The following is a 41449-nucleotide window of genomic DNA, read 5'->3' as shown; positions in this document are numbered from 1 at the left end:
TGGCTGGGGATCGCCTTGCCCGCGTTGAGCAGCAGCGCGGCGAGCAGGACCCTCTGTTTGCGCCTTCCCAGTGCGATCGGCTTCCCGTGGGCGGCTCCGGCGGCCGGGCGCCCGCGGAGGGCACGCTGCTCTACCAGGACGACTTCGATACGCGCGGCAACTGGGACGGCTACGACTTCCAGCCCGGCGCGCAGGGGGCCGACCGGCTGACCCACGGGTACGAGATCGCCCGCGGGGTCTACACCATCCTCGCCGACGCGGCCGACCCGCGCGGCCTGGCCCTGTCGCCGGTGCCGCCCAAGGAGCGGGCCCAGACGGCCGCCGACCCCGGCGTGATGGCCGGCGTGACGGCGCGGGTGCGGGAGGCGACGGGCGGACGAGGCGGGTTCGGCCTGGTGTGCCGATGGGACGAGGACGTGCCCAACGGGTACACCTTCCTGCTCGGCCTCGACGGCGCCGCGCGGGTCGTGCGCACCGTCTCGGGCACCCGCCTGGACGTGGCGCCCCCCGTGCCGGTGGCGGCGCCGCGGGTGGGACACGATGTGCACGTACAGGCGTCATGCCGGCGGGAGGGCGCCGCCACGCGGGTCTGCATGTGGATCGACGGCGACCGGCTGTTCGACATCCTCGACGCGCAGGCGCCGCCTGAGGGGCCGCACAGCCAGGTCGGCCTGACGGCCGAGGTGCCCGAGGCCGGCGACGGGTCCCTCATGGTGTCCTTCGACGACTTCACCCTCCACCGCCCCGGCTGACCCGAGCCGCCGCGCCGCGACCGGCACCCCGGCCATCGCGGCTCCCCACCCCTTTAGATCGCCCCTCGGCCCTGCGGTCCTGTCCGCCGCGGGGCGCCGGGTGGTTCAGGCGGTGAGGAAGACGGGGGTGAGGGACACCGGCAGGCGCAGGGTCTTGTCGCCGGCCTCGGTGACGGGGCGGCCGCCCAGCGCGTCCACGGCGGTCGCCGTCGGAGCGGACCAGGGCAGGGTGACGGAAACCGGCGGCTCGTCCTCGCCGTCGAACATGTCGCGCTCGTCCCAGAGCACCAGCAGCGGCCCCCGCCCGCCGCGGTCGGCCTCGAACGCCCGCACGCCGGCGGGCAGGCCGGCGATCTCGGCCCGCCGCACACCGCGCACTCCGGCGAGGCGCTCGGCCATCAGGGCGAAGGTGTCCCCACCGGACGGCGCACGGCCAGGTCGGCGCCCTTGTACTCCATCAGGGCGAGCTTGCCGAACATCAGGTGCATCACCTGGCGGGGGTCCACCGGCGCGGCGACCTCCGGCGCGAGGTTCCAGTACGCCGTCCGGCGCACGCCTTCGGCCAGTGCCAGCACGGTGCCCATGACGAGCTGGCGGCGGTTGACGCGGTGGCGCTTGGCCTCGAGCTCGCCGGGGTACCCTTCCATGAACATCTGCAGCTTGGGCGGCAGCTCGGGCATGCGCTCGTACAGCGCCGTCATCGCGCGCCGCTCGGGGGTGCCGCCCTGCTCGCGCTCGGCGAGCTCGGCCGTGCTCTGCGTGCGCGGCGCCTGCGCGAAGGCCTCGGCCAGCGCCTGGTACATGACGGCCCCGACCTCGGGGAACTCGAACGGGATGGGCGCCGCGTACTCGCCGGCCACGATCGGCTTGAGATAGCCGTGGGCGCGCATCAGCTCGCGCGCGGTGGCGAGGTGCCCGGGGACCCGGGCCGCCTCCCCGTACAGGTGAACGTCGAACACGTCGAAGGCGTCGCGGCCCGCGCGGGTCACGTGCTCGAAGAACCGCCGCGGCTCACCGCCTTCCTCGGCGCTCAGCACGTCGTACCCACAGCCGCCGAGCACGACGACGGCCCCGGGGTCGGCCTGCTTGACCGCCGCGTGCATGGCCTGGAGCTGGGTGACGTACTCCTCCGCCGTGCCGGCCCACAGCAGGCCGGTGTTGCTCGGCTCGTTGTCGCACTGCCAGTAGCGCACCCGGCCGGCGCAGCGGCGCACGACCTCGCGGACGAACCGGGCGTAGGCCGACAGGTCGCGCGCGGGCGAGGGGGGCAGGAAGTCGGTCGCCTCCCGGGTCGCCCACGGGGAGCTGGAGCACAGCGTGATCCAGACCTCCTCGTCGCCGTCGAGCTGGTCGAGCAGCGCGTCCACCGCCGTCCACGTGAAGCGGCCGGGCTCGGGTTCGACCTGCCCCCAGTACACGTAGCAGCGCACGAGCCCCGCGCCGAGCGCACGGGCCTGGGGAACGAACGCGTCGGGCGGACCGAACAGGCCGTAGCCGATGCCGCGGACGACACCCAGCCGGATGCCGTGCGGGTCGTACGCGCTGGTGGCGGGGCTGGTCTCGGACATCCGGAGCACCTCTCCTGCCCCACCTGACCGCCTGGCTGGCCCGGCCCTCGGGCGCCGGGCCCGAGGAACAGTTCGCCATGGGCCTGGACTTCCTCCTGGACGGCATCGCGACCCGCCTGCCCGCAGCTCCTCCCGCGGGCGGATGAGCGGGACACGATCCCCGGCCGGTTACGGCGTAGTCAGACGGGCACAACAGTAGGTGTCCGGTATGTGCGCTGTGAGAGGTTCGTCGAAGGCCGTGGCAGGCACGCGAGGCTCGTCACGGAGCGGAGCGACGCCGGCCGAAAGCAGTGGCCCACCAGCGACTCGACGAGTTGTCCCAGGTGAGCAGGAGGTGGCCCGTGACCAGGGCGACCGGCAGGGTGGCATTGGTGACAGGGGCGAGCAGCGGGATCGGTGCCGCCACCGCGCACCTTCTGGCCGCGCGAGGAATGCGCGTCGTGGTCGACTACCTCCGCAGCGTCACGGCGGCCGGCGAGGTCGTGGCCGGCATCGAGGCCGCGGGCGGCGAGGCCATGGCCGTGCGGGCCGACGTGCGCGAGACGGCGGCGGTCGAGAGCATGATCGTGCGGGTCCAGGAGGCATGGGGCGGCATCGACGTGCTCGTGCACAACGCGCTCACCCCGTATGCGATCAAGCCGTTCCAGGACATGACGTGGGACGAACTGGGCGGCAAGCTCGACGACGAGATGCGTGCGGCGTTCGTGGTGACCAAGGCCGTTCTGCCCGCCATGATGGAACAGAGCTGGGGACGCATCGTCTATCTCGGCACCGGCCTCAGCCGCCGCCCCCGGGAGGGCATGATCGCACTGGGCACGGCCAAGGCCGCACTGGCGCAGTTCGCCCGGTACCTCGCCCAGGAGCTGGGCCCGCAGGGCATCACGGTCAACGTCGTCGAGCCCGGCCCGGTGGAGGACACCCGCATGGCGAACGTGATGGGCGAGGAGCAGAAGCGGCGGCAGGTGGCCGCCACCCCCCTGGGCCGCCTGGCACACCCTGCCGACGTCGCCCAGGCGGTCGCTTTCTACGCCGGCGAGGAGAACGCCTTCATGACCGGCACCACGGCCGCGGTCAACGGCGGGATGTCCATGTACTGACGCCCCGCCGGCCCGTGCACACGGAGCCATGCCGGCCCCGGTCGGGCTCACGGCAGGACGGCATCTCGCACACCGTCACCTCGAGCACCATGATCCGCCGCGCGGGCGCGTGACGTGGCACGATCAAGGGACGACGTTCATGTACACGATCGATCTGGCTACGTCGGGCGGGGCCTGCACGAGGAGCTGGTCGCCTACATCGCCGACCAGCAGGGCTACTACGCCGACGAGGGCGTCCATGTCGCGCTGCGCGACGGCTGCTCCTGGGAGGAGGAACGACTGCGCCGCGGCGCCACCATCGGGCTCGGCAGGGCACTGCTGTCCCGGCTGTCCGACGGCACCCCCTGGGTCGCACTCAGTGTCAACACCCACCGCCCGCTGTTCTGGTTCCTCGCGCGCGTCGGCCCGACCTCCCTGGCCGACCTGGCCGGCCGGACGCTGGCGGTACACGGCCCCCGGACCGCGCCCGGGTGCTTCGCCCGGATCGTGCTGCGCCGGGCCGGCCTCGACCCGGACCGCGACGTCCACACCGTCGTCCGCCCACCCGGCGACTACGGCATGGACCTGCGCCGGCTGCACGACGGCACGATCGACGCCGCCCTGGTCGGCAGCACCATGGCACCGGAGGCGGTGGCCGCCGAGCACGGCTGGCGGGTGCTGGCCTGGGTCGGCGATCTCTTCCAGATCCCCACCGTAGGCGTGGCCGTCGACCCCGGCTTCATCCGGCCGGACGATCCCGCGGTCCAGGCCGTCGTACGAGCCCACCGGCGCGCCCTGCGGGTGGTTCACGAAGATCCCGACACCACGGTGCGGCACATCCGGGCATTTCTCGGCCGGCACACCGCGGAGGAGGTCCGAGCCCACTACGAGGCGTTCATCGCGCCGTACTTCACCACCGACGGCCAGGCCGACCTCGCCGTCGGCGCCACCGCGATCACCGCGGTGGCCGCCGAACTCGGCGTCCCCGCCGCCTTCACCGCAGCCGAGTTCTACCGCACCGCGCCGGATCGATGACCGGAAAAGCGGATGGGGCGGGATGAGAGCGTGGATGATCCGCGCGGCGGGACGCGGCGTGGTGGAGGGAAGGGCGCCGGTGGCGGGCGCGGGGCCGTGGGGGTCTCCCCGGCCGCCGGCACCGCACCGTGCGCCGCTTCCCGTTCACCGGCCCGCTATCGGGGCGTGGCCACCGTGAACGGCGGCGCCTCCGATCGCGGTCCGGTCACCTCACGGTGATCAGCGGCCGTCGTGGCCGGAGTGCCCGTGGTGATGGCCGGAGTGACCGTGATCGTGGCCGGAGTGGCCGTGGTGGTGCCGGTCACGGGGGAAGTCCCCGCGGTCGAACCCGTGGTGCTTGGCGTAGTCGGACGACAGCGACTTCCACTTGCCGTCGCTCCACTTGTAGAAGCGGTGCCCGTCGAAGCGGTAGTGCCTGCCGTGGTCCGTGCTGTACCAGTCACCGTGGCCGGTGTACCGGTACCACCACCGGTGGCCGTCCCAGAGGTGACGGCTGCCATGCCCGTGCTCACCGTGGCCGCGATCGGCGACGGTATCGCTCTGGGTCACACCGGTCTGTACCGCCGCCGAGGCCGCGCCGCCGGAGGCGAGCAGGGCACCGCCCGTGATGGTGAGGGCGGTCATCGCGGTGGCAATGCGCCGAGCGATCGTGTTCATGATCTTCTCCTCGACACGCACGTCCGTCCGGTGTCTCCGGACCTGGACGTTTCCTGCGTGTTACGCCCGGCTCAACCCGCCCCTCTGAGCGAATAATCCCAATCATCCCATGATGTGTAGTTTGTCACTAAAAGGAAGGTTTCTAGTGTGAGATCACCCCGGACCCCGCCGTCACCGGCGAAGCGCCGCGGCGACGTCCCGCCATCACCGCCGCGGCCCCGCCGCCGAGCCGGCGCCATCCCCGCTCTCACCTGCGGCGCAGCGGCTGTTCCGACGGCCGCACGTGCGTGGCCAGCCAGTCGACCAGTGGACCGAGCGACCGCCAGGTCGTCCGCACACGGTCGAGCGCCTCAGGGGTGTGCAGCCAGTCCTCCGGCGGCCGGCGTTGGCCGACGTGGAGCGAGCGGTGCCGCAACAGATGCAGGCGGGGATGGCCGGGGTCGACCCCGCGCGGGCGGGTCTTGAGCCGGTCGCCCTCGATCGCCATGCCCGCGGCGCCGAGCCCGTGGAGGATCTCCTCCAGCAACGCGCCCGCCTTGTCGTCGTCCACAGCCGCGCGGAACCGCTCCACCTGGTCCGGCGCGGGGGAGAACCATCCCGCGGCGGTGTACAGGCCGTCGGCGTCGAGCTGCACGTAGTACCCGATGCCTTCCCCGCCGGCCCGCACGTAGGCGCCCTGATGGGTCTTGTACGGCGACTTGTCCTTGGCGAACCGCACGTCGCGGTACGGCCGGAACAGGCTCCCGGGCCCGAACTCCCCCGCCAGCTCCTCCATCAGCGCCTGCATCGGCTCCTTCACCGCCGCCTCGTACACCCCCTTGCGCTCCATCCAGTACGCCTTGGAGTTGTCCGCCTCCAAGCCCTCGTAGAACATCAACCCCTCGTCGGGGAAGCCCTCGAAACCCATCCGTCCACAATGCCAGGTCGCACCGACGACGAACCGCGCGAGCGGCGCCCGCGTCAGAAGACGGCGTTCTCCCCTGCGGTCACGGGGACTCCCTCACCAGGTCGCCGGGGGTCAGCGAACCCGGGCCGGTGTGCCCGGACAGCGCCAGGGCCAGGTCCAGTTCGGCCAGCACGCAGCGGACGACGTGGTCGACGCCCGCCTGCCCCTCCAGGGCGAGCCCGTAGGCGTACGGGCGGCCGAGCAGCACCGTGCTCGCGCCCAGCGCGAGGGCCTTGTAGACGTCGGCCCCGCCGCGCACCCCGCTGTCGAACAGGACGGTGAGCCGGTCGCCTGCCGCCTGGACGACGCGGGGCAGGGCGTCGGCGGCGCCGACGGACCCGGCCACCTGGCGCCCGCCGTGGTTGGAGACGACCACGCCGTCCACGCCCGCGTCGGCGGCGCGGCGGGCGTCGTCGGGGTGCAGCACGCCCTTGAGCACGATCGGCCCGTCCCAGCGCTCGCGCAGGAACGCGAGGTCGGGCCAGGTCTTGGCGGGGTCGCCGAACAGGCCGAGGAAATGCCGGACGGCTCCTTCGGGATCCTCGTGCACCGGTTTGGCGAGGCCCTGCCTGAAGGCGGGGTCGGTGAAGTAGTTGGCGGTGCCCACGCCGTGCAGGAAGGGGAGGTAGGCATGGTCGAGGTCGCGGGGGCGCCATCCCAGCATCGGGGTGTCCAGCGTCACGAACAGCACGGTGTACCCAGCCGCCCGGGCCCTGGCGAGGAAGCTGCCGGCCACCTCGGGGTCCTTCGGCCAGTAGAGCTGGAACCACCGCTCGGCGTCGCCCATCGCCTCGGCGACCTGTTCCATCGGAGTGCTGGAGGCCGAGGAAAGGATGAAGGGCACCTCCCGGGCGGCGGCGGCGCGCGCGGCCGCCGTCTCGGCGTCTGCGTGCATGACCGACATCACGCCGACCGGGGCGAGGGCGAGCGGCGCGGGGATGCGCCGTCCCAGCACCTCCACCGACAGGTCCCGCTCGTGGACGTCCCGGAGCACGCGCGGCACGATGCGCCACCGGTCCAGCGCGGCCCGGTTGGCGCGGGCGGTGCTGCCGTCGCCCGCGCTGCCGGCCACGTAGCCGTACGGGCCCGGGCCGAGCGTGCCTTCGGCGAGCTCCTCCAGCCGGGTGAGGTCGGTCGGCAGCCGGGGCCGCGTCCCGGCCATGCCGTTGAGGTAGATCTCGTACTGGTAGTCCGCCCAGTTCGGCCTCGTCATGGCAGGTCGCACCTCTCGCCTCGCCCACTCGAGCCCGGCCGGCTCCTCGCCCGGGGCGCCGCGCCGCCTTCCGACGATCATCCCGGGCGCCGCCGGTCCCCGTCCATAGCGGCCGCGTTCCCCGGACGGCCGGTCGATATGCGCGGCCGCGGCCTCGGTGGCGGCCTCGGTGACCTGCGCGGGGTCAGATCCAGCCGCGGCGGGTGGCCTCCATGGCGATCTGGAAGCGGGTCCGGGCCCCGACGCGCCGCATCAGCTTGGTCACGTGGCGCTGGACGGTGCGCTCGCTCCAGCCGAGGACCCGGCCGGCGGCCTGGTCGGTGGCGCCGGCGGCGAGCAGGGTCAGCAGCCGCGCCTCCTCCTCCGACAGCTCCTGCGTCGCCGGCCCGGTGTGCTGGACGGGAACGCTGCGCGCCCAGGTGGCCTCGAAGAGCGCGACCAGCGCGTCCAGCAGCGGCGAGGGGTGGATGAGGTAGGAGGCGGTGAGCGCCTCGTCGCCGGGCCGCATCAACGGGAGCATGGCCAGCCGGTCGTCGGAGATCGCCAGCTTCATGGGCAGGTCGGCGGCGATCCTGGCCTGCTCGCCGTGGCGCATGCCGGTCGTGACGTCCTCCAGCCAGCCGGGGAGCTCCAGCGCGCTCTTGTCGTAGATGACGCGGTACTTCACCCCGCGCTTGAGCAGGGCGAGCTCGACGTGGTTGGACTCGGTGTGTCCCTGCGGGGCGGCGTAGGGCGGGCGGTCGAAGCCGCGCATCTGCACGCTGGTGTTCTGCTGCATCTGCACCCAGCGGTGGTTGACCTCGTCGCGCCCGGAGACCACCTCGATCAGCTCGCCGGGGTGGGCGAATCGGGCGCCCGCCCGGTACATCTTCATCAGCGTGCGGATGTGCAGGCGCACGTCGTGCAATCCGGCCTCGCGCTCGCGCAGGACGGCCTCCAGCCCGCTGTCGGGCGAGACGGCGACATAGCGGACGGGGCGCCCGGCCGAGCGGGTGGCCAGGCCCAGCTCGACGAGCGTGCGCAGGGCGCGGCGGGCGCCCGCGACCGGCAGGTGGCAGTCGTGGACCAGTTCGGTCAGCGTCGCCCGCGTCCGGCGGACGAGCGCGTCGTACACCATCTCGTCCTGCCGGCTCAGTCCGATCGCCTCGAGCACGTCCGTTCTCCTCGCGAAACCTCCCCGTCACCTCGGGGAAACGGCGCCGCCTGCGCCTTGTCGTCTTCCCGCCACCTGACGGGAACTCGCCGTTCGCTCAGCTTGTCAGCGGATGACGACTGATGCCAGCGTTCATGCTCGTCAGATTTGTCCTAGATTCTTGCAAGGAGCCCCCCATGTCGTCGTCCGCCCTGCGAAATCGCGGGCACCGCCTCATCCTCGCCGTGCTGGTGTTGCTGGGAGCGGTCGCCGCCGCCCTGCCGGCGCGCCCGGCGATGGCGGCCGACCCGCCGGGCGCGCCGGCCCACCGGGGGAAGATCGCCCCTGAGCTGGCCGAACAGATGAAGAACGCGCGGCTGCGCTCCGACGGCCGCATCGAGGCGGTCGTCGTGCTGGGCGCCCGCCCGGACCTGCCGCCGGACGCCTCCGGCCCGGCGGAGGTGCGTGAGGGCCTGGCCGGCACGGCCGCGTCCATGCAGGCCCCGGTCGTGCGACTGGTCAAGTCGCAAGGCGATCAGGTCGTCAACACCTTCTGGCTGAAGAACATGGTCCTCATCCGGGCCACGCCGGCGACGCTGGACGCGGTCGCGGCGCTGCCCCTGGTCGAGCGCGTCATCCCCAACTTCGAGCTGAAGGCCCCCGAGACCGGGCCCGCCAAGCCCGCCGCCGCGCGCCGGGCCGCCAAGGCGGGCGAGCCCACGTGGGGCATCGCCAAGATCGGCGCCGACCGGGTGGAGAGCGAGCGCGGGCTGACCGGCAAGGGCGTGCGCGTCGCGATCCTGGACACCGGCATCGACATCTCCCACCCGGATCTCACCGGCAAGCTCGCCACCGACGACGCCGCCGACGCCGCCTATCCCGGCGGTTGGATCGAGTTCGCCCCGGACGGCACCCCGGTGGCCTCCACGCCGCACGACAGCTCCTACCACGGCACCCACGTCGCCGGCACGATCGCCGGCGGTGACGCCTCGGGCACGCGAATCGGCGTGGCGCCCGGCGTCAGCCTGATGGCCGGCCTGGTCATTCCCGGCGGCAACGGCACGCTCGCCCAGGTCATCGCCGGCATGCAGTGGGCGATCGCCCCCTACGACGCCCACGGCCGCCCGGCCGGCAAGCCCGCCGACGTCGTCAGCATGTCGCTGGGAGGCGAGGGCTACTCCGACGAGATGATCGAGCCGGCCAGGAACATCTACCGGGCCGGAGCCTTCCCGTCCTTCGCCATCGGCAACGAATGCCTGCCCGGCGGGTCGAGCAGCCCCGGCAACGTGTACGAGTCGGTGTCGGTCGGCGCGACCGACGCCGACGACAGCGTGCCGGACTTCTCCTGCGGTGGCACGGTCAGGCGGGACGACTGGGTCGACGCGCCCGGCGACTGGCCCGACTCCTACATCGTCCCCGACGTCTCGGCGCCCGGCGTCGACGTGCTCTCGGCCCTCCCCGGCGGCGAGTACGGCACGCTCAGCGGCACCTCGATGGCGACCCCGCACGTCTCCGGCACGGTCGCGCTCATGCTGCAGGCCCGTCCCGAACTCACCGTGGACCAGGCCCTGGACATCCTGGCCGGCACCTCGCTCGACGACGAGCGTTACGGCGAGCGCCCCAACGCCCGCTACGGCGCCGGGCGGATCGACGCCTACGCCGCCGTCGCCGAGGCCGCCCTGACCAGCGGCGTGCGCGGCACGGTCACCGACGGCAAGACCCGCGAGCCGCTCGCCGGCGTCACCGTCACCCGGGCGGGCGACGGCCGGGCCGTCACCACCGACGCGCAGGGCCGCTTCGAGATGCGGCTCGCTCCCGGGTCCTACGACCTCACGCTGACCCGCTTCGGCTACAAGCCGGCCACGACCCGCGTCCGCGTCCAGGCGGACCGCATGACCGACCTGCGCACGGCGCTCGAGCAGACCCCCCGCGGCAAGATCACCGGCCGGGTGGTGTACGGCCCGACCGGCTCGACCGTTCCGGGCGCGACGGTCACCGTGCTCGGCGTGCCCGACACCCTGGCGGCCACGACCGGCCTCAACGGCGCCTACACCATCTCCGAGGTACCGGAGGGCGAGTACCGGATCGCCGCGGTGGCCCCGGGCGTGTCCCGATCGGACCCGCAGCGGGTCACCGTGCGCGGCAAGGGCCAGGCGCGGGCCGACATCGCCCTGCCCCGCTCGCCCGACACCCAGCGCGTCTCCCTGAGCGTCGACGGTCACCAGGGCGACAACGAGAGCTGGTGGCCGCAGCTGAGCGACGACGGCAGCGCCGTGACCTTCGCCAGCGTGGCCGGAAACCTCGTCCCCGGCGACACCAACGACGACCTGGACGTCTTCGTCACCGACCTGCGCACCGGGGCGATCGAGCGGGTGTCGGTGGCCTCCGACGGAACCCAGGCCGACGCCTTCTCCCTGACCCCGACCCTCAGCGGTGACGCCAGGTACGTCGGGTTCAGCAGCGGGGCGACCAACCTGGTGCCCGGCGACACCAACGGGCAGACCGACGCCTTCGCGCACGACCGGCAGTCCGGCAGGACCGAGCTGATCTCGGTCGGGCCGGGCGGCGCGCTGAGCGACGGGCTGTCCTCGCAGCCGGCGTTCAGCTCCGACGGCCGCTTCGCCGTCTTCAACAGCGACGCGACGAACCTGGTCGCCCGGGACACCAACGGCCGCACCGACGTCTTCGTCCGCGACCGGCAGGCCGGCACGACCGAGCGCGTCTCGGTGGGCCCGGGCGGCGCCCAGGGCGACGGCAACTCGCGCGAGCAGACCATCAGCGCGGACGGCAGGTTCGTCGCGTTCGAGAGCAACGCCACGAACCTGGTGCCGGGGCAGGACGACGGGAGCACCAACCTGTTCGTCCGCGACCGGCAGGCCGGCACGACCGAGGCGCTCACCACTCCCGAGGGCGTCGAGCCGAGCAGCCCGAAGATCAGCGCGGACGGCCGCATGGTGGTCTACATCGGCGCCGGGCCGAAGGGGTGGCAGATCTACCGCTACGACCGGCAGGCCCGCACGAACGCGCTGGTGTCGGCGGCCTCCGACGGGAGCCCGGGCGACGACTGGTCCTTCGCCCCCTCCCCCAGCGCCGACGGGCAGACGGTGGTGTTCTACAGCTACGCGGCCAACCTCGCCGGCCCGGACGTCAACGGGCGCACCGACGTGTTCGTGCGCGACCTGAAGGCCGGCACGACCCAGCGGGTCTCGACGGGCCCGAAGGGCGTGGAGGGCGACGGCTCCAGCGAGGTGCCGTCGATCAGCGGGAACGGGCGCTACGTCGCCTTCCAGAGCTCCTCGGCGAACCTGGTCGAGGGCGACACCAACCGGCACTCCGACGTGTTCGTCCGCGACCGCACTCCCGGCCCCGAGCCGCGCTTCGCGCTCGGCGAGCTGGAGGTGAGCCCGGACGCCGTGCGGCCCGGACGCCCGGTGCGGGTCAGCGCGTGGGTGAAGAACGTCGGCGAGAAGGCGGGCGGCTACGACGCCGTCCTGCGGGTCGGTGACCAGGTGGAACGGCGCCAGACCGTCCAGGTGCGGGCCGGAGCGGCCGTGCGCCTGTCCTTCGAGGTGCGCCGCAGCGCACCGGGCGCCTACACGGTCGTCCTGGGCCCGCTCACCGGCCGTTTCACGGTGACCGGACACTGAACCGCCGGTTCCGCGCCGGCCGCGGCGCCCTCCTGGGGCCGCGGCCGGCGCGGAACGCCGCCTGAGCCGCTCTCACAAAGCGCCGGGCCCGATTCGGGCCCGGCGCTTCGCTTGTGCGCCGTCACGCGGGTGCTTCCGCAGAGGCGTACGGGCCTCGATCGGCGGACGACGCGACCGGCCTCCGATCGAAAGTTCCTCGAAACTGCCGGCGCGGCGTAACGTCACGCGTGGCCGGGCCGACACCGCGGGGACCGCCGTCCTCCTGGCGTTTCGCCGAGGTCACCGCCCTTGACGTTCGCCGACCGGGCGTTCTACGTTGAGGCATCGTGCCGTCGATGTTTCGGGCAGTTTCCGAAAGTTCTCCAACCACATCGGCCGTCGTCTCTCTGACCGCTCTGCTCGAAGGAGCCACCGGTGCCATTCGGTACACACCGATCCAGAGCGTTCCCTCGCCGAGCCGCCGGAGGAGATCGGTGTCCGCGACGACGACCGGCTGACCGGCGTCGCGGGGAACGGGTTCGAGGCCTGGGACGCGGGGAGGCCGCGGGGCCGGCCGCGATCCCGCAGAGCGGGAGTCCGGCATGAAGGTCCTCTATATCGGGGGCACCGGCACGATCAGCTCGGCCTGCGTGGCCGAGTCGGTGCGCCGGGGCCAGGACGTGAGCGTCCTCAACCGGGGACGCACGGCCGGGCGCCGGCCCCTGCCGGAGGGCGTCACCTCCATCATCGCCGACGTCGGCGACGCCGGCTCCCTGCGCGGCGCCCTCGACGGTGAGACCTTCGACTGCGTGGTCGACTTCCTCGGCTTCGACGCCAGGGACGCCTCCGCGGCGGTCGAGCTGTTCCAGGACCGCACCGGCCAGTACATCCACATCAGCTCGGCCTCCATCTACCACAAGCCGGTGCGCCGTGTGCCGACCGTGGAGTCCACCGCCCGGCGCAACCCCTACCTGGCCTACGCACGCGACAAGATCGCCGCGGAGGACGTCCTGCGCCGCGCCTACGACGAGCGCGACTTCCCGGTGACGATCGTGCGGCCGTCGCACACCTACGACGACGCCCAGCCGCCGCTGCCGGGCGGCTGGACCGCCTGGGACCGCGTCGCCCGCGGCGAGGAGATCGTCGTGCCCGGCGACGGGACCAATCCCTGGACCCTCACCCACGCGCGGGACTTCGCCGTCGGCCTGGCCGGCCTGGCGGGGAACTGGCAGGCCGTCGGCGAGGACTTCCACATCACCTCCGACGAGGCGCTGACCTGGAACGAGATCTACGACGTCATCGGCAGGACCGCCGGGACGCCGGTCCGCCCGCTGCACCTGCCCTCGGAGTTCCTGCCGGTCGTGGCCCCCGACTGGTTCTGGTCGGAGCTGATCGTCGGCGACCTGTCGCACAGCGCGGTGTTCGACAACACCAAGATCAAGCGGTTCGTTCCCGCGTTCCACCCGACGGTCACCTGGCCGGAGGGAGCGCGCCGGCTGGCCGGGTGGCGCGCCGCCCACCCCGGCGAGACCCGCCCGGACCCGGCCACCGACGCGATGCTGTCCCGGCTGGTGGAGGCGCACCGCCGCGCCATGGCGGCGGTCGCGCCGCCCGCGCCGTGACGCCCCGGACGGGCGGCGACCTGACCGCCGAGCCGTGGCTGCCGGTGTCCGGCGTCCACTGCGAGGGCGTGGTCTGGGACGACGCGGCGGGCCTGGTGCGGTTCGTCGACATCCCGCGCGGGCGGCTGTTCGAGGCCGACGTCGCGACCGGCGCCGTCTCCTTCGCCGACCTGCCCGCCCCGGTGACCGCCGTGCACCCCACCTCCCGCCCCGGGACGGTCCTGGTCGCCGACGGCGCGGGCATGGCTCTCGCGGCGCACGGCGAACTGGTCGAACGACTCGCCTCGCCCCTCGCCGACCGGCCCGAGATCAGGATGAACGACGGCAACGTCGACCCGGCCGGGCGGTACTTCGCCGGCAGCATGGCCTACGACGCCGCGCCGGGCGCGGCGAGCCTGTACCGCCTGGACCCCGACCGGTCGCTGCGCACCGTCCTGACCGGGGTCACCATCGCCAACGGCCTCGACTGGTCGCCCGATGCCGCCCTGTGCTACTTCGTGGACAGCCCGACGCGCCGCGTCGACGTGTTCGACTACGACGTGACCACCGGAGAGCTGTCCGGCCGGCGCGTCTTCGCCGACACCTCGGCCCTGCCCGGCGTGCCGGACGGGCTGACCGTGGACGCCGAGGGCGGCGTGTGGGTGGCCTTCTACGGCGGCTCGCGGGTGTGCCGCTTCAGCCCCGGCGGCGCGCTGGACCGCACGGTCACCGTGCCGGTGCCGCAGGTCACCTCCTGCTGCTTCGCCGGCCCCGGCCTCGACCTGCTGGTGATCTCCACCTCCACCGAAGGGCTCTCCCCCGATGAGCTGCGGGACCTGCCGGGCGCCGGCGCGATCTTCCGAGCCGAGCCCGGATGCCGCGGCCGCCTGCCGAACAGGTTCGTGATCTGACCTGACCGAGAACCACGAAACTCCCGGCGTGCGGCAGGGCGCGGCGGTCAGGGAGCCGGGCGGCGGACCGGCGGGGCCGTGCTCCCTCGCACGACCAGCTTGGTGGACAGCTCCACCCGGCCCTCGGGGACCCCGCTGCCGTCCTGGTGGGCGAGCAGCGTGCGGACGGCCAGGGCGCCCAGCTCGGCGATGGGCTGGCGCACCGTGGTCAGCGGCGGCGTGACCCACTGCGACATCGGCACGTCGTCGAAGCCGACGACGCTGAGGTCGTCGGGGACGCGCAGGCCCCGCTGCTGGATCGCGGCGTAGACGCCGAGCGCCTGCTCGTCGTTCGCGGCGAAGACCGCCGTCGGCGGGCCGGGCCGGTCGAGCAGGGACAGGGTCAGCCGCAGTCCGGAGGCGTAGTGGAAGTCGCCGTGCTCGATGAGCCCTTCGTCGGCCGGGATGCCGGCCCGCTCCAGCGCCGCCCGGTAGCCGGCCAGGCGCGCCTGGCTGCACAGGAAGCGCATCGGCCCGGTGATCAGCCCGATGCGGCGATGGCCGAGGTCGATCAGGTGGCGGGTGGCGGCCAGCCCGCCACCCCAGTTGCCCGCGCCGATGGAGGGCAGGTCGGACTCGCCGTCACCGACCGGGTCGACGAGGATCGCGGGCACGCCGAGCCTGACGATGCGCTTGTGGTCGGCCGCCGGCAACTCCGACAGGGCGAGGATGATGCCGCGCGGCGCGCGGCCGGCGATGTCCTCCAGCCACTGCCGCCCTCGGCCGGGCCCGCCGTCCGGCACCGACACCACGATCGCCGCCCGCGCCGCCCGGGCGGCCTCCTCCGCGCCGCGGATCATCTCGGCCGCCCAGGGAGTGCCTGCGTCGTGGAAGAGCATCTCGATCAGGCCGGCGCGCCTGACCGCGGGCACCGCCCGCTTGGTGCGGGTGGTGGGGACGTAGCCGCGCGCGGTGAGCATGGCCTCGATCTGCGCCCTCGTCGACGGAGCCACGTCCGAACGGCCGTTGAGCACCTTCGAGACGGTCGCCCGTGACACCCCCGCCTCGGCGGCTATGTCGGCGACGGTGACCCGCCGTTCGATCGAGTGAGACACCAACGCTTGCTCCATCGCCGAAACCCGGCCTCGTTGTCGTGGTCACCATCGTACGGGGCTCCGAGCACCCGGACCCGGCGCTCGCCCGTTCGGCGCGAGGCTCCCGTGACGGCGGCGGGTCACCGCTCCAGTGCCGGGAGCCGCAGGACGAACCGGGCGCCGCGCGGGGAGTCCTCGATGCGCAGCGTCCCATGGTGGGCCTCGGCGATCTCCCGGGAGATGGCCAGCCCCAGGCCGCTGCCCGCGGGGTCGCGGCGACGGCCCTCCTCAAGGCGGGCGAAGCGGCCGAAGACACGTTCGCGGTCCTTCGGCGCGATGCCGTCCCCATCGTCGGTGACGACGAGCCGCGCCTCTCCCTCGGTCGCGCACACGCTCACGCCCGCCTCGGTGCGGGCATGCCGCTGGGCGTTGGTCACCAGGTTCTCCACCACGCGCATCAGCTGGACCCGCGAGCCCGCCACCCACACCGCGCCGCCGTCCCCGACGCGCACCGGGACGTTCCACACCCGGTCGTCGACGACCTCGTACACCATGGCGGTGAGGTCCACCGGTTCGTGCGGCGCGGGCTCGGCGGCGCGCAGGCGGGCCAGCACCAGCAGGTCCCCGACGATCGCCTCCAGCCGGTCGGTGGTCGCCAGGGCCGCCCGCATGGCCTCCTGGGGGTCGACGTCCTCGGGGTGGCTGAGCGCCTCCTCCAGCCGCACCCGCAGGCCGGTGATCGGGGAGCGCAGCTCGTGGGAGACGTCGGAGGCGAAGCGGCGCTGCTGCTTGACGGCGATCTCCAGCCGGGAGAGCGTCTGGTTGGCCGTCACGGCGAGCGTGGTGATCTCGTCGTGGCCGGGCGGCAGCGGGACGCGCCGGCTCAGATCGGTGCCGGTGATCTCCGACATCCGCTCGCAGATGGTCTGCACCGGGCGCAGCGTGCGGCCGAGCATGACCCAGGTGATCCACCCGACGAGCCCGAGGATGGGCAGGCCGGCGACCGCGAGGCCGTAGTCGAGTTCGCTGGTGGCGAGGATGGCCGGTTCGGGCACGCCCGCGTAGACCACCGGGGAGTCGGCCGCCGGGGAGACGCGGATCGCCATCAGCATCGCGCATCCCTCGTCGCCCGTGCACTCGGTGAGGTTCTGGAACCGGTCGTCGGCCGGGGGGCGCAGCGTGCTGAGCGGCGGCTTGCCGGAGACGGCCCTGCTGGCGTGCAGGACGCGCCCGGCGGCGTCGACGACCTGGATGAGATCGACCGCGGCGGACGCCGGGATGACGCGAGGCACCGCCCCGTTGCGCACCGCCGCGCTCCACTGGCTGGCGACACGCTTGGTGGCCTCGAAGGTGTCGACCTCGACCTTGTAGCGGATCGCCGCGTCGACGCTCGCCCCGCCGATGGCGACGAAGACCGCCGACAGCGCCACGGCCATCAGGGTGCACCTCGCCCGGATCGACCGCGGGTGCGTCAGGCGGCGCCACATCATGTCCCGGTCCAGGCCATGGCGCCCGAGGAGCACGCTCACCAGGAGCGGCGCCGGTGGGCCGGCTCGGCCGGCGGACACGGTGGGGAGGCGGGCCGGGACTGCGGCGAGGAGGACATGTCGTGGACGCTCCGATCAGGACGTTCGCCGGCGACGGGGAAGGCAGGTAAGCCTCTGACCTGCATCAACGCTACGCCAAACTGGAGCGCTTCCAGGAAAAAACTTGCCCAAGCTTACGGTGGAGCCCGGCATGGCCCGCGCCCGGCAGGGCGTCCCCGATGGTGTCGCCGACGCGTTCCGGCCGCCCGGGGGCGACGCCCTCAGCGGTGGGCGGTGGCGCAGGGAACGCAGGACTTCGCCGCCGGGCGGACCTTCAGGCGTTCGGGGCTGATGGGGCGCCCGCAGCCCTGGCACACCCCGTAGTCGCCGTCGCGGAGCCGTGCCTGGGCCGCGTCCAGGTCGGCGAGGTGGCTTCGCGCCTGGTCGAGCAGCGCCTGGACGTGGGCGCGCTCGAACGCCGTGGACGACCCCTCGGGATCGTGCTCGTCGTCGGTGGCCACCAGGGCGGAGGACTCGACGATGCCCTCCCAGTCGCGCAGCAGCGCGGCGACGCGCGCGGTGGTCCGTTCACGCTCGGCGCCGAGGAGATCGCGGAGGGCCGCCCGCTCGGCGCCGGACAGGGCGGCGCCCTCGGGCCGCCGTGCCGCCATGTGTGCCGCCATGTGGCCTCACCTCCGCCACCACCCTACGCGGCCGCCCGGCCCCGCCCGGAGACCCGATGCCCCATGCCGGCCCGCGGGCCCGATGCGCGGCGCCGCCTGAGGACCCGATGCCCATCGCCCACAGGCCCGCGCCCCGTACCGCCCGAGGACCCGGTGCCCGGCGTCGGCCAGGGGCGGGGCACCGGGTGCGGCCGTCACTTCAGGCGGATGACGCCCTTGGAGACGGTGATCCTCTTGCGCGGGAGGGGACGGTCGGCCGGGCCGCGCGCCACGGCGCCGGTCGAGATCGAGAACCTGCTTCCGTGGCACGGGCAGTTGATCGTCCCGCCGCTGACACTCGCGACGGCGCATCCCTGGTGGGTGCACTTGGCGCTGAAGGCGCGGAACACCCCCTTCGCGGGCTGGGTGACGACGTACTTCCCCTTGATGATCTTCCCGCCGCGAACCGGGATGTTCTTGGTCCTGGCGAGCACCGCGCCCGCGGTCTCGCCGGTCGCGTCCTCGCGTGAGGCCGTGCCCGCCGACGCCCTCGCCGGTCGCACGCCCATCAACGCCAGCACGGCGGCGAACCCGCCCGCCACGCTCCGCACGATCACCGAACGGCGCGTCGCGCCCGTCTCGTCAGCTCGCATGCCGACCTCCGCTCCTGGGGGGGTAAGGGAGACTCCTCCCCCGGAACGTACAGGCGCGGGACGCGGTTCGGGCCCCGGCGCGCCGCACGGAACGCGGGTCGCGGTGAGCCGTGCCGGGCCAGGGGTCAGGGGGCCGGGAAGCGGGCCAGGTGGTCCTGGAGTTCACGGTGCCGGAACTGGTAGGCCACGCCTGCCACGCGAAGCAGCCCCGCGTCCTCATGACACCAGTGCAGGAACCGGCCGAGGCGCCAGGGCAACCGGCCACGCGTGCAGAGGATCAGCATCAGATAACGCGTCACCGCCCGGCGACCGGCTTGGACGAACCAGACCCAGACCAGAGGCGAGAGGAGCCAGAACAGCCCGTTCGTGAACTCGCCCATGAGCCAGTACCACATGAGCACGAACAGCAATGCGGCCTGCAGCCCGAGAACGAGTGAGCATGCGAGGTCGTTGCGTATCGGATCGCGGGGATCCACCACCCTTCCGGCGCCGGGGCTCAGGAACCAGAATCCGAGCCCGCCCACGATGACGAACGTGAGTCCCCCGGCGAGGCCGGGCGCCCACCCGCGGGTGAACCCGACCACGAGCCCGAGAGCCGCTCCGGCCACGAGGCCGGAGATGGCCCCGCCCACGAGTTTGCGGTGTCCGAGAGGCGTTCTCATCCGCGGAAGTTCGATGCGCCAGGGTTCGGGCCACCGCACGCCCATCACTCGGGTGAGCCCCCAGGCGCCGATGAAGGCCAGCGTCAGCCGATGTGGCACGTGGAAGGCGAACAGCACCACCGCGAGGAACACGAAGGTGGAGACACCGGCGAGTGACTGCGCGAGGACGCGCGGGCGATCACCGGCCAGAGGCCACAGTTGGTGCAGGACCAGGTCGGTGCCGCTGAGCACCCTTCCGGCGAACGGCCCCTTCTCGGCGTTGCCGTTCAGGTAACGGGCCAGATGAGCCAGCCACCGGTGGATCTGGTCCGGAGAGTAATGACGGAGATTGCGGCCGGCCGCGTCGGCGGCGGTGGTGGCGGCGGGAATGTACGCGGCCAGCAGATGGCAGCCGATCTTGGCGGGGGTGTCGAGATCCGGCGCCGTGAGTTCAGCGGGGTCACGCAGGTAGGCGCCGGTGACCGGGTCGAGCCGCCTGTAGACGGTGACGGCCAGTGTGAGCCGCCAGGGGGTGTCCAATGCGCGGGCCAGGGCGCCGTCGGGGTGGAAGTCCAGCGCGTCGAGGACCGGCCCCCATCGCACCAGGTCCTCGACACCCACCCGGGTCTCCAGGAAGGTCTGCGCGGTGCCGGTGTCCACGGGCTCGATCCGGATGTGGGCGGCGTCCTGGGCCCGGACCCTCACGTGCGCGTCATCCAGGGCGGCATACTGGTCGGTGCGGCAGGTGAGCACCACCCCCATCTTGCCGAGGCCGTCCTGAGCGGAGTTCAGCGCACGCAGGGCGTCAGCGGCGCGGGAGGTGTGACCGGGCGCGCCGATGTCCATCTCGTCCAGCCCGTCGATCACCGGGAGTACGCGTCCCGCCTTCACCAGGGCGGCGGCGGTACGTCGCGGCATCCGGAAGACCGTGACCAGGTGGGCGGCCACCCACGCTGTCAGCGGGGTGGCGGTGTCCCACTGCGTCGCGGAAAGGCGGACCGGGACCCGGTCTCCTGGGGCAGGGGCGGCCAGCAGTCCCAGGAGCAGGCGCAGGGCCAGTACCGTCTTCCCCGCCCCGGCCGCACCCGTGATCACCAGCCGCCCGGGCCGCAGCCGCCGGTAGTACTCCACCACCTCGGTCAGGCACCCCGACGGCTGGACCCCGCCGGCCTGGTGGGCGCGGGTGGGCAACAGCACGAACCGCACGTCGATGGGTTTGTCGGCCTGGTCGTCGTCGCCCAGCAGTCTCCTCAGCTCACCGGTCTCCGCGCCTCGCACCTCGACGGCCAGCCGCCTGGCCCAATGGTCCAGGTCCATTTCACTGACGCGCTGCGCCCGCACCGCCAGCCAGACCGACACCACGGTCAACGCCAACCCCGACAGCCCGATGACCGCGCCGATCGGGTCGACGTCTCCGAGCTTCATCCGCGGCGACCCCGAGGCCGCCGCGGCGCCGATCACCAGCAGACCGCACACAGCCGCCCACACGGGGACGGGCCCACGCTCCCATCTCATGAACGACCATCGTCGACGGGAACGAAGGCCCGTTCCCCTGACCTCCGGCGAATGTGACCAGAGTGCGATGAACGCGTGACACCGCCGCTCGCCGGCCGTCCGGACGGGCCCGGGAGACCACATGCCGGCGCACATGCGCCGGCATCAGGGACGACGGTTCGGCGCATCACACCGCGGCGCCCGCCGGCTCCGCGGTCACCGCCTCCTGGCCGTGATCAGGCGCTGCATCAGGATGAAGACGAACAGCAGGAGCCCGATGACGATGCGCGTCCACCAGGAGCTCAGCGTGCCGTCGAAGCTGATGATCGTCTGGATCAGCCCGAGCACCAGCACTCCCAGCACGGTGCCGAGCAGGTAGCCGGTGCCGCCTGTGAGCAGCGTGCCGCCGATCACCACGGCCGCGATGGCGTCGAGTTCCATGCCCACCGCGTGCAGGCCGTAGCCGGACAGCATGTAGAACGACAGCAACAGGCCGCCCAGGGCCGAGCAGAAACCGCTGATCGTGTAGACCGCGATCTTCGTCCGGGCCACGGGCAGGCCCATGAGCAGCGCCGACTGCTCGTTGCCGCCGGTGGCGTAGACGTTCCTGCCGAGCCGTGTGTAGTGCAGGGCGTAGGCCGCGACGGCCACCACCACGACCGCGATCACCACGCTGGGTGAGATCCACATGTCGCCGAAGTTGATCTGCGTCTGGGCGAAGGCGGTGAAGGTGGGGTCGTCGATCGGGATCGACGCGGTGCCGATCGTGTAGCACAGGCCGCGGGCGAGGAACATCCCGGCGAGCGTCACGATGAACGGCTGGATCTCGAAATAGTGGATGATCGCGCCCATGCCGAGGCCCAGGACCGAGCCGATGAGCACCACGAGCACCATCACCGCCCAGGGTGACCAGCCCTGCTTCAGCAACGTCGCGGCGACCATGGTGGAAAGCGCCACCACCGAACCGACCGACAGGTCGATGCCGCCCGTCAGGATCACGAACGTCATGCCGACCGCGACGACGAGCAGGAACGCGTTGTCGATGAAGACGTTGAGGATGACCTGCCCGGTCGCGAGCCCTTCGTACCTGATGCCGCCCACGACGAACATGGCGGCGAACAGCGCCGCCGTGACCAGGACGGGGACGTACTTGCGCGGCACCGGGGACGAACCCAGGACTGTCGCGATGGTCATGCCGTGACCCTCACCTTCTCTTCTGCCACCGGAGGCGCCCCGGCGGGCCGGCGGCGGCGGTGGAAGACCTTCGCGCGGAAGGCCGGGGACTGGATCAGGCAGACGATGGTGACCACGAGCGCCTTGAACAGCAGCGTCGTCTCCGGCGGCACGCCGATCGAGTAGATCGTCGTGGTCAGCGTCTGGATGATGAGCGCGCCGATCACGGTGCCGCCGAGCGAGAACCGGCCGCCCGACAGGGACGTGCCGCCCATCACGACGGCCAGGATCGCGTCCAGCTCGATCCACAGGCCGGCGTTGTTGCCGTCCGCGCTGGAGACGTTCGAGCTGATCATCAGCCCGGCGATCCCCGCGCACAGTCCGCAGAAGGTGTAGACGGTCAGGATCACGCCGCGTGCCCGGATGCCGGCCAGCCGGCTGGCCTTGGCGTTGCCGCCGACCGACTCGATGAGCATGCCGAGGGCGAGCCTGCGGGTGAGGAACGCGGTCAGCGCCAGCACCGCGAGCACGATGATGATCCCGAAGGGCAACGTGAGCCAGTAGCCGCCGCCGATCAGCTTGTACGGCGAGCTGTTGATCGTGATGATCTGGCCGTCGGTGATGAGCTGGGCCAGGCCGCGGCCGGCGACCATGAGGATCAGCGTCGCGATGATGGGCTGGATCCCGACGCCCGCCACGAGCAGGCCGTTCCACGCTCCGAGCACCAGTGACAGGGCCAGGGCGATGCCGACGGCCCCCATCACGCCGCCCACGGAGTTCTGGTCGCGAAGGTCGCTGATCTGCAGGCAGGCGAGGGCTCCGGAGATCGCGACGACCGAGCCCACCGACAGGTCGATGCCGCTGGTCGCGATGACCAGCGTCATGCCGAGCGCTACCAGGATCAGGGGCGCGCCGAACCTGACGATGTCGATCAGGCTGCCGTAGAGGTGGCCGTCCTTGATCTCGACGTTGAAGAAGTGGTCGGTGAAGACCAGGTTGAGCAGCAGCAACGCCACCAGGATCGCGACGGGCCAGAACAGGCGGTGCCTGAGGAACGGTCGCAGGTTTTCGGTCATGACGCGCCTCCGCTCGCGATCGTCTCCGTCAGGGCGTCGGTGGTCAACCGCTCGTCGTTCTCGACCTCGGCGACGAGCCTGCGGTCGCGCAGCACGGCCACCTTGTGGCTGAGCCGCAGGACCTCCTCCAGCTCGGCGGAGATGAACAGCACGGCCATCCCCCCGTCGGACAGCTCGGCCACCAGGCGCTGGATTTCCGCCTTGGCGCCGACGTCGATGCCGCGGGTGGGCTCGTCGAGGATGAGCAGGCGAGGCTCCAGGATCAGCCACCGGGCCAGCAACACCTTCTGCTGGTTGCCGCCGCTGAGGTTCCTGACCGGCAGCTCAGGTGCGGCGGGGCGGATGTTGAGCGCGGTGATGTACTTGCCCACCAGCTCGTCCTGCCTGCGCCGGGGGATCGGCCGGGTCCAGCCGCGGGCGGCCTGCAACGCCAGGACGATGTTCTCCCGCACGGTGAGGTCGGGCACCAGGCCCTCCTCGCGCCGGTTCTCCGAGCAGAACGCGAACTTGCGGTGGATCGCCGCCCGGGGGCTGCGCAGGTTGACCGGCTCGCCGTCGATGCGCAGCGTTCCGGTGCCCGCGTGGTCGGCGCCGAACAGCAGCCGGGCGATCTCGGTGCGCCCGGAGCCGAGCAGTCCGGCCAGGCCCACCACCTCGCCCTGGTGGATGGTCAGAGTGAACGGCTCGATGGCCCCGGCGCGGCCAAGGCCGTCCGCCTCCACCAGCCGCGCGCCCTCGCGGGCCGGCGGCCTGCCCTCCAGGCGCTCCAGGTCGGCGAGCTCGCGGCCGATCATCTTGCCGACCAGGTCCACCTGGCTCAGCTCGCTCGTGAGGTGCTCCCCCACGAGCCGGCCGTTGCGCAGGATCGTCATCCGGTCGGCGATCTCGTAGATCTGGTCCAGGAAGTGCGAGACGAACAGGATCGCGATGCCCTGCTCCTTCAGCCGCCGCATCACCCGGAACAGCTGGGCGACCTCGCTCGCGTCGAGGCTGGAGGTGGGCTCGTCGAGGATGAGGACCCGCGCGTCGATGTCCACCGCCCGCGCGATGGCCACCATCTGCTGGACGGCCAGCGAGTACGCCGAGAGCGGGGCCGCGACATCGATGTCGAGGTCCAGGCGCTTCAGCAGCTCGGCGGCCCGGCGCCGCATCTCCTTCCACCGGATGCGGCCGAGGCGGCGGGGCTCACGGCCGATGAAGATGTTCTCGGCGACCGAGAGATTCGGGCAGAGGTTGACCTCCTGGTACACGGTGCTGATGCCGGCCTGCTGCGCGGCGAGCGGGGTGGAGAAGGCCACCTGGCGGCCCTCCAGCTCGATCTCGCCGGCGTCGATCTCGTACACGCCGGTGAGCACCTTGATCAGGGTGGACTTGCCGGCGCCGTTCTCTCCCATGAGGGCGTGGACCTCGCCGGGCAACAGCCGGAAGTCCACCCCGTCCAGCGCCTTCACGCCGGGGAATTCTTTCCCGATCCCCCTCATGCGCAGGATCGGCGCGGGTGCGTCCATCAGGCGCCCCTCTCCTCCTCAGCCGGCGGGCCGCCCCGGTTGGACGGGGCGGCCCGGCGCGGTATCAGTACTTGCGCTCGGGGAGCGCCTGCTTCGCCTGGTCCTGGGTGAAGGTCGTCTCCTCGGTCACGACCCGGGCGGGGACCTCCTCGCCGGCCAGGACCTTCTTGGTCAGGTCCATGAGTTGCGGGCCGAGCAGCGGGCTGCACTCGACGATGTAGTTGATCTTTCCGTCGGCCAGCGCCTGCATGCCGTCGTGGACCGCGTCCACCGAGATGATCTTGATGTCCTTGCCCGGCACCTTGCCCGCGCCCTCGATGGCCTCGATCGCGCCGAGGGCCATGTCGTCGTTGTGCGCGTACAGCACGTCGATCTTGGGGTTGGCCTTGAGGAAGGCCTCCATGACCTCCTTGCCCTTGGCCCGGGTGAAGTCACCGGTCTGCGAGGCGATCACCTTGAACTTGGGATCGGTGACGACCTGCTCGAAGCCGGCCTTGCGGTCGTTGGCCGGGGCGGAGCCCGTCGTGCCCTCGAGCTGCACGATGTTGACCGGGTCCTTGCTGTCCTTGTACTGGTCGACCAGCCACTGCCCGGCCTTCTTGCCCTCCTCGACGAAGTCGGAGCCGAGGAAGGTCTTGTACAGGCTCTTGTCGGGGGAGTCCACGGCCCGGTCGGTCAGGATGACCGGGATCTTGGCGTTCTTGGCCTCCTTGAGGATGGTGTCCCAGCCGGACTCCACCACCGGCGAGAAGGCGATGACCGACACCTTCTGCTGGATGTAGGAGCGGATCGCCTTGATCTGGTTCTCCTGCTTCTGCTGGGCGTCGGAGAACTTCAGCTCGATGCCCGCCTCCTTGGCGGACTCCTGGATCGACTTGGTGTTGGCCGTGCGCCAGCCGCTCTCCGCGCCGACCTGGGCGAAGCCCATGACGATCTTTTTGTCGCCCGAGCCGCTCGTGCCGGCACTGTCCGTGCCGCCCGAACCGCTGCCGCACCCTGCCATGACCAGCGTCGTGACACCGGCCAGCACCAGTGCCGAGATCTTCTTATACACGGGGGGTTTCCTTTCTGGATGTTAACGCTAACACGGCGAAACCGCGTCAACCATGCGTGTAACTCCCATGGACGGCCGGCATACGATCGCCGCATCCCTCCTGGCCACGGGTGACGGAACAGATCACGTCGCGCTCACCCGCGCACGGATCCTCCGCCGCGGCGGGCCGGAGAAGCACGTCGATGCCGTGCCTGCCCACGGCCCCGAGTTTCTGCATGATGGTCGTGAAAGGAGAGCTCGCGGGCCCGTGAACCCGGCCCGCGACGCCGCCCGGTGCGAAACGCCGGCCGCCTTCGCCATGTCCACCATGACGGACGGGCGGCACCCGGCGCTTGGTCCCACCGGCTACTCCTCTCAATCGGCCTGGCACGACTGTGAGCGTTAACAGCACTTGTCGTCAAGGTAACGCCGGTCACGGTCTGATCACACCGAAACGGCCCGTCGGCGCGGGTCGTATTCGGCGGCCGGTCGCCCGATCGGGGAAGTGCCGACATGCACGGATCGGCGGGTGAGCGGGACGGACGAAATCCACCAAAAAGGACGAAACAGGGAGGACCGGCGAGGAAAAGGCCCGGTCACCGGCATTGCCGGCGCCAAGGCTTCCGCGTTCCGCCCGCTCGGCGCCGACCTCGTCCCCCGGCGTCCCCGGCGTCCCCGGCGTCCCCGGCGCGCCCGGCGTCCCCCGCGCGCCCGGCCTACTCGGCGGTCGCGCCGGGAGCCGGGGACCGGCCCTCCTCGGCGAGCGCGGCGAGCTTCGCCAGCGCCATCCGCGTCCCTATCTCGTTGTCGGCAGGGGGCACGCCGTCGGGGATCCCGTCGTGCGTGATGACGACCTCGGTGCCGCCGCCGGCGTCGGCGAGCGTCGTCGTCATCGTCATGGTGCCGCGCAGCGAGGGATCGCCGGTCTCGAACTCGAAGACCTCCACCGTGCGCTCGTCCGGAACAAGCCGCGCGAAATGGCCATGGTAGGTATCGGTGTGCGAGGCCGATTTGCCGGTCGGCCCGGGCGCGTCATAGGTGAGCGAGATCCGGAATCCCCCGCCTTCCCTGGCGTCGAACTCGTGGACGTGGCTCCTCATGCCCTCCGGCACCCGCCATTTCGCGATCGCCTCCTCATTCACCAGCGCCTGGTAGACGGCCGACCGGGGCGCGTTCACGTGCTGAGAGACCTGCGTCGAGTACATGGGCCGACCTTACTCGGCCTCCGAATTCCCCCCCCCCGATCCGGCGGATCGTCCCATGTAGCACCATCGATGATGTTCGAGGACGAGTCACGCGCCCGATGCCGACACAAACCCAACAGCGCCCGCACGCCGTCCAACATCGACATATCGGACAGACGATCTTCCATGCACTTCCGATAGGGAACTGTGAATTACGGCTTACCCCTATCCGAAATTCGCGCGATTCTACACATTATGGGCGACGTGCGGAAGATTTACATTTCGGTCATAGGATCTTAATATTAGGGCCCATGGGAGCGCTCCCACGCGCCGATATGGCGATGCGGCCACGGTTGTCGGACGACGTGCGTTTCGTCGAGAGTCCGGACGGGGTCTACGTGCACAGCGACTACGGAGCATGCGTGCTGCGGGGCCGCCAGGCGTACGCGTGGCTCAGCAGGCTCGCCCCGGCGCTCACCGGGGAGCACACCCTCGCCGAGCTGACCGAGCGACTGCCGGGCGACAAGCGCGACATGGTGGAGAACCTGGTGCGCCGGCTGGCGGAGCAGCGGTTCGTCGTGGACGCGCGCCGCTCGCGGCCGCACGGCCTGACCGAGGACGAGCGCCGCGTGTACGCCGAGGAGATCGCCTTCATCGGCTACGTGCTCGACTCCCCGGAATGGCGGTTCGAGCGGCTTCGCGGCTCCCGGCTGGTGCTGGCCGGTGACGGGCCGCTGCTGACGGCGTTGCTGGCCGCGTGCGTCGGCACCGGCTGGCGCCGGATCAGCGTGGCCGGCCCCGGCCCCGCCGCGATCGGCCGGACGGTGGAGGAGGCCCGCCGCGATCCCGCGCAGGAGGTGCGGATCGTCCCGGGCGCGTCCCTGCCCGACGTCATCGCCAACGACGCCGACGTCCTGCTCCAGGTGAGCACGGACATCGGCGCGCTCGTGCGGACGGCCCGCGCCTGCGAGGCGGCCGGCATCCCCGCGGGCCAGGCCCTGGTGCGCCCCGCGGAGGTGTGGCTCAGCCAGGTGGGCAGGCCGTCGGTGACGGCCGTCGAGTCCGGCTGGCACCGGCTGGCCGCGCTACCGGCCGCGACCCCGGCCGCATCCGGCGAGAACCTGCTGGTCGGCCCGCTGCCCGAGGTCGTCGCCGCCATGCCGGCCCTGGCCTGTTTCTCCCACCTGACCGGCCTGGACGCCGTCGGCGCCGCCCCCGAGCCCGCGCTCACCCGGGTCGACCTGCGCAACCTGGACACCTTTCCGCACCGGTTCGTCCCCCATCCTCGCGTCGTCACCCGGCGGGCCCGTGGCCCCGAGGCGGCGCGGGCGCTGGCCGAGTCCCTGGCGTCGGCCGCGGCGGTCGGCGCGGGCGAGCTGCCGGACCGGGCGGCGGAGGCGATCGACTCCCGGCTCGGCCTCATCGGCGCGCTGGACGAGGAAGGACTGGCGCAGACTCCGCTCCCGGTCTGTCAGGCGACGGTCTCCGACCCGCTGGGCGCGCTGCCCAGGTGGGCGCCGCCCCCGCAGATCGTCGGATGGGGCGAGGACCGCCGGACGGCGCGGCTGCGCTGCCTGCTGGCCGCGCTGGCCACCTACGGCGTCCTCGCCGCCGCGGACACCGACGGCCCGCACACCGCAGACCGGGACGCCATGAGCCGGGACGCCATGGGCTGGGACGGCGGAGGCCAGGACGGCGGGAACGAGGACGTCCCAGGTCAGGGCGGCGGGAACGAGAACGTCCCACGCCGGGACGCCGAGCGTGAGGACGTCGCAGGCCGGGACGCCAGGGGCGGGGACGTTGGAGGCCAGGGCGTCGTGTGGGGGGTGGAGCTGCCGGAGGGCCGGCCGCGCGCGGTCCCCGTGGCGGCCCTGCGGCTCACCGGGACCGGCATGCTCCGAGCTCCCGAGGGCACCGGAGCCGGCCTCACCTGGCCGGAGGCGCTCGCCGCCGGACTCCGCGCCCACGTCGAGTCCTTGCTGGTCGCCCGCCTGACAGGAGGCACCGCGGGCACACCAGGCGCGCCCTCCGACCTGACGACCGACTTCGTCGCCGGCCCGGCGGCCGACCCGCCGGCCGGTCTGCTGTCCGATCCGGTGGCGGGGGCCCTGGCGCGCCGGCTCCGGCTGGCCGGGGTGCCGCTGGACGTCCGCGACTGCACGTCGATCCTCGGGGTGCCCGCGCACGCCTTCACCGTCCCGGGCGGGGCGGTGCTGGTGTCGGCGGCGGCCACGGCGCAGGCCGCCCTGCGGGACGGCCTGGAGCGGCTGCTGCTGGCCTGGCAGTCCCGTGCCGAACGGCAGAGCGCGTACTCCGCCGCGCGCCCCCTGTGGGCGCCGTCCGGCGACCCGGAGGAAGCCGTGCGGGTGATGACGCGGGCCCTGCGCGCGGCCGGCAGGGTGCCGGTCGCGGTGCCGCTGGACGGCGACCCCGAGGCGTCCCGGCTGCTCCCCTTCGTCACCCAGGTCGTGCTCCTTGACGACTGACACCGCTCCGGCGACCGCGCCCGCCGAGCCTCCTGGTCCGGTGACGGTGCTGGGAACGGGCAGGCTGTACGCGGCGATCCGCTCCCGCCTCATGTCCGCCGGTCCCGCCGGTCCGCGCGGCCGGTCCGATCTCGCGGCCCTCGCCGCCGATCTCCCAGACACCGCCGATCTCTCCGGGCCCACCGGCCTTCCCCATCCGGCCGACCTTCCCCGTCCGGCCGGCCTTCTCCGTCCAGCCGGTCTCTCCCGTCCGGCCGATCTCTCCGGCGCCGCCGATCTCGCCGGTCGTGCCGCCGGCCGTGGGGTGGGGGCGATCGTCATCGCGACCGACGCCGATGACGTCCGGTCCTATCCCGCGGTGGCGCGGCGGGCGGCCGAGCAGGATGTGCCGTGGCTGCCGGTCCGGGTCGACGCGGGCTGGGTGCTGATCGGCCCGGCGGTGCGCCCGGCCGCCCCCGGCTGCCCGACCTGCGTCGCGCGGCGGCGCGCCGGCAACCGGCCCGACGCGGTGGGACGCGACGCGCTGCGCGAGCGGCACGGCGCGGAGCTGGACACCCGGCCCTGCGCCCTGCTCACCCCGCTCCTCGCCAGGACGGTGGCGGCGCTGGTGGCCGACGAGGCCGACCGGTTGCGCCGCGACCCCGCGTCCGCGCGGACCGCCGGCGCGCTGCTCAGGATCCACGTGCCGACGGGCCTGGTGCGCCGCCACGGGTTCCTGGCCGACCCGCTGTGCCCGGACTGCGGCGCCAGGCCGGACGACGGCCCGCACGCCGGCCGCTACATCCCCGAGCCGGCGCCCAAGCCGCACCCCGCGTCCTTCCGCGTCGGCGGCATCAGCGGCAGGGCGGCCGAGTTGGAACGGCGGTTCGTCGACCCGGAGACCGGGATCGTTCAGGCCCTGGTCGCCGAGGAGCGCGGGGGCGGCCCCATGGCGGTCGCCCGGCTCAGCCCGGCGCGGACCGCGCACGAGAGCCACCACGGGTACGGCCGCAGCGACGACTTCCCCTCCGCGCGGGCGACGGCGATCGCCGAGGCCCTGGAGCGGATCGCGGGCATCCATCCGCGCGGCAGGCGGACCGCCGTGCGCGCCGCGTACGCCGACCTCGCCGGCCGCGCCCTGGACCCGCGGACGCTGGGCCTCTACCCCGACGGCTGGTACGACCAGCCCGACTTCTGGTTCACCCGCTTTCATCCCGAGCGGCCCACCGCATGGGTGTGGGCGTACTCCTTCCGCCGCGACGAACCGGTGCTGGTGCCGGAGAGCTACGCCTACTTCGGGCCTCGTCCGGCCGGCGACCTGGGGTTCGCCTACGAATGCTCCAACGGGTGCGCCCTCGGCGGCAACCCGGCGGAGGCGATCTTGTACGGGCTGCTGGAGGTGGCCGAGCGGGACGCGTTCCTCACCACCTGGTACGCCCGGATGCCCATCCCGCGTGTCGATCTGGCGTCGGCGGCCGACCGGCGCATCCCCATGCTGGCCCAGCGGGTGCGGGACCGGCTCGGGTACGACGTCCACGCCTTCGTCGCCATGCTGGAGCAACGGGTGCCGGTGTTCTGGGTGATGGCCGTCGAGGCGACGGGCCGGCCGGACCGGCCGCGGGCGCTGTGCGGCACCGCCGCCCACCTGTCGCCGGAGCGGGCGCTGCGCCGGGCGCTGGACGACCTCGGCCCGATGCTGGAGGGGCACATCGAACGGTACGACCCGCGGGAGGCGGCCCGGCTGGCGGCCGACTCCGGCGAGGTGCGGCTGCTGGAGCACCATCCCCTGCTGTACGGCCACCCCGAGGCGTTCGGGCGCCTGGGCTTCCTCCCGCTCGACGGGCCCGCGCTCACGGTGGCGGACGTCACGGCCCGGCTGGGCTGGCCCGAGCACGACGACCTCACGGCGGACCTGGCCGAGCTGGCCGGGCGCTACCTGGCGAGCGGGCTCGACGTCATCGCCGTCGACATCACCTCTCCCGAGGCGCGGGCGGGCGGCTTCTCCGGCGCGAAGGTCATCGTGCCGGGGGCGATGCCGATGACGTTCGGGCACCGGCACCGGCGCACCCACGGCCTGCCGCGGCTGCTGTCCTTGCCCCGGAGGCTCGGCTACCGGGACGACGAACTGCGGCCCGACGAGCTGAACCCCTACCCTCACCCCTTCCCCTGACCACGGCCAGGCCTCGACCACCGCACCAGCACCAGGAAGGCGCGCATCGAAAGTCCGCACACCAGGAGTTCGCAGGACCGGCGAAGGAAGAGAGGCAGACCGGATGCACGGCACCACGGCGACGGGCGCCCCCGGCGACGCCACCCGCCTCTACCTGGCCGCGATGCGGAACCGGGGGCCGCTGTCCATCGACCGCGCCAACGCCCCCACCCGCCACAAGCGGTACCCGGACGCCGAGCGCACCGTCCTGCCCTGGACGACCCGGAACGACGGGCCCCCGAACCCGGCCGGTGAAGGGGCCACCGGAGACGACGCGGCCCTCGACCCGGCCGGCCAGGCGACCATCCGGAGCGACACAGCCCTCGACCCGCCCGGCCGGACCGACCCCCGGAACGGCCCCGCGCTCGACCTGGTCGGCGAGCTGCTGCGGGAGCTGCTCGGCGTGGCCAGACTCGTGTGGTCGCACGAGTTGGACGACCTCGGCGATCCGCTCGGCGGGCCGCCCATGCTCCTCGTCGGCCGTCCCGCGCCCTCGGGGGGCGGGCTGTACCCCATCGAGGCGTACGTCGCGGCCGGGGAGCCGCGCGTCCCCGGCCTGCCCGCCGCCCTGTACCACTACGACCCGGTGCACCACGCTCTGGAACGGGTGCGGCAGGGCGACCACATCCCGGCCCTGAGCGGCCTGCTCGCGGATCCGGCGACGCCGGACGTCACGCTCGTGCTGTCGGCGGTGTTCTGGCGGTCGATGTTCAAGTACGGCGACTTCGGTTACCGCCTGATCTGCCAGGAGACGGGCGTCCTGCTCGCCCAGGCGATGGCCGTGGCCGGGCGGCTGGGCATGACCGCCCGCGCCCGCCTGCGTTTCCCCGACGCGGACCTCGACCGTCTGCTCGCCCTCGACGGCGCGCGCGAGGCCGCGCTGGCCGTAATCACGCTCACCCTGCCGCCCACCGCCGCATCAGCGGCCTCATCGCTCTCGGGCTCGGACGACGCCGCGCCGCTCTCGCCCCCGCGTCCGTCCCAGCGGCAGGTCGCGCCACTCTTGGGAGCGGTGGCGAAGGAGAGCACGCCGCTTCCCCTGCCGATGCCCGACGGTCCCGCCGCCGGCCTGCACCGCGCCGGTACGGCCGGCCACCGCCCCGCCCCCTCCCCCGGCGCCGTCCCCTCCCCCGGGGCCGCCCCGGCATCCATGACCACACCTTCCTCAGGCCCCGCACCGTCCTCAGGCCCCGCACCGTCCTCAGGCCCCGCACCGTCCTCAGGCCCCGCACCGTCCTCAGCTCCCGTACCGTCCTCAGGCCCCGCACCGTCCTCAGCTCCCGTACCGTCGCCCGATGCCGCCCCGTCCTGCGGGGCGAGCCGGTTGCGGCCGCGTCCGCCGGCAGGGACCGGGACCGTCATCCCCCTCCCCGAGCCGGCGCCCGGAGTGCGCCTGGCGGCCGGGGTGCCGCGCCGGGCGTCCCCGACGGCCGGGTACCGGCCGGTCGCCCTCCCGGGAGGCGCGCTCGGCGCGATCCTGGCGGCCGCGGCCGGCGGCTACCCCGCCGACCTGCCCGATGCCGGGGAAGGGCCCGCGGCGACCGCCCTGTGCCTGCTGGCCCTGCGGGTGGACGGACTGCCCCCCGGCGGGTACTGGTACGACCCGGAGCGGCGCGAGCTGGTCGAGGTCGCCGGCGCGGAGCGGGTGGCCGCCGTGGCCGGCGCACGCCTGCTGCCCAACACCCGCGTCGCGCTGCGCGGGGCCGCCGCCGCGCTCGTCCCCGTGGGCGACCCGCTGGCGGGCGTCGACCTGTTCGGCGACCGCTGGTACCGCCTGCAGCAGATCGAGGCGGGCCTGGTCGTCCATCGCGCGGCCCTGGCCGCCGCCGCGCTGGGTCTGGCCGCGCGCATCCATTCCGACGGCGCCAACGACACCACCGACGAGGTGCTCGGGATCGCCGCCACTCCGCTGCGGAGCCTGTCGTTCCTGGCGACGGGCACGCCCCTGACCGGCGGGCCGCTCCTGGCCCGCCAGATCCCGCCCGGCGCACGCGAGGAGGTGAGGCCCATCCCCCGATGACGGCCGTGACCCCGTGGTCCGCGGCCGGTACGTGATCGAAACCGCAAATGATCTTTCGCAGAAGGAGAACGACATGTCCAACAACAACCTGAACCTCGACCTGCGCGGTCTCGAGGTCGACTCCATCGACGTGCTGTCCGCCGACTCCATCGTCGTGGAGGGCCACGGCACCATCGAGACCGGCGCCTCCTCCTACACCGGTTACTGCTCGTCCTACCTGTCGGCCACCAGCTGCTGGGCCCCCGAGGCGTAGAGCGGCAGGGCACGACCGAATATCAGGACCGGTGAGCCCACGGGCACGCCGGTGAGATGAGCAGGGCCGAGGGCGCCCACTCCACGGGCGCCCTCGGCCCCCCGGCGAACCACACGAGGAGCGCGTTTCCGTTGACCCACGTAGCGCAGTCCGCCCCCGCAGGCGGGGGCGGCGACCCGGCATGGCTCGCCTGTCGAGATTATGCCGTGTCGCCGGTCTTCGCGGTCCGCGTCGCGGGCCTGTCCCTGGCGGGGCTGGACCGGATGCGCTGCACCCGCACCTGGGAGCTCGTGGACGAGCTCGCGGAGATCTCGGCGTGGCTGAGGCGGGAGGGCGCCGAGCTGTCCGCCCCGCTGCACGAGGTGATCGGCGGCGCGGCGGGCGGCCCGCTCAAGCCTGGCCTGGTCGCGCTGCGGCGCGCGGTGTACTCCGGGCGCCGCCCGTCCGGCCGGGCCGTCTCGGCCGAGGTGCTGGCCGCCCTGCCCGAGGAGCTCGCCGCGCGCGTCAGGGAGTGGACCGCCCGCAGGGACCGCGCGGACGCGCTGCGGGACGCGCTGCCCGCCGTGCTGGCGGAGGAGTCCCGGGAGAAGGTCGCGCTGCTGCGCGAGGCGGTCGCCGACGACGGCTTCCGGCGCGGGCTCTCCCAGGGCAGCCCGGTGCTGGCCGCCCGCCTCGACGCCTGGCTCGCCGGGCCGGCGGACCGCCCGCCGGACCGGCAGGAACTGCTGCGGCTGGCGAAGTACCTGGCGAGGGCGACCGTCAAGACCAGCCCGTACGCCACGTTCACCCTCAGCGGGCTCGGCCGCTGGACGGCGGGCGGCTCCGCCGTGGAGACCTGCGGCGAGCCGCTGTGGCACGAGGTCGCCGAGCTGGACCGGGCCGTCCTGCGCCCGTTGTGGGCCGCGCTCGCCCGGCATCCTTCCGTGCGGCGGCGCGCGCGGCTGCGGATCAACCCGTCGGCGGCGGACGGCGGCGGACGGGTCTGGTTCCTCGGCCCCGGACCCACCGAACCGCTGTCCAGCGTGCCGGCGAGCCCCGGCGTGCGTCAGGCGCTCGGCTGGGTGGGCGGGCACCCCTTCCCCACGATCGCCGACGCCCCCGGGATCGAGCCGCTGGTCGACGCGGGCCTGCTTGAGCTGGTGCCACCGTACGACGAGCAGTCGGCCGACCCTGTGGGACGGCTGGCGTCCTGGCTCGCCGAGGACGGCGCCTCACCCCACGCGGCGCCCGTCGGCCGGGCCGCCGAGGCCCTGCGGCGGTTGCCCGGGCACCCCGCCGCCTCACGGCACACCGGCCGCCCCACGATGCCACCGCCGGCCGCCGGCCCGGAAGGCGGTCAGGCCGCCGGCCCGGAAGGCGGTCAGGCCGCCGGCCCGGAAGGCGGTCAGGCCGCGGGCCCGGAAGGCGGTCAGGAAGGTGATCCGGCCGCCGTGGTGCGGGAGGTCCTGGAGGAGGTGCTGCCGGCCGGGACGGGCGGGCCGTCTCTGCCGGCCAAGAACCTGCTCTGGCACAGCGCCGTCATCCCCGGCGTCGCGGGACGGCTGGACGCCGCGGCCTGGAGCGGGGTGTGCGACGACCTCGACGCCGTGCGCGGGCTGATCGGCCTGTTCGATCCCGACCTGCCCGTCAAGATCGCCGCCACCGCCTTCTTCCTCGGCCGGCACGGCGCCGGCGGCCGGATCCGGGCCCTCGACCTCTACCGCGAGGTGCACGCGGCGACTCCCGGGACCGGCGGCGCGCTGCTGCGGGAGATGCTGCGCAACCCGGTGGCGGTCCCGCGCGCGACGCCGGGCGAGCAGGCCCCGCCGGGCCTGCGCGAGCTGTCGGAGCTGCGGCGGCGGTTCTGGGACCTGGCCGGGGCCGGCCCCTCGGCGCGGGAGGCCGTGGTCGACGTCACCGCCGGCCGCCTGTCCGGCTTCGCCGCCTCCTGGCCGCGCTTCGTCCGGCCGCCCGGCTCGATCTGCTGCTACCTGCAGGCCGTGCCGGACGGGCCGGACGGCGTGCGCGCCGTCGTCAACTCGGTGTCCGCCGGATACGGCCGGGGGCTGTCGCGCCTGCACCGGCTGGTCACGCTGGCCGGCGGGGACGCCCCGCCCGCCGCGGAGCTGCGGGCCGCTCAGCGCGAGGTGCTGGTCGCCGAGTGCCGAGGGCTGGTGGGCGGCGGGCTCAACGTGCGCCCGGCCACGGCCGACCTGTCCCTCGACCACCCCTTCACGGCCGGGGACGCCGGGCTGCCGCTCCTCGCGCCCGCCGACCTGACGGCCGTCTACGACCCTGTGCGGGACCGGCTCGCGCTGCTCGACGGCGAGGGCCGCGCCGTACGGCCGGTCCACCTCGGGATGACCGCCCAGCACTGGCTGCCGCCATGGCTGCAGTTCCTCGTGCGGGCGTTCGGCGAGCCTTCCGTCGCGATGGTGCCCGGGTGGGTGTTCCGCACCCGGGGCGAGACGCCGGCCGAGGGTGAGGTGGAACGCTGGCCCCGGATGGACGTCGGGCGGGTGACGCTCGGCCGGACGGCCTGGCGGCTGCGGGCGGGCGAGTTCCCCGTGCCGGCCAAGGGCGAGGGCGAGGCGGCCTACCTGCCGCGCCTGGCCGCGTGGCTGGAGTCGCACGGCGTGCCCCGCCGGTTCTTCGCCCGGGTGGTCGGCCTCGGGGACGGTCTGCTGGTGGGGCTGCTGAGCAAGGACCGCAAGCCGATGTACGTCGATGTGACCGACATGCTGCTGCTGACCGGGTTCCTGCGTTCGCTGCGCGACCCGGAGGCGCTGATGGTGCTGGAAGAGGCCCTGCCCGACCCGGCCGACGCCCCGCTGTACGGGACCGGGCGACGCGTCACCGAGTACGTCGTCCAGCTCTCCGAAGGCCCCGGCCGATGACCGGAACGCGGACGGGCCCGGAGGCGGGGACGGGCCCGGAGGCGGGGACGGGCCCGGAGGCGGGGACGGGCCCGGAGGCGGGGACGGGCCCGGAGGCGCCGGTGAACCGGGAGGCGCGGGCGGGCGGGCGGACGCGGATGAGCGGAGAAGCGCCGGTGGACGAGGAGGCACGCGTGGACCGGGAGGCGCCGGTGGGCGGGGAAGGGGAGGCCGCCGGGGGCTGGGTGAGTGCGCATCTGTTCCATTTCGGCGACATCGACGCGCTGCTCACCGGGGTGGTCGCGCCGGCGGTGCGGGAGCCGGCCGCCGACGGCACCGCCTACCGGTACTTCTTCCTCCGCTACTGGGAGGGCGGCCAGCACGTGCGGCTGCGGCTGTGGGTCCCCGACCCCGCGCGGGCCGCGCACGTCCGCGACCTGGTACGCGAGCGCGCGACGGCCTACTTCGCCGCGTCGCCCTCTCCCCCGGTCGACGCGGACGCCTACCGCGCCTTCGCGGCGACGGTGGCCAGGGGCGAGCGGCGCGAGCGGTACGACGAGCGGCTGCGCCGCCCCGACTCGGTGGAGTTCATCGCCTACCGGCCCGAGCACGACGCCTACGGCGACGACGCCTGCGTGGCCGCCGCGGAGCGGCACTTCGCGGTGTCCAGCGCGCTCGCCCTCCACGTGCTGGAGGCGGGCGCGACGATGGAACGGCGTGCCGCGATCGGGCTGGCCGCGCTCACCATCGTGCTCGCGGCCTGCGAACCCGACCTGCCCGCCGCCGCGGGCAGGTTCGCCGCCGCCGCCGAGGAGGCGAACCGGCGCCCCCGGACCCCGGGCGGCGAGGACGACTGGCTGCGCCGCGGGGACGCCGTGCTGGCCCAGACCCGCGCGCTGTGGGCGTTGCCGGAGCCGGGCGAGGGCCTGCTCGGCACGTGGGCGTCCTCGGTGCGCGCCCTGCGCGACGACCTCGGCGCGCTGCGCGCCGCGGGCAGGTGCGCCCCCGCGGACCCCGGGTCCCCGCACGCCTTCCTGGCCATGGCGGTGCCGCCCGAGCGGCGCACGGTGCCGCTGATCCTGCTGCGGTGCGCCCACCTGTTCCACAACCGGCTCGGTCTGCGCGCCGGCACGGAGCACCACGTGTCCTTCCTGGCCGCCCGCGCCCTCACCGCCCTGGCCGGCCGTTCCGACTCCCGGAGGTGGTCCCCCTGACCGGCTCGCCCCTGAACGAGGCCCCGGCCTGGCACTGCGCGCACGTCTACTACCACGCCCCCGACAAGGACGGCCTGCTGCTGGACGCCGTGCGGCCGCTGCTCGACGGGCTGCGCGGACGGGTGGAGGCGGCGTACGTGCTGCGCCACTGGAGGCAGGGCCCGCACCTGCGGATCAACGTCAAGGCCGCGCCGCCGGTGTGGCGGGAGGTGGTGCGCCCGCGCATCGACGAGGTCGTCGGCGCCTACCTGCGCGAGCATCCGTCCACGACCGTGCTGGACCCGGACCAGAGCCTGACCCGGCACCGCCTGATGGCCGTGCGGGAGCAGGAGCACGGGCCGCTCACGCCGTGGCCGCCGGACAACTCCATCCGCGACGCGCCGTACGACTCGCGGCGGCACGTGCTCGGCAGTGAGGAGGCGGTGGAGCTGCTCACGGCGTTCTACGCCGACAGCACCCCGCTGTTGTTCGCCATGCTCGACCATGTGCGCGCGGGCGAGGACGGCAAGCTCGGCCTGGCTCTGAGCCTGATGCTGACCGTCGCGCACACCTCCCACCCCATCGCCCGCAGCTACCTGTCGTACCGCATGCACGCCGAAGGGTTCATCACCTGGGCGGCCGACCCCGACGCCGCGCGCGCCGGCTTCGAGCGCGACTTCGCCCAGCGGCGGGAGGCGCTGACGGGCCGGGTGCGGGACGTGGTCGCCGCGCTGGACGACCCGGCCGCGCCGCCCGTTCCGTTCGTGCGGGAGTGGGCCGCGCTGCTCGAGCGCTACCGTGCCCGCGCCGGCGCGCTGATGGACCAGGGACGGCTGCCCCAGCCGATGACAAGGCCGGGCGAGGCGCTGGAGGCCCGGCTGGGCGACCTGCCGGTGCCGCGGCGGGAGCCGGGCGAGCTGCAGCGCCTGATCTTCGACAGCGCGGCCTACCACGAGGCGGTCTTCACCGACCCCGGCTTCCTGCGCTACCGGGTGCTGCTGAACTACACCTACCTGCACCTCACCCGCATGGGCCTGACCCCGCTGGACAGGTTCCGGATGTGCCACCTGCTGGCCGACGCCGTGGAGGAGGTCTACGGCGTCTCCGCCCTGGACTCCCTGCGCAGGTTCGCCGCCGCCCGCGAGCCGCGCCCCCAGGTGTGACCGCCCGGACCGCCGGCCCTCTCGGCGGTTGAGAACCGCACGAGCGACCGGCCCTGGTGACGGTGGCCGCCGCGTGCACCGCCGGGCCCTCGCGGCGGCGCGGACGCGTCTCGCGCACCCCAGGGCCGGTACCCCACCCCACCCCTATTCGGGTTGTGGGGGCGAGGCGCCGGGCGGAATCATGCGTGGGAGTGACTGCCTGGCCGATGACACCGTCATCGCCGGAACGCGAGCGCGCTCTCTGTCAGCGACGAGCGGGTGAACAGGCCGCTTCGGAGGGGTTTTCCTTATGTCGTTAAATGTGTCGATTGACACGATTTCGCACCTTCGTACAGTCCTCAGCGGCAGCGTGACCGAGCCCCATGACGAGGGGTACGACGAGGCACGCAGGGTCTACGGCGGCTTCGACCGCCGTCCGCTGGCCGTCGTCCGGCCGGCCGACGTGGACGACGTCGTGCGCGTCGTCACCTTCGCCCGCGAGACGGGCCTGGAACTGGCCGTGCGCGGCGGCGGCCACAGCAACGCCGGGCACAGCGTCACCGAGGGCGGCATCGTGCTCGACCTCCAGGACCTGTCCGAAATCGAGATCGACGCCGAGGGCCGCACCGCGTGGGCCCAGGGCGGGGCGACCGCCGGCGCCTACACCGTCGCGGCGGAGGCGCACGGGCTCGCGACCGGCTTCGGCGACACCGGCTCGGTGGGCATCGGCGGCATCACGCTCGGCGGCGGCATCGGGTTCCTCGTGCGCAAGCACGGCCTGAGCATCGACAACCTGCTGGCCGCCGAGATCGTGACCGCGGACGGCGAGGTGCTGCTCGTCGACGAGCGGCACCACCCGGACCTGTTCTGGGCCATCCGCGGCGGCGGCGGCAACTTCGGCGTGGTCACCCGGCTCCGCTTCAAGCTGTACCCGCTGTCGTCGGTCCACGGCGGCATCCTGGTGCTGCCCGCGACCGCCGAGGTCGTCGCCGGGTTCATCGCGGCGGCGGAGGCCGCGCCGGACGAGCTGTCCACCATCGCCAACGTCATGCCGGCGCCGCCGATGCCGTTCCTGCCGGAGGAGCTGCACGGCTCGATGATCGTGCTGGCCTTCCTGGTCCACTCCGGGCCCGAGGAGGACGGCGAGCGGATCCTCGCGCCGTTCCGCGCGCTGGCCACGCCGCTCGCCGACTTCATCCAGCGCATCCCGTACTCGGCCATGTTCCCGCCGGAGGAGCACGGAGAGCAGCCCTCGGCGGCGGCCTCGACGATGTTCATGGACGGCGTGGACCTGGAGATGGCCGAGACGATCATCGACTACCTCGCCTCCTCCGACGCCTCGATGCGGGCCATCCAGCTCCGGGTGCTCGGCGGGGCGGTGCCCCGCGTGCCGGCCGACGCGACCGCGTTCGCGCACCGGAACAGCAAGATCATGGTGAACGTCGCGGCGTTCTACGAGGGTCCCGAGGAGCGGGTCGTCCGCGAGAGGTGGGTCGCCGACTTCATGGCGGCCATCCGGCAGAGCGACTCCGGCGCCTACGTCAACTTCCTGGGCGACGAGAGCCAGGACCGGGTGCGCGACGCCTACCCGGGCGAGACCTGGAACCGGCTGCGGGCGGTCAAGGCCCAGTACGACCCGACCAACTTCTTCCACCTCAACCAGAACATCCCCCCGGCGACCGGCTGACCCACGCGGCGGTCCCCGGTCCTGGCCGCACCCGCGGAGTGACCGGCTCAGGGGCGGTACGGCGGCGTTTCAACGCCGTCCTGCCGCCCCTGCGCCCGTTCGGCCACCGTGTGGCGCCGGTGTCCGGCGGGGTGGTCGTGATGGCGCCGGATATGGACGGCGAAGGCCCTCAGATACTCGGTCAGGAACGCGGCGGTGGACGGCACCTGGATGTCGCCCCCTTCGTCGATCAATCCCTTGGTGAACTGGATGTAGGCCTCGGGCTGACCCATCACCGGGGAGTCGGTGAAGGACAGGATGGTCTTCAGATGCTGCTGCGCGACCGCGGTGGAGATCGGCCCCGGTGAGGCTCCGATGATCGCGGACGGCTTGCCGTTCAGCACGTTCGACCCATAGGGCCGGGTCGCCCAGTCGATGGCGTTCTTCAACGCGCCCGGGATGGACCGGTTGTACTCCGGGGTGACGAACAGCAGGGCGTCGGCGGCTTCGATCGCGTCCTTGAACTCCCGGGCCACGGCGGGATAGCTCGAGTCGTGGTCGTGGCTGTAGAGGGGCAGCTCGCCGATGGGGATCTCCGTGAGGCGCAGGTCGGGCGGCGCCAGACGGCTCAGGGCGACAGCGAGCGTCCTGTTGATCGACTTCCGGGACAGGCTCCCGACGATGTAACCAACGGTGTAGGTCATGCGTTTCCTCTCATGGTCAAAACGTGCGGCCGTCACCGTTGACGGCCTCGGCCGCGAGGTGACGCTCCGGTGGCCGGCCTCCGACGAACGTGACCGTCTCGTCGAGGGACGCCCGGCCCGTACGGACGTGGTGCACCGTGACGTCCTCGAACCCGATCGACATGCCGCAGAACAGGATGAGCTCGTCCGGCGGCGAGAGGATCTCCGCGATGGTCCTGCGGTACACCGACCAGGCCATCTGCGGGCAGCTGTGCAGCCCTTCGGCACGCAGCAGCAGCATGACGGTCTGCAGGTACATCCCCACGTCGGCCCATTGGGGCCGGCCCAGGTCGCGGTCGATGTAGCAGAACAGGGCGGCGGGTGCGCCGAAGCACCGCCAGTTCTCGCCCGCGGCCCTCTGGC

General features: G+C 73.3%; 32 protein-coding genes. 14 read left to right on the top strand and 18 right to left on the bottom strand.

What is annotated here, in order from left to right; translation table 11 throughout:
* Positions 1–752 (top strand): hypothetical protein (locus ABZU32_RS38110; protein ID WP_354930941.1); only part of this gene is annotated, 752 nt, incomplete at its 5' end.
* 105 nt (positions 753–857) lie between these two features.
* Here the strand turns inward: ABZU32_RS38110 and ABZU32_RS38105 are convergent.
* Positions 858–1151: a hypothetical protein gene (locus tag ABZU32_RS38105; protein ID WP_354930938.1), complete on the bottom strand. Its 294-nt coding sequence runs from the start codon at positions 1149–1151 to the stop codon at positions 858–860.
* Positions 1151–2320: a hypothetical protein gene (locus ABZU32_RS38100; RefSeq protein ID WP_354930935.1), complete on the bottom strand. Its 1170-nt coding sequence runs from the start codon at positions 2318–2320 to the stop codon at positions 1151–1153. Before ABZU32_RS38100 ends, ABZU32_RS38105 begins: the two co-directional genes overlap by 1 nt.
* 341 nt (positions 2321–2661) lie before the next feature.
* On the opposite strand from ABZU32_RS38100, the gene ABZU32_RS38095 reads away from it, so the two are divergent.
* Together ABZU32_RS38095 and ABZU32_RS38090 are read left to right on the top strand one after the other, a co-directional pair.
* Positions 2662–3417, top strand: a complete 756-nt coding sequence (locus ABZU32_RS38095) for an SDR family oxidoreductase (protein WP_354930932.1) — start codon at positions 2662–2664, stop codon at positions 3415–3417.
* 114 nt (positions 3418–3531) lie between these two features.
* Entirely contained in the window at positions 3532–4431 is a 900-nt protein-coding gene (locus ABZU32_RS38090) for an ABC transporter substrate-binding protein (RefSeq protein ID WP_354930929.1), read from the top strand.
* Between the two features lie 219 nt (positions 4432–4650).
* Here ABZU32_RS38090 and ABZU32_RS38085 read toward each other — a convergent pair whose 3' ends face one another.
* The 4 genes from ABZU32_RS38085 to ABZU32_RS38070 form a co-directional block, all read right to left on the bottom strand.
* On the bottom strand, positions 4651–5088 hold the full coding sequence (locus ABZU32_RS38085) for a hypothetical protein (protein WP_354930926.1): 438 nt from the start codon (positions 5086–5088) through the stop codon (positions 4651–4653).
* A 247-nt stretch (positions 5089–5335) separates the two neighbouring features.
* Positions 5336–5995, bottom strand: a complete 660-nt coding sequence (locus ABZU32_RS38080; RefSeq protein ID WP_354835775.1) for a DUF2461 domain-containing protein — start codon at positions 5993–5995, stop codon at positions 5336–5338.
* A 79-nt stretch (positions 5996–6074) separates the two neighbouring features.
* Positions 6075–7247, bottom strand: coding sequence for a lactate 2-monooxygenase (locus tag ABZU32_RS38075; RefSeq protein WP_354930923.1), 1173 nt, complete (start codon positions 7245–7247; stop codon positions 6075–6077).
* A gap of 184 nt (positions 7248–7431) precedes the next feature.
* On the bottom strand, positions 7432–8400 hold the full coding sequence (locus tag ABZU32_RS38070) for a helix-turn-helix domain-containing protein (RefSeq protein ID WP_354930920.1): 969 nt from the start codon (positions 8398–8400) through the stop codon (positions 7432–7434).
* 176 nt (positions 8401–8576) lie between these two features.
* Here ABZU32_RS38070 and ABZU32_RS38065 point away from each other — a divergent pair, with 176 nt between their 5' ends.
* From ABZU32_RS38065 to ABZU32_RS38055, 3 genes are all read left to right on the top strand, one after another.
* The gene (locus ABZU32_RS38065) at positions 8577–12026 is read left to right on the top strand and encodes a S8 family serine peptidase (RefSeq protein ID WP_354930916.1); all 3450 of its coding nucleotides are present in this window, start codon (positions 8577–8579) and stop codon (positions 12024–12026) included.
* Between the two features lie 581 nt (positions 12027–12607).
* Complete coding sequence (locus ABZU32_RS38060) at positions 12608–13627, top strand: NAD-dependent epimerase/dehydratase family protein (RefSeq protein ID WP_354835783.1); 1020 nt, start codon at positions 12608–12610, stop codon at positions 13625–13627.
* Positions 13624–14517: an SMP-30/gluconolactonase/LRE family protein gene (locus ABZU32_RS38055; protein WP_354835785.1), complete on the top strand. Its 894-nt coding sequence runs from the start codon at positions 13624–13626 to the stop codon at positions 14515–14517. Before ABZU32_RS38060 ends, ABZU32_RS38055 begins: the two co-directional genes overlap by 4 nt.
* Before the next feature lie 47 nt (positions 14518–14564).
* Here the strand turns inward: ABZU32_RS38055 and ABZU32_RS38050 are convergent, their stop codons facing one another.
* From ABZU32_RS38050 to ABZU32_RS38005, 10 genes are all read right to left on the bottom strand, one after another.
* Positions 14565–15611 carry a LacI family DNA-binding transcriptional regulator gene (locus ABZU32_RS38050; RefSeq protein ID WP_354930913.1) on the bottom strand — a complete coding sequence of 349 codons (1047 nt, stop codon included), beginning with the start codon at positions 15609–15611 and terminating at the stop codon, positions 14565–14567.
* Positions 15612–15730: 119 nt separating this feature from the next.
* Positions 15731–17026 (bottom strand): ATP-binding protein, encoded by a 1296-nt coding sequence (locus tag ABZU32_RS38045; RefSeq protein WP_354930910.1) that lies wholly within the window; start codon positions 17024–17026, stop codon positions 15731–15733.
* Positions 17027–17397: 371 nt separating this feature from the next.
* A complete protein-coding gene (locus ABZU32_RS38040) occupies positions 17398–17799 on the bottom strand; it encodes a TraR/DksA C4-type zinc finger protein (RefSeq protein WP_354930907.1) in 402 nt (133 codons plus the stop codon).
* Between the two features lie 194 nt (positions 17800–17993).
* The gene (locus ABZU32_RS38035) at positions 17994–18431 is read right to left on the bottom strand and encodes a Rieske (2Fe-2S) protein (RefSeq protein ID WP_354930904.1); all 438 of its coding nucleotides are present in this window, start codon (positions 18429–18431) and stop codon (positions 17994–17996) included.
* 125 nt (positions 18432–18556) lie between these two features.
* On the bottom strand, positions 18557–20587 hold the full coding sequence (locus ABZU32_RS38030; protein ID WP_354930901.1) for an NACHT domain-containing protein: 2031 nt from the start codon (positions 20585–20587) through the stop codon (positions 18557–18559).
* A gap of 195 nt (positions 20588–20782) precedes the next feature.
* Positions 20783–21760, bottom strand: a complete 978-nt coding sequence (yjfF, locus tag ABZU32_RS38025; RefSeq protein WP_354930898.1) for a galactofuranose ABC transporter, permease protein YjfF — start codon at positions 21758–21760, stop codon at positions 20783–20785.
* Complete coding sequence (locus ABZU32_RS38020; protein ID WP_354930895.1) at positions 21757–22815, bottom strand: ABC transporter permease; 1059 nt, start codon at positions 22813–22815, stop codon at positions 21757–21759. The genes yjfF and ABZU32_RS38020 overlap by 4 nt, the downstream gene beginning before the upstream one ends.
* Entirely contained in the window at positions 22812–24323 is a 1512-nt protein-coding gene (locus ABZU32_RS38015) for a sugar ABC transporter ATP-binding protein (RefSeq protein ID WP_354930892.1), read from the bottom strand. Before ABZU32_RS38015 ends, ABZU32_RS38020 begins: the two co-directional genes overlap by 4 nt.
* A 64-nt stretch (positions 24324–24387) precedes the next feature.
* Positions 24388–25377, bottom strand: coding sequence for an ABC transporter substrate-binding protein (locus ABZU32_RS38010; RefSeq protein ID WP_354835803.1), 990 nt, complete (start codon positions 25375–25377; stop codon positions 24388–24390).
* A 695-nt stretch (positions 25378–26072) separates the two neighbouring features.
* On the bottom strand, positions 26073–26561 hold the full coding sequence (locus ABZU32_RS38005) for an SRPBCC domain-containing protein (protein WP_354930889.1): 489 nt from the start codon (positions 26559–26561) through the stop codon (positions 26073–26075).
* Positions 26562–26851: 290 nt separating this feature from the next.
* On the opposite strand from ABZU32_RS38005, the gene ABZU32_RS38000 reads away from it, so the two are divergent.
* The 8 genes from ABZU32_RS38000 to ABZU32_RS37965 all read left to right on the top strand — a co-directional run bounded on the left by ABZU32_RS38000 (position 26852) and on the right by ABZU32_RS37965 (position 40364).
* Positions 26852–29026: a YcaO-like family protein gene (locus tag ABZU32_RS38000; protein ID WP_354930886.1), complete on the top strand. Its 2175-nt coding sequence runs from the start codon at positions 26852–26854 to the stop codon at positions 29024–29026.
* Positions 29016–31175, top strand: a complete 2160-nt coding sequence (locus ABZU32_RS37995) for a TOMM precursor leader peptide-binding protein (protein ID WP_354930883.1) — start codon at positions 29016–29018, stop codon at positions 31173–31175. The genes ABZU32_RS38000 and ABZU32_RS37995 overlap by 11 nt, the downstream gene beginning before the upstream one ends.
* A gap of 103 nt (positions 31176–31278) precedes the next feature.
* Complete coding sequence (locus ABZU32_RS37990; RefSeq protein WP_354930880.1) at positions 31279–33234, top strand: SagB family peptide dehydrogenase; 1956 nt, start codon at positions 31279–31281, stop codon at positions 33232–33234.
* 73 nt (positions 33235–33307) lie between these two features.
* Positions 33308–33487, top strand: a complete 180-nt coding sequence (locus ABZU32_RS37985; RefSeq protein WP_354835813.1) for a hypothetical protein — start codon at positions 33308–33310, stop codon at positions 33485–33487.
* A 131-nt stretch (positions 33488–33618) separates the two neighbouring features.
* A complete protein-coding gene (locus ABZU32_RS37980; protein WP_354930877.1) occupies positions 33619–36363 on the top strand; it encodes a lantibiotic dehydratase in 2745 nt (914 codons plus the stop codon).
* Between the two features lie 155 nt (positions 36364–36518).
* On the top strand, positions 36519–37556 hold the full coding sequence (locus tag ABZU32_RS37975) for a lantibiotic dehydratase C-terminal domain-containing protein (RefSeq protein WP_354930874.1): 1038 nt from the start codon (positions 36519–36521) through the stop codon (positions 37554–37556).
* Positions 37544–38698 (top strand): thiopeptide maturation pyridine synthase, encoded by a 1155-nt coding sequence (locus tag ABZU32_RS37970; protein ID WP_354930871.1) that lies wholly within the window; start codon positions 37544–37546, stop codon positions 38696–38698. The genes ABZU32_RS37975 and ABZU32_RS37970 overlap by 13 nt, the downstream gene beginning before the upstream one ends.
* Positions 38699–39047: 349 nt before the next feature.
* The gene (locus ABZU32_RS37965) at positions 39048–40364 is read left to right on the top strand and encodes an FAD-binding oxidoreductase (RefSeq protein WP_354930868.1); all 1317 of its coding nucleotides are present in this window, start codon (positions 39048–39050) and stop codon (positions 40362–40364) included.
* A gap of 47 nt (positions 40365–40411) precedes the next feature.
* Here ABZU32_RS37965 and ABZU32_RS37960 read toward each other — a convergent pair whose 3' ends face one another.
* Positions 40412–41083, bottom strand: coding sequence for an NADPH-dependent FMN reductase (locus ABZU32_RS37960; protein ID WP_354930866.1), 672 nt, complete (start codon positions 41081–41083; stop codon positions 40412–40414).
* On the bottom strand, positions 41064–41449 hold a 386-nt coding region (locus ABZU32_RS37955; protein WP_354930863.1), incomplete at its 5' end, for a nitroreductase family protein. The genes ABZU32_RS37960 and ABZU32_RS37955, both read right to left, overlap by 20 nt.

It is taken from the genome of Sphaerisporangium sp. NPDC005288 (genome assembly GCF_040607475.1).
Taxonomy (GTDB): domain Bacteria; phylum Actinomycetota; class Actinomycetes; order Streptosporangiales; family Streptosporangiaceae; genus Sphaerisporangium; species Sphaerisporangium rhizosphaerae.
The sequence above is the reverse complement of the archived record's forward strand: the minus strand, read 5'-3'. Positions and strand labels throughout refer to the sequence as shown.

Bases quoted from the DNA above. Each gene is read 5' to 3' on its own strand.
- ABZU32_RS38105 (WP_354930938.1), bottom strand. From the start codon at position 1,151: ATGGCCGAGCGCCTCGCCGGAGTGCGCGGTGTGCGGCGGGCCGAGATC.
- ABZU32_RS38005 (WP_354930889.1), bottom strand. From the start codon at position 26,561: ATGTACTCGACGCAGGTCTCTCAGCACGTGAACGCGCCCCGGTCGGCC.
- ABZU32_RS38035 (WP_354930904.1), bottom strand. From the start codon at position 18,431: ATGCGAGCTGACGAGACGGGCGCGACGCGCCGTTCGGTGATCGTGCGG.
- ABZU32_RS38000 (WP_354930886.1), top strand. From the start codon at position 26,852: ATGGGAGCGCTCCCACGCGCCGATATGGCGATGCGGCCACGGTTGTCG.
- ABZU32_RS38045 (WP_354930910.1), bottom strand. From the start codon at position 17,026: ATGGCCGTGGCGCTGTCGGCGGTCTTCGTCGCCATCGGCGGGGCGAGC.
- ABZU32_RS38040 (WP_354930907.1), bottom strand. From the start codon at position 17,799: ATGGCGGCACACATGGCGGCACGGCGGCCCGAGGGCGCCGCCCTGTCC.
- ABZU32_RS38030 (WP_354930901.1), bottom strand. From the start codon at position 20,587: ATGAGATGGGAGCGTGGGCCCGTCCCCGTGTGGGCGGCTGTGTGCGGT.
- ABZU32_RS37985 (WP_354835813.1), top strand. From the start codon at position 33,308: ATGTCCAACAACAACCTGAACCTCGACCTGCGCGGTCTCGAGGTCGAC.
- ABZU32_RS38080 (WP_354835775.1), bottom strand. From the start codon at position 5,995: ATGGGTTTCGAGGGCTTCCCCGACGAGGGGTTGATGTTCTACGAGGGC.
- ABZU32_RS38085 (WP_354930926.1), bottom strand. From the start codon at position 5,088: ATGAACACGATCGCTCGGCGCATTGCCACCGCGATGACCGCCCTCACC.
- ABZU32_RS38075 (WP_354930923.1), bottom strand. From the start codon at position 7,247: ATGACGAGGCCGAACTGGGCGGACTACCAGTACGAGATCTACCTCAAC.
- ABZU32_RS38020 (WP_354930895.1), bottom strand. From the start codon at position 22,815: ATGACCGAAAACCTGCGACCGTTCCTCAGGCACCGCCTGTTCTGGCCC.
- ABZU32_RS38065 (WP_354930916.1), top strand. From the start codon at position 8,577: ATGTCGTCGTCCGCCCTGCGAAATCGCGGGCACCGCCTCATCCTCGCC.
- ABZU32_RS38015 (WP_354930892.1), bottom strand. From the start codon at position 24,323: ATGGACGCACCCGCGCCGATCCTGCGCATGAGGGGGATCGGGAAAGAA.
- ABZU32_RS37990 (WP_354930880.1), top strand. From the start codon at position 31,279: ATGCACGGCACCACGGCGACGGGCGCCCCCGGCGACGCCACCCGCCTC.
- yjfF (WP_354930898.1), bottom strand. From the start codon at position 21,760: ATGACCATCGCGACAGTCCTGGGTTCGTCCCCGGTGCCGCGCAAGTAC.
- ABZU32_RS38100 (WP_354930935.1), bottom strand. From the start codon at position 2,320: ATGTCCGAGACCAGCCCCGCCACCAGCGCGTACGACCCGCACGGCATC.
- ABZU32_RS38060 (WP_354835783.1), top strand. From the start codon at position 12,608: ATGAAGGTCCTCTATATCGGGGGCACCGGCACGATCAGCTCGGCCTGC.